The following is a 56287-nucleotide window of genomic DNA, read 5'->3' as shown; positions in this document are numbered from 1 at the left end:
TCCCGGGCGAGTTACCCGATCGACGCGGCGCTCGCGTCGACGACGCCACTGCGGGCTGACGCCCTCGACCGCGTCCTCGCGATCCCGGGTGTCGAGGACGCCGTGGCACTGGACGGAGTCCCGGTCACCATCGACGGGATCGCCACCCCCGCGGTCGCCCTGCCGCGTGACGCCGGCGTGATCGACGGAGACCGCAACGCGCTTCCCGGCGAGGCGGAGATCGCCTTGCCCTTTGAAATCCTCGATGAGCTGAACTTCCCCCAGACCGTCACCGTGGAAGCCGGGGGACGCACGATCGAGCTGCGGCCGACCGAGTCGTCCAGCCCTTGGGGCCCGACCCCCGTCGTGGGCGTCGAGACGATGCGTGCACTGACCGAGCGCGCACAGCCGCTCGTGCTGTGGGTCGGCACGGACGACAGCACGGACGGAAACGACCTGGTCGGTGACCTCAGGGCCGTGGCCACCGGCCTCGACGCGACCCTGTTCTCGACGATCGAGAAACAGCGGTTTATGTCGCAGCAGGTCGACGTGATGACCGCGGTCGTCGTCGGACTGCTGGGGATCGCCGTGCTGATCGCCTTGGTCGGCATCGGCAGCACGCTGGGACTGTCCGTCCTGGAGCGGCGTCGCGAGAACGCCCTGCTCCGCGCCCTCGGGGTCACTCGCCGTCAGTTGCGCGCCACCCTCGTGGTCGAGGCGATGTTGCTCGCCGGTGCGGCCGCCGTGCTCGGCGTGGGAATCGGGACGCTGTTCGGGTGGATCGGCGTCAAGGTGATGATCGAGCAGATGGTCGCGACGGGAGCGGTGCTCGTCATCCCGGTCGGCCAACTCGCCGCCATCATCGCCATCGCGGCCGTAGCCGGCGTCCTCGCCTCGGTCCTGCCCTCACGCACGGCGGCTCGCACGGCTCCCGCGGCCGGTCTCACGCTCGAGTAGGCCCCGCCTGCGTGCCGTGCGATTCCGGTGATCAGGTGAGCGGCACCTCACCTGGTCTCGATGCGCCCGCTCGTTCGTCGCGGCCTACTCGACCACCTGCGGACCGGGTGGTCGAGTAGGCCCGCGAGGACCGAGGGCCACGAAGCGAGGGGCGCGCCACACCCCTTGACAGGGGCGTGGCGACGGGTGAAATAATTCAACAAATGATGAATAACAGTGTCGAGGTGGCCGGGCTCGTGGTGCGGCGCGGTGGCACCACCGTGCTTCCCGGCCTCGACCTCGCCATCACCGCCGGTTCCATCACCGGGCTGCTGGGACCGAGCGGCAGCGGCAAGACCACACTCATCCGGTGCATCGCCGGCGTCCAGGCGGTGCGGTCGGGCACGGTGACCGTGCTCGGGGAGCCGGCCGGATCGGCCGCGAACCGCGCGCGGGTCGGGTACGTGACACAAGCGAGCTCGGTCTATCCCGATCTCACGATCGAACAGAACCTGCGGTTCTTCGCCGACCTCGCGGGCGCGGAGCACGACCGCATCGCGGAGGTTCTCGACGCCGTCGACCTCGCCGCACATCGGCGCTCACTCGCCGACAACCTCTCGGGTGGGCAGCGCACGCGCGTCTCGCTGGCCGCCGCGCTCGTGGCGGACCCCCAGGTCTACCTGCTCGACGAGCCGACCGTGGGCCTCGACCCGGCGCTCCGCCGCGACCTGTGGCACCTGTTCGCAGACCTCGCGCACGACGGAGCCACACTGCTGGTGTCCAGCCATGTCATGGACGAGGCCGCGCGTTGCGACCGGGTCTTGCTCTTGCGCGAGGGCCGGCTCATCGCGGACGCCACACCCCAGGGACTCCGCGCCGACGCCGGGACCGACGACCTCGATGAAGCGTTCTTGCGGATCGCCGAACGGAAGGCGGCATGATGACCCGGACCTTCGCCATGACGCGCCGCGTCCTGCAACAGCTCTCCCATGACCCTCGCAGCATCGTGCTGATCCTCGCGATGCCGTCGGTGCTGCTGCTGGTCTTCCGCTATGTCTACGACAGCCAGCCGCAGATCTTCGACCGCATCGGCCCCCAGATGATCGGGCTGTTCCCCTTCGTCATCATGTTCCTCGTGACGTCGGTGACCATGGTGCGCGAACGGACCTCGGGCACGCTCGAGCGGCTCCTCACCACCCCGCTCGCGCGCGGCGAGCTGATCGGCGGATACGCCCTCGCCTTCGCCGTCGCGGCTCTCGCGCAAGCCGCCCTCACGACCGCCTTCGCGCTCGGCGTACTGAACCTCGACATCGCACTGCCCTGGGCGCTGCTGGCGTTCGCCGTGCTCGGTGCCGTGGTGGGGACGGCGCTCGGGCTGCTGGCGTCGGCGTTCGCCCGGACGGAGTTCCAGGCAGTGCAGTTCATGCCGCTCGTCATCGTGCCGCAGATCCTGTTGTGCGGCCTGCTCATCGCGCGCGACCAGATGCCGGACGTGCTCTACGGCCTCTCGTGGTCGCTCCCGCTGAGCTATGCGACGGACGCGTTCACCGAGCTCGCCACGTCCGACGCGTTCAGCAGCGATCTGCTCGTCGACCTGCTGGCCCTCGTCGGCTTCGCGCTCGCGGCGATCCTCGGCGCCTCGCTGACGTTGCGCCGGCGTTCCGCGTGACCGGCGCCCGTCGCCGGGGACGGCCCCGCAGCGGCGAGTCGGTCGACCGGCGCGCCGCGATCCTGGAGGCCGCCCGGCGCCGCTTCGCCGCCCGCGGCTTCGCCGGGACCACCGTGCGGGCGATCGCCGACGACGCGGGCGTCGACCCCAGTCTCGTCGCGCACTACTTCGGCAACAAGCAGCAGCTGCTCGTCGCGTCACTCGAACTCCCGGTCGACCCGATCAGCAAGCTGGCCGGTGTCGTGCAGGACGGCGTCGACGGTCTAGGCGAGAGGCTGGTGCGGACGTTCGTCACGTCGTGGGACCCGCACCGCGAGGTCATCGCCACGATGATCCGCGACGCGATGGCCGGGAACGACACGCACTCTCCCATCACCATGGTGGCGCGATCCGTCCTCATCGCGACGGTCACCGGAGTCCTCGACGGTCCCGACCGAGACGTGCGGGCCGACCTCATCGCGTCGCAGGTCATCGGCCTGGCCACCTTGCGCTACGTCGTGGCCGTAGAGCCGTTGGCGTCCGCGCCGGTGGACGACGTCGTGCGCTGGTACGCCCCCGCGATCCAGGCCGTCGCCGACGATTCGCGTTGAGTCAGCCCTCGGCGTGGATGGACTGATCGGTCTCGGTGAGCGGTTTGCCGGTGCCGCCCCAGCGCAGCGCGACGAGTTCGGCGGCCACCGCGACGGCGGTCTCCTCCGGGGTGCGGCCTCGCAGGTCGAGTCCGATCGGACTGTGCAGACGGGCGAGGAGCTCGGGATCGAGCCCGGCTTCGCGCAGCCGCTCCATGCGCTCGTCGTGCGTGCGCCGCGAGCCCATCGCGCCGATGTAGAAGGGCCGCTGCGAACCCTCGAGCCGCAAGGCGACGTCGAGCAGCGGCACGTCGAACTTGGGGTCGTGGGTCAGGACGCAGATCACGGTGCGGTTGTCGATCCGCCCCGCGTCGACCTCGGCCTTGAGGTAACGGTGCGGCCAGGCGACGACGACCTCCTCTGCGGCGGGGAACCGCGCGTCGGTGGCGAAGACCGGCCGGGCGTCGCACACGGTGACGCGGTAGCCGAGGAAGGCGCCCTGGCGGGCGACCGCCGCGGCGTAGTCGATGGCGCCGAAGACGATCATCCGGGCGCGAGGCTGGAAGGACGACACGAACAGCTGCATCTCGGTCTCCATGCGCTGGCCCTCCGGCCCGTAGCGCAGCAGCTGCGAGCGCCCCGCCTCGAGCAGTCCCCGCGCGTCGTCGAGCACCGCGTCGTCCGCACGTACCGATCCCAGGGACCCCTCGGCGCCGTCGGGTCGCACCACGAGGTGACGCCCGATCCGACCGGGGTCGGGATGAGCGACGACGGTGGCGACCGCCACCGGACGGCCCGCGGCGACGTCCTCGGCGATGCCACCGAGCTCGGGGAACGTGCGCTGGTCGACGGGCTCGACGAAGACGTCGACGATGCCACCGCACGTCAAGCCCACGGCGAAGGCCTGGTCGTCGCTGTAGCCGTACCGCCGCAACGCGGGCTCACCGTCGGCGACGACGGCTTGAGCGAGTTCGTAGACGTCGCCCTCGACGCAACCGCCGGACACCGAGCCGACCACGGTGTCATCCGGCAGCACCACCATCGCCGCGCCGGGCTGCCGGGGCGCGGATCGCGCGGTGCCCACCACGGTCGCTAGACCGACGGTCGCGCCGGTCTCCCACGCCCGAACGAGGTCAGTGAGGACGTCGTGCATCGTTCTTCCTCCTCATGCTCGCGCCGCCAGGTCCAATACCTCGGCGAGCGTCGCGAGCGAGTGGCCCGCGACCAGCTGGTCGACGGACGGTAGGGCGGCCGCGATCCCCGATTGGATCGGCTCGTAGCCCGCCTTACCGCGGTGCGGGTTGGCCCAGACCACGCGGTGCGCCAGGCGATGGAGGTGTGCGACCTGCTCGCCCAACAGTCGCGCATCGCCACGCTCCCACCCGTCGCTGGCGATGATCACCACCGCGCCGCGAGCCACGCCGCGACGCCCCCACCGGTCACCGAAGGCCTGAAGCATGTCGCCCAACCGCGTCCCGCCGGACCAGTCCGGAACCAGCTCACCGGCGGCGGCGAGCGCCCGATCCGGGTCCTGGAGTCGCAGGGCGGGCGTGATCCGCGTCAGCCGCGTGCCCATGGTGAACACCTCGGTGGTGCGCGGGGCCGACTGGAAGGACCGGTGCGCGAGCCGCAGGTAACTGTCGGCGTAGGGCTTCATCGAACCGGAGACGTCGATGAGCCAGACGATCCGGCGAGGCCGGGGCCGGCGTTCGCGGCGCATCAACGGGCCCGGTTCGCCGCCGCGGCGCAACTGCTCGCGGGCGGTGCGGCTGAGGTCGATCGTGCCGCGGTGACTCGGTGCCGTGCGGTGCCCTCGCCGCTGCGGAGGACGGGCATCGAGTGCGGCGAACGCCCGCGCGAGCTCCCGCCGTTCGCGGGCATCGAGCGCGGCGACGTCGCGATGCGCGAGCCGTTCGCGCGCGGACGCGAGCGCCGGTGCGGCGGCGGCGTCATCATCGTCCCCAGTCGCGCCGTCGTCGGCGCCGACGCCGAGCGGTCGCTCGACGGTGACCGACACCGGATTCGTCCGCTCCCCCGCACTCGTCTCGCCGAACCACCGGGCAAACACCCGATCGTAGACGGGCAGCTGGGCCGGCGAGTCGCACAGCGTGGCACGGCCGGCGCGATAGACGTCCTCGGGGGATCCCACGTCGAGCAGGCCGACCGCCGCGATGAAGTCGGTCGAGGTGGCCGAGCGGATCCCGGCCGCGCGCAAGGCGCGGACGAAGCCGACGAGCCGGTCGAGCTCGTCGCGCCGATCGGAGGCCAGCGACTCAGCCACGCACCGTCGCCTCCACGAAGGCGCGGACCTGGTCGCCGTCCTCGCGGTACTTGCAGACCACCCCGACGGTGGCGGCGGCTGCGTCGACATCGAGGTCGTCGTGACCGAGCTGGTGAAGCGCGCGCGCCCAGTCCAGCGTCTCGGCGACGCCGGGCGCGCGGATGAGACCGACCTCGGCACGCAGGCCCTGCACGATCTCGACGATCCGGGTGGCGAGCTTGTCGCTGACCTCGGGCAACCGCGCGCGGACGATCGCGATCTCGCGTTCCAGCGTGGGGTGCTCGAGCCAGTGATAGAGGCAGCGGCGCTTGAGCGCGTCGTGCAGGTCGCGGGTGCGGTTGGAGGTCAGCACCACGATCGGCGGCTGGGGCGCGCTGATGGTGCCGAGCTCGGGGACCGAGACGCGGTAGGTCGACAGCACCTCGAGCAGCAGCGCCTCGAACTCGTCGTCGGCGCGGTCCACTTCGTCGACGAGCAGCACCGCGGGCGATTCCCGCAGCGCCCGAACGACGGGACGCGCGAGCAGGAAACGTTCGTCGTAGAGCGAGTCCTCGACGGCCTGCGGATCGTCGACCCCGCCGGCGGCTTCCAGCGTGCGCAGATGGAGGATCTGGCGGGCGAAGTCCCAGTCGTAGAGCGCCTGCCGGGCGTCGATGCCCTCGTAGCACTGCAAGCGGATGAGCGGTAACGCGAAGGCGTCGGCGAGCGCCTCGGCGAGGGCGGTCTTGCCGGTGCCGGGGTCGCCTTCGAGCAGCAGCGGGCGCTGCATGGTCAGCGCGAGGTAGCCGACGGTCGCCAGGTCGGTGTCGGCGAGATATCCGGTCGAGGCGAGCCGGTCGGCCAGCTCGGTCACATCGCGTACCGCGGTCATGGCGCCAGCCTAGGGTCGAGATCCTCCGGACGGTCCTTGTCGAGGCCGGTGGCGAGGTCGCCGCACTCGATCAGTTCGACGTCGTGCACGGCGAGATAGCCACGAGCGCCCTCGTCACCGTCGCCCTCGGCGAGCGCGGGCCAGTGGTCGCGGCCCAGCAGCACGGGGTGTCCGGGCCGGCCGTGGTAGGCGGCGCGAGCGAGGACCGCGCGGCCGGTGGCGCGGGCGAGCACCCGGGCGACGACACCGGCCGCCACATCGGGCAGGTCGACCAGATGAACGAGCGCGGCGTCGGCGGGTTCCGCCTCGAGCGCGGCGAGACCGGCGGCCAGCGAGGCGCCCATGCCGCACTCCCAGTCGTCGGCCACGACGACCCGGGCCTCCTCGACGAGGGCGCTCACCGCCTCGGCCTCGGCTCCGAGAACCACGACGACGTCGTCACACCCTCCGTCGACGAGGGCTGCCCTGGCGGCGGCCACCCAGGAGGTGCCGTCGGCCGTGCGCAGCAACGCCTTCGGCCCGCCCATGCGGCGTCCCGCACCGGCGGCCAGCAGCAGCCCCGTCACTCGACTCATCGCGGCCCTGCGGCCCCCTCGTCACCCTCGATCTCGTCCAGCCAGCGGCGGATCGCGTCGTTGTGCTGGCCCAGCGTCGGTGGCGCGACGTTCTCGCGGCGGCCGCCGGCATAGTCGTTGTCGTCGAGCCGCAGCACCGGTCCCGGGAGTCGCAGCCGGCCCTGTGTGGCGTGGTCGACCTCGATGAGCAGGCCCTGCGACTGCACCTGCTCCCAGTCGTAGACCTCGTCGAGGGTGCGGACCTTGCCCGACGGGACGCCGGAGTCGTCGAGCAGGGCCAGCCAGTGCTCGGCGGGCTGCGTGGCGAAGGTCTGCTCGAGCAGCTCGATGAGCTCCTCGCGATGCGCCACACGGTCGCCGTTGGTCGCGAACCGCGGGGTGTCCGGGTCGATCCCGACGGCGGGCGCGAACCGCTGCCACAGCAGCTCCGAGCCGCACGACAGCTGGATCGGCGAGGTGGCCGTGTGGAACAGCCCGTACGGCGCGATCGAAGGGTGGTGTGAGCCGGAGAGTCCGGGCACCTCGCCGGCGACGGTCCACCGCGTCCCCTGGAACGCGTGGATGCCGATGACGCTGGCGATGAGCGACGTCCGGACCACGCGGCCGCGGCCGGTCCGCTCACGCTCGTAGAGCGCGGCGACGGTCCCGAAGGCGCCGTTCATGCCGGCGAGGAGATCGGCGATGGGCACGCCGACCTTGGTCGGCTCCTCGGTGCCGGTCAAGCTCATCAACCCGGCCTCGCCCTGGGCGATCTGGTCGTAGCCCGCCCGGCTGGCCTCGGGGCCGTCGTGGCCGAAACCGGTGATCGAGAGGATCACGAGCCCCGGGTTGATCTCGTGCAGCCGGTCGAACCCGAACCCGAGCCGGTCGAGCACCCCGACCCGGAAGTTCTCCATGAGGACGTCGGCCTGGCGCACGAGCCGAGTCATGATCTCGCGGTCGGCGTCGTCCTTGAGGTCGAGGGTGATCGACTCCTTGTTGCGGTTGGCCGCCATGAAGTACGTCGATTCACGTTCTTCGCTCTCGCCGAGGAACGGCGGACCCCAGCCGCGGCTGTCGTCGCCGCCCTTGGGGCTCTCGATCTTGATGACCCGGGCACCGAGGTCGCCCAGCATCATCGCGGCGTGCGGGCCGGCGAGCGCCCGGGTCATGTCCAGGACCAGCGCCCCGTCGAGGGGCGCTGGTCCGTGGGACGTGGGGGTGGAGTCGGTCACTCGTTCCCCATGTCGACGATCGCGGCGACGGGTCCGCCACCCTCGGGGCCCTGGTGGGCGGCCGAGACGGAGACGAACACGGCCGGGTCGCCGGTGACCGCGGCGGTCACGCCACCGACGGCGGCCTTGATCTGCCGGTGCCAGTGGACGTCGGAGTCGTCCAGCATCGCGTTGCGGCGGCCGCGGACCTGGCCGTCCTGGCTGGCCTCGCACTTGAGGAACACGTTGACCAGACGTCCGTCGAGGTCGGTGTGGTGCGGACGTTCGGGCAGCTCGAGGCCGGCGTCGCGGATGGCGTTCCAGATCCCGTCCTGGTCGAGCGCGTCGTTCATGACCGAGTGGCCGATGCGGTACCGGCCGCCGATGCCGCGCGCGTTGCCCACGACGACGACCTGCGCCTGGTCGAGCTCGACGCCCGAGGAGCAGGACGCGACGGCCGAGTAGAGGTCGCGGTTGTGCATGACGTCCTCGTCGGTGGGCATCTCGATCTCGCCGAGCGCGACGGCGATGCCGAGCGCCGTGACGCCGTTGGAGAGGTCCATCGACTCGTGCGTGTGCTCGGTCCAGACCGTCTTGCCGCGGCTCTTGGCGTCGCGGATGGTGTGGATCGTGAGCAGCGGCGTCTTGGTCTGGACGTAGTGGACGTCGGCCGGATCGGTGATGCCGGCGCGCTCCATGGCGACCTTGACGGCGTCGGCGACCTTCTCGATCATCGGCGTGCGGCCGATCTCCTCGGGAAGGAGCTGCTCGCTCATCGCGAAGCCGACGCTGAGCCGCGGCTCGTCGGTCTTCGGCGCCTTGTCCTCGGGGAGGGTCGCGAAGATCGTCGCGTGGGGGCTGATCACGCCGTCGGTGCCGCCGGACCACACGATCGGGACCTGACGGACCTCCTCGGCGGAGCGGGAGCCCTTCTCGACGAGCACCTCACGGAAGGCGCGGTCGGCGATGATGCGGGTGTAGTCGTTGACGCCGCCGTTGCCCTCGGTCTTGCCGATGATGGCGATGACGCGGTCGGCCTCCATGACCCCGTCGTCGATGAGCTTGGCGAGCTCGCTGGCGTCGGCGACCGAGTGGATCGGGACCTTGCGGACCTCAATTGCGGAGGGCATGTGACGTTTCCTTCCTGGTTGGGTTGCTGGGCTGATCGGGAACGATGCGTGTCCCGACGAGTCCTTGTGCGGCGGCCGCGATGCGGGCCAATGAGGTGATGACTCCGACGCCGGTGCCGCTCTCGGCGAACGACGTGACGGCTTCGACCTTGGGTCCCATCGAGCCGGCGGCGAAGTCCTGGTCGGCGGCGATCGAGCGCATCTCGGCGGCGGTCACTTCGCCGATGGGCTTGGCGTACGCCGTGCCCCAGTCGGCGATGACCGAGTCGACGTCGGTGGCGATGATCAGCATGTCGGCGTCGACCTGCTGAGCGATGAGCGATGCGGTGAGATCCTTGTCGATCACGGCATCGGCACCGACGAAGGCGCCGGTGCGATCCCTGACCGTGGGGATGCCGCCGCCACCGGAGCACACGACGACGAAGCCGGCGTCCATGAGCGCCATCGCGGCGGGGCTGTCGAGGCACTCGCGCGGAGACGGCGAGGCGACGACGCGCCGCCAGCCGCGGTCGGGGACCTCGACGAACTGCTGGCCGCTGTCGATGAGGGGCTGGGCGTCGTCGCGGGTGAGGTAGCGGCCGATCGGCTTGCTGGGCGCGGCGAAACGGGGGTCGTCGGCGTCGACGAGGGTGCGGGAGACGACGGCGGCGGACCGGCGATCGAGGCCGCGTTCGGCGAACTCCTCGTCGAGCGCGTTGATGATGAGCATGCCGATCGTGGCCTGCGTCTGGGCGCCGCACCAGTCGAGCGGAACCGGCGGCACCTGGCCGGCGGTCAGCTCGTTCTTGGTGAGCAGATTGCCCACCTGGGGGCCGTTGCCGTGGGTGAGCAGCACGTCATGGCCGTCGGCGACGAGGTCGACGATCGGACGCGCCGCGAGTCGGATCGCGGCCCGCTGGTCTTCGGGGCGCGCGCTGCCGTCACTGGACGTCATGGCGTTGCCGCCGAGAGCGATCACGATGCGCATGCGTCGAGGCTAGGCGAGCAGCGCTTTGGCATGCATGGTCAAAAAAGTCCGAGCTTGCTCACAGATTCAGGCAAGAGCTGCCAAACTCGGCCGGGCGCTCGGCGAAGCTCGGCCTCAGCGCGCGACCAGGGCCTCGGCGAGGTGGTCGAGGGCGCCGGGAACGACCCGGTAGTACGCCCACCGCCCGCGTTGTTCGCGCTCGACGAGGCCCGCGTCGACGAGCTTCTTCATGTGGTGCGAGACGGTGGGCTGGCTGAGGCCGACGGGTTCAGTCAGATCGCAGATGCAGGCCTCATGGCCCTCGGCCGCGGTGATCAGGGAGAGCAGGCGAACCCGGTTCGGGTCACCCAGCGCCTTGAACATCGCCGCCAGGCGCAGCGCCTCCTCCTCGGTCAGCGAGGGCGCGAGCACCGGAGCGCAGCACGCTGCGGGGGAGTCGTCGAGGAGCGGCAAGGAGGCGTTCATGTCCTCCATCGTGCCACGGATATTGACAGACGTCGATCCATCGACAATAGTCAATGTATCGAACATCGTCGATCAGAGGAGACTCGTCATGAACGCGAACGACGTCAAGGAGCTCGTGCGGCAGCGGTACGCAGCGGCGGCGGTGCAGGTCGCCGGCGGCGCCCCGAACGAGCAAGTGCTGGAGGTGGCCGACGACTCCGGTTGCTGTGACGGCAGCGGCGTCGAGGTCGACGTGCGCTTCGGAGCGGGCCTCTACTCGGCGGACGAGGCCGACGGACTGCCCGCCGAGGCGGTCGCCGCGAGCCTCGGCTGCGGCAACCCCAACGCCGTCGCGGCTCTCAATCCGGGCGAGCGAGTCCTCGACCTCGGCTCCGGCGGCGGCATCGATGTCCTGTTGTCGGCCCGGCGCGTCGGACCCACGGGATTCGCCTACGGCGTCGACATGACCGACGAGATGCTCGACCTCGCCCGCGCGAACGCGGACAAGGCCGGGGCGACGAACGTCGAGTTCCTCAAGGGTTCGATCGAAGACGTCCCTCTGCCCGACGCCTCCGTCGACGTCGTCATCTCCAACTGCGTCGTCAACCTCTCGACGGACAAGCCGGCGGTGCTGCGCGAGATGTACCGCGTCCTGGTTCCCGGCGGCCGGATCGGCATCTCCGACGTCGTGGCCGAGGACCACCTGAGCCCCGACGACCGGGCCGCTCGCGGCTCGTACGCGGGGTGCATCGCGGGAGCACTCAGTCGCGCCGAGTACCTGGACGGGCTCGCGGCCGTAGGCTTTGCTGACGTGGAGGTCAAGTTCACGCACGAAGCGGTGCCGCAGATGCACGGCGCCATCATCCGCGCGGTCAAGCCCGCATGAGCGCACCGAACGCCGAGGCGGTCACGGCGCGGCTCGGCACGGTCGACCGCTACCTGCCCGTCTGGATCGCGGCGGCGATGGTGCTCGGGCTGCTGCTGGGGCGCACCGTCCCCGGACTGGACGACGCGCTCAGCGCCGTGGAGATCGGGTCGGTGAGCCTGCCGATCGCCATCGGCCTGCTGGTGATGATGTATCCCGTCCTCGCGAAGGTCCGTTACGACCGCGTCGGCGTGGTACTGGGCGATCGGCGCATGATCGCGCTGTCACTCGCGCTGAACTGGATCGTCGGGCCGGCGCTGATGTTCGCGCTGGCGTGGTTGCTCCTGCCCGACCTCCCCGAGTACCGCACCGGGCTCATCATCGTGGGGCTCGCACGGTGCATCGCGATGGTGCTGATCTGGAACGACCTCGCGTGCGGTGACCGTGAAGCCGCCGCGGTGCTCGTCGCGGTCAACAGCGTGTTCCAGCTCGTCGCCTTCGCCGCGCTCGGCTGGTTCTATCTGCAGGTACTCCCCGCCTGGCTCGGGCTGCCCACCACGTCGGCGGAGTTCAGCGTGGGTGCGATCAGCGTGAGCGTGCTCGTGTTCCTGGGGGTGCCGTTGGCGGCCGGGTTCGCCAGCCGTGTTCTCGGGGAGCGCCGGCGCGGGCGGGAGTGGTACGAGAACCGCTTCCTCCCGAAGGTCAGCCCGCTCGCGCTCTGGGGGCTGCTCGTCACGATCGTGCTGCTGTTCGCACTGCAAGGCGACGCGATCACCCGCTCGCCGTGGGACGTCGCCCGGATCGCGCTCCCGCTCCTCGGATACTTCCTCGGCATGTTCGCCCTCGCGTGGGGTGCCGCGCGGCTGGCGGGGCTCGGGTACGCCCGTACCGCCACCGTCGCGTTCACCGCCGCCGGCAACAACTTCGAGCTCGCGATCGCCGTCGCCATCGGCACGTTCGGCGCCACGTCCGGACAGGCTCTGGCCGGAGTGGTCGGCCCGCTCATCGAGGTCCCGGTGTTGGTGGCACTCGTGTACGTCGCTCTCGCCCTCCGTCCCCGATTCGAGGAGAAGGTCTCATGACCCGTCCCACCGTGCTGTTCGTCTGCGTCCACAACGCCGGCCGCTCCCAGATGGCCGCGGGATACCTGAGCGCGCTCGCCGGCGACCGGGTGGACGTGCGCTCGGCCGGATCGATGCCCGGTGACCAGCTCAATCCGGTCGCCGTCGCTGCGATGGCCGAGGAGGGCATCGACATCGCCGGGGCGCAACCGCGTCTGCTCGACGACGCGTCCGTGCAGGAGGCTGACGTCGTCATCACGATGGGTTGCGGCGACGCGTGCCCCTACTACCCCGGCAAGCGGTACGAGGACTGGGAGCTCGACGACCCCGCCGGCCAGCCGATTGAGACCGTGCGCGGCGTTCGCGACGACATCCGCCGCCGGGTCGAGGCCCTCATCGCCGAGATCGCACCGGCGTAAGCCGGGCGCGGGCGCGCTCTTGTCTGGCCGCCGAGTGGTGCACATTTCCTCGCGAGTGGTGCAGAATCGCGACGATCGCGCTCCTTCGGTCGCGGAATTGCACCACTCGCGGTCCCTTGTCGTTCACTGGAATTCTCGTGCAGCGCTGAGGAAGAGGTCGATGCCCTCGCTCGTCCCCCAGCACGTCGGCTGCGGGTCGTGAGCCTCTGACGACGCGCACACGACGACGCCGTAGATCCCGAGGGAGCTCCACGCGACGTAGCGGTAGGGACCAGGAACGCCGATGTCCGATCCACTCGAGCCTTCGCGGACTTCGATCGTTTGCCCATCGGGCAGCTGAAGCTCCTGGCCGATGGGCTCGCACTCGACGGGCATCGTCGTCGGGAGATCCTCGACCGGCATCGGCTGGAGGTCCTCGAACGACAAGCACCGCGGCACAAGCTCGTGTGGTTCGAGGAGGATCCAGCTCGGTGACCGCGTGGTGGGCGCGAGAAAGTAGGCCACCACGAGGACGGCGAAGATCCCACCCCCCGCATAGCGCCATCGGCGTCCGCGGCTGCCGGCCCACGTCATGACGACACCCTAGGAGTCCGAAGCTCCACCCGAGGCGTTTTCGCGCGCTCGTCCGGCCGCCGAGTGGTGCACATTTCCTCGCGACTGGTGCAGATTCGCGACGATCGCGCTCGTTCGGTCGCGACATTGCACCACTCGCGGTGGCTGAGCGGTCCTGCGGGGCCAGCGGCAGCCGGCACGCGGTTCAGCTGAGTTCGGCGCGGAGGGTGGTGTCGAGGTCGTGGGCGGGGCGACCGAGGAGCTCCCGCAGCGGCAGCGGACCGCACGGAAGTCCGTGCTTGTCGTAGTAATCGAACATGCCGAGCAGCCACGAGCGCTCGCGTTCGCCCAGGCTCGCCCCCGGACCGGCGGCCCAGTCGCTCGCGGCGATCTGCGCGAGGCGGACGGGGCGCCCGAGCACGCGCTCAGCGGCGGCCGCCAGATCCCGGACCGACACCAGCGCGGGTCCGCCGAGTTCGTAGGTCGCGCCGACGTGCGACGGGTCGAGCAGGGTGATCGCCGCGGCCTCGCCGACGTCGGTGAGGTCGACCAGCCCGAACGGCTGATCGAGGTCGTACACCGCCTCGACGGCGGGCTCGTCGGCGCGCAGGCCAGATAGGAAGTTCTGCACGTACGCGCACGGCTGCAGGATCGTCCAGTTTAGGCCGCTGCGGCGGACGAGGTCCTCACTCACCGCCTTGCCGACGTGATGCGGCATCCCGGGCGCGTACGGGGCGGAGACCGAGTGATAGACCACCCGGTTCACGCCCGCGGTGCGTGCGGCGTCGAGCAGCGAGGTGACGAGCGCCGGCTCGTCCTCGGCCATGTTCGGCGCCATGAGGTACATCGCCTCGCAGCCCTGCAGCGCGGCGACCGGATCGGGCATCTCGGCCCGGCCGATCGGCCGCGCGACGACACCGCGGGCGCCGAGGGCCGCGGCGACGGCATGACCCGTCTTTCCGCGGCCCCCGACGACCGCCACCTCGGCGACCGAGCTCACGCCCAGTCGACCTCGGCGGCGAAGTTGCCACCGCTGAGCGCGGCGTAACCCGGCCCGCGGTCGAAGAACGGCTCCTCAGCACGCTCGGCCCGGATGCGCTCACGCTCGCGCTTCGTGGCCTCCGCGTCGTGGCCGAGGTCGTCCGTCGCGACGCTGCCGGTGAGCACGACGCCGTAGTCCTCGAGCGCCTTCTGCTCCGAGACCTTGTCCCAGAGCACGTCGCGGACGACCATCTCGGGATCGCGGTCGAGCGGGTCGCCCCAGCCGCCACCGCCGGTGGTGCGGATGCGGATGGTCTCCCCGGCCTTGATCGGCTCGGCGTCCGCGAGCGCGTCGATCTCGCGCTCCTCGGGCGTGCCCGGGTTGACGACGACCTGGAACGGCGAACCGGCCTTGCCGCCCTTGACGCCCCAGCACGCGAGGATCGAACGGTCCGCGATGGACATGAAGTTCGCGTCCTTGAGCATGCGGATGTGCTTCTCGTAGCCGAGACCGCCGCGGAACTGGCCGGCACCGCCGGAGTCCTTGGCCAGGCCGAGCTTCTCCACGATGAACGGGAAGCGCGACTCGGTGAACTCGGTCGGCAGGTTCCGCGAGTCCGGGACGACGTGGATCGTGTCCTCGCCGTCGGCGTAGTAGCGGCCGCCGGCGCCGCCGCCGAGCACCTCGCGCATGAGGTACGGACGGCCCTCCATGTCCTCGCCGTACACGCCCGTGTAGCGGATGGTCTCCTGGTCGGCGGGCATCCGGCCGTCGACGGCCTTGGCGATGACGCCGGCCAGCACGCCGAGCAGACGCAGGATGACGAAGGTGCGCGCGTTCGTCGGCGCCGGGAACTCCGGCGTCAGCAGCGTGCCCTTGGGCGGGAACCGCATCTCGATCAGCGGCACGATGCCCTCGTTGACGTCGAGCTCGGCCATGCGCTCGGGCGTGTCCGCCAGGTTGCGCAGGATCGGCGCGAGCCACTTCTTGAGGAAGACGCCGTCGGAGTAGTCACCGCAGTGGTTGATCGGTCCCTTGGCCTGCGGCGACGTCCCCGCGAAGTCGAGGATGAGGCGCTCGCCCTCGGGATCGTCCTCCGGCGTGCGGGTCAGCGTGATGCGCTGCGTGTGCAGCTTGGGGTCCTCCACGCCGTCGTGCTCGGCGTAGTCCTCCCACACCCACGTGCCGACGGGGATCTTCGACAGGATCTCGCGACGGTAGGTGCGCGTGGTGTTGTCGATGATCGCGTCGAAGGCCGACTCCACGGCGTCGCGGCCGTAGCGGTCGAACAGTTCGCCGAGGCGCTGCGCACCCATGAGGCAGGCCGAGCACTCGGCGTCGAGGTCGGCAGCGAGCGCCTCGGGCGTCCGCGAGTTGCGGGTCATGATGCGCAGTGCCGAACGCACCGGCACACCGGCGTCCCACAGCTTGATCGGCGGGACGGCCAGGCCCTCCTCGTACACCGACGTGGCGTTGCTGGGCATCGAGCCCGGCACGGCGCCGCCGATGTCGTCGTGGTGGCCGAAGGCCTGCACGAAGGCGACGACCTCCTGCTTGCCGGTCTCGGGGTTCAGGTGGAACACCGGGACGGTGACGCACAGGTCCGGGAGGTGGCCGATGCCGCCCTCGGACTCGTAGACGTCGTTGTGGAAGAACACGTCACCGGGCACCATCTCCTCGAGCGGGAAGTCCCGCGCGATCGGGTGCACGAGGGCGCTGTAGGAGCGACCGGTGAGCTTGCGCAGCTTGCGGTCGTGGATGCCCGCGCGGAAGTCGTGGGCGTCACGGATCATCGGCGAGCGCGAGGTGCGCGCGATCGCCGTCTCGACCTCCATCTCGACGGCCGCGAGGCTGCCCTGGACGATCTCGACGAGGACCGGGTCCGCGCTGGCCCCGCCGTCCGCGGTGAGGGAGCCGAACGGGAACTGGGTCGGTGCACGCCTCGACGTGGTGGCACCAGCGTCCACGGAGCTCTGCTCAGTGCTGAGGGACGTCATGAATCGGCTCCTTCACGGGTCACGATGATGTTGCGGTAGGCGTCGACGCGAGCGACGAAGCCCGGGTGGAGCGGCACCGTGGAGCCGAACTCCTCGATGATCGCGGGGCCGGTCACCTGCGCGCCCGGCGCCAGGTCGGGACGCCAGTAGACCGGGGTGTCGACGTAGCCGGTCGCCGGCTCGAAGCAGACGGCCCGACGCGAGGCCTCGACGACCTCGGGGTTCTCCTGGACCGGCTCGGAGCGGACCTCGGGTCCCGAGACGCGGAGGTTGACCCACTCGACCTGCTGCTCGCCGTTGCCGCGGAAGTCGTAGCCGTAGAGCGCGCGGTGCTCGTCGTGGAAGCGCTCCGCGACGGCCTCGGCGGCCGCCTCGTCGAACGGGCCGTCGTCGACCGACACGCGCACCTCGAACGCCTGACCGAAGTAGCGCAGGTCGGCGGTGCGGACGAACTGGTGGTCCTCGGGCGCGAAGCCTTCGAGCTCCAACGCGGCGGCCGCGCGCTCGGTGAGCTCGTCGAAGAGCTGGCCGGTGCCGGCGATGTCGAGCTTCTCGTGGAGGCTGACCTGGGTCTGCACGTAGTCGTTCTTGACGTCGACGGTGAGCAGGCCGAATGCCGACAGGTTGCCCGGGTTGAGCGGGACGACGACGGTGCCGATGTCGAGGATGTCCATGAGGCGGCACAGCAGCAGCGAGCCGGAACCGCCGAACGTCGTGAGGGCGAAGTCGCGGACGTCGAGACCGCGCTTGACCGTGACCTGACGCAGCGCATTGGCCTGGTTCCAAGCGGAGATCTCGAGCACGCCCGCGGCGCACTCCTCCAGGCTCATGCCGAGCTTGCCCGAGAGCTCCTCGAGCGCCGTGCGCGCACCGTCCACGTCGAGCGGGATCTCGCCACCGAGCAGGTGGGGAGGGATCCGGCCGAGCACGACGTGCGCGTCGGTGATGGTGACGTCGTTGCCGCCCTTGGCGTAGCAGACCGGGCCGGGATCGGCGCCGGCCGAGTGCGGGCCGACCTTGAGGGTGCCCTCGGCGGACAGCCACGCGATGGAACCGCCGCCGGCACCGACCGTGACGACGTCGATCATCGGGATCTTGCTCGGGTAGACGCCGACCGAGCCCTCGGTGGTGAGGGTGGGCTCGCCGTCGATGACGACCGAGACGTCGGTCGAGGTGCCACCGCCGTCGCAGGTCAGGATGCGGTCGAAGCCGGCGATCTTGCCGATCAGCGCGGCGCCGAGCGCACCGGCCGCGGGGCCCGAGAGCACGGTGGTGATGGGCTGGTGCACGACCTCGTCGGCGCTCAGCACACCGCCGTTGGACTTCATGACGTAGAAGGGGACGGAGCCCTCCTCGGCCGTGAACTCGTCGAGGCGGCGCTTGATGTTGTTGATGTAGCGCGAGAGCTTGGGCTTGACCGCGGCGTCGACGAGCGTCGTCATCGAGCGCTCGTACTCGCGGTACTCACGCAGGACCTCCGAGGAGACCGAGACGACGGCCTCGGGGTGCTCCTCGGCGACGATCTCGCGGAGCCGCTCCTCGTGCGCGGGGTTGGCGTAGGCGTGCAGGAGGCAGATGCCGAGGGTGGTGATGCCCTGGTCGCGGAACCAGCGAGCGACGTTGCGGGCGCCCTCCTCGTCGAACGGCCGGATCTCGGCACCGTTGTGGTCGATGCGTCCGGCGACGCCCTTGACGAGCTCGCGCGGCACGATGCGGTCGGGCTTGACCCAGAAGTAGGAGTTGCCATAGCCGTCGGGGACGGACTGGCGGGCGATCTCGAGGACCGACTCGTAGCCCTCGTTGGTGATGAAGCCGAGCCGGTCGACCTTGCCCTCGAGGAGCTGGTTGGTGGCGACGGTCGTGCCGTGGCTGATGGCGCTCAACGCGCTGCCGTCCTCGCCGAGGATGTCGAGCACCTTGGCGACGCCGGCCAGGAAGCCCTCGGCGGGATCGCTGGGCGTCGACGGCGTCTTCGTGGTCACCATCGTTCCCGACGCCTCGTCGAACGCCACCACGTCGGTGAACGTCCCTCCGGTGTCGATGCCGATCCTGATCTGGCTGTCGTTGGGCACCTGCGGACCTCCTGTTGTCGTTGCCGTCACATTCCATCGCGTCCGGAGGCGCGATTCCACGTCAACTCCTGACGAGGAAGTGCCCCTTCGTTGTCACTTCATGCTGAGGAATGCTGAGCAGGGGTCTCGCTCCATCGCGGCTACGCCCCTCCTGCGATGGCTCCATGTCGGTCGCTGAGCGACCTCCTACTCGACCACCTACACCCGCTCAGGCGGTCGAGTAGCCGCGAGGAACGACCCGCCGCCCCATAGCTGGTCGAGTAGCCGCGAGGAACGAGCGGCGTATCGAGACCAACTCACGCAACGTGGTCTCGATACGGCTCCGCAAGCTCCGCCTACTCGACCACCTACACCCGGCTCAGCCGCGAATCGAGACCATCTCACGCAACGCGGGTCTCGCTCCATCGCGGCTACGCCCCTCCTGCGATGGCTCCATGTCGGTCGCTGAGCGACCTCCTACTCGACCACCCACACCCGGCTTAGGTGGTCGAGTAGTGGCGAGTTCTACGAGCCGCGTATCGAGACCTCTCACGCAACGTGGTCTCGATACGGCCCTCGTCCCTCGGGCCTACTCGACCACCTATCCGGGGTTAGAGGGCAGGGCGGCGGTTGCCGGCGCGGGTGAGCGCTTCGACGGCGCGGCCGATGGCGAGGAGGCGCCGCTCGGTGTTCGGCGCCGTGACGATCTGGATGCCGACCGGCCATCCCTCCGCGGTGAACCCGGCCGGCACCGAGAGCGCGGGACACCCGGTGACCGTGATGAAGTACGCCGAACGCATCCAGTCCAGGTAGGTCTCCTGCGGCTGGCCGTTGATGTCGGCCGGGTACTCCTGGTCGGCGCTGAACGGCGGCACCTGGCTGACCGGCAACACCAGGGCGTCGACCTGCTCGAAGAACTGCCGCATTCGCTCGGCCAGCGCGGTGCGCTGCCGGTAGGCCCGCGCCACGTCGTGCCCGGCCAGCCCCTCACCGGCGCGGATGTTGTCCGCGAGCGAGGCCTTGAAGCCGTCCGGGTGCTCGGCGAGCATCGCTCCGTAGCTGGCCTGGAAGTGCCACGCCCGCAAGGTGCGGAAGGTGTCCTCAGCCTCCGCGAGATTCGGCGCCTCGTCGACCACCGTCGCGCCGGCACCCTCGAACACGGCACGCTGCGCGCCGACGATGCCGGCCACCTGATGGTCGACCTGGAACGCGCCGTTCAGGTCGATCGACAGCGCGATGCGCAGGCCGGCGAGGGAGAGGTCGTCGACCTCGGCGAACGCCGAGCCCGGCGTCTCGTGGCCGACCGGGTTCCGCGACGTCGGCCCGGCCTGCACCGAGAGGAGCAGCGCGAGGTCCTCGACGTTCCTCGCCATCGGGCCCTGCACCGAGGTGGTCTCCCACACGTTGGGGTTGGGCCACTGCGGTACCCGCCCGAAGGAGGGCCGCAACCCGACGACGTTGCAGAACGAGGCCGGATTGCGCAGGGAACCGCCCATGTCGCTGCCGTCGGCGAGCGGCACCATGCCACTGGCGAGCGCCGCCGCCGCTCCCCCGCTGGACCCGCCGGCCGAACGCGAGGGGTCGTAGGGGTTCACAGTCGTGCCGAAGATCGGATTGAACGTGTGCGATCCGGCGGCGAACTCCGGCACGTTGGTCTTGCCGATGGTGATCGCGCCGGCCGCGCGCACGCGCTCGACGACGAGTTCGTCCCGCTCGGGCACGTGATCCGCCCGCAACGGCGATCCCGACGTGCTGCGCCATCCGCCGACCTCGTGCGTGTCCTTGAAGGCGAACGGCAGACCGTGCAACGGGCCGACGTCCTCGCCACGGGCGAGGCGCTCGTCAGCCTGCGCGGCCTCGGCGAGCGCCCGGTCCGGGTCGAGGCTGACGACGGCGTTGATGGTGCCGTTCGTCTCCTCGACCCGATCCAGGTGCAGTTGGACGAGCTCGCGGGCGGAGATCTCCTTGGCGCGGACGGCGTCGCGCATGGCGCGGGCCGTGGAGTAGGGGCCGATCTCGTGCTGCGTCATCGGGGCCCCGGCTCAGCGGCGCCGTGCCGCGACGGCACCGGCGAGCACACCGAGCAGCGCGACGGCAGCACCGACCACGACGCCCTTGAGGAAGGACTCGGAGTCGCCCGGCGCCGCGACCGGCGTCGTGACGACACCCTGCGGCGCGGTGGCGGCACCTGCCGCAGCGGCGGCCGCGACGGTCTCCTCGGAGGCTGCGGCCGAAGGAGCAGCGGCGGGGGCCTGGCCGGTCAGCACCTTGTTGACCGAGCCGAAGAACTCCGCCGCCATGCGCTTGCTGACCGAGGTGAGCATGCGCTGGCCGACACCGCCGATCATGCCACCGACAACGGCATCGGCGTCGTAGCTGATCTGGGTGGTGCCGTCGGGGTTGGGCTCGAAGCGCACGGCGACGTCGACCGAGATGGTGCCGGGCGCACCCGACCCCTCGGCGTGCATCATCAGCGACTCGTGCGGCTTGAGATCCGACAGGCGCACCGCGCCCTTGTACGTGCCCTTGATCGACGCCACACCGGCGGTGATCACCGCGGAGTACGAGTTCTCACCGGTCTCCTCGAGCCGCTCGCATCCGGGGATCGTCTGCACGAGCACGTCGGGCGACAACAGGGACTCCCAGACCTTCTCGACTCCTGCTTCGAGCCGCGCGGTTCCGGATACCTTCATGACGCCGTCCTTTCGTGGGAAGTGGTGCTGTGGGTGAGCCGCAGGGCGTACAGCTCGGAGGGGGAGATCGGCATGGCCGTGATGGGGAAGCCCTCGGCGTCCTCGATCGCCGCGGCGAACACCGCCGCCGACGGGATGACGCCCGCCTCCCCGGCGCCCTTGATCCCCAGCGGGTTCAGCGGCGACGGGGTCTCCAGGTGGTCGATGTCGATGGTCTCGGGCACCTCGGTGACGTACGGCATGAGGAAGTCCATGAACGAGGCGTTCTGGAGCTGGCCGGTCTCGTCGTAGGCCATGCGCTCGTACAGCGCACCCCCCACGCCCTGCGCCACGCCGCCGTGCACCTGGCCCTCGACGATGCGCGGGTTGATGAGCGTGCCGCAGTCGTGCACGACCGCGTACTTGAGGATGCGGATCTCGGCCGTCTCCGGATCGGTCTCGACGATGACGGCGTGGATGCCGCTCGCGAACGTCGACCGGGGCGGCGAGTAGTAGTCCTTGCCCTCCAGGCCCGGCTCGTCGTCCTCGGCGACCGGCGGTTTGCTCGGATCCCCGACGGCGAACTGCGTGGCCGCTCGCGACGCCTCGTCGAAGGCGTACCGCAGCGGGTTGGAGAGCACGGCGAGCGTGCCGAGCGCGATCTGGCTGTCCGGCGCGCCCTTGACCCGCACGATGCCGTCGACGATCTCGAGGTCGTCGACGTCCGCCTCGAGCGCATCGGCGGCGAGCCGGAGCGCCTTGGCACGGGCGTTGCGGGCAGCGAGCGCGATCGCCGAACCGCTCATGACGGCCGCGCGCGAGGCGAACGTCCCGACCGAGTACGGCGAACGCCGCGTGTCGCCGGTGACGACCTCGACGTCCTCGAACCGCACGCCGAGCTCGTCGGCGACGATCTGCGCGAACGCGGTCTGGTGCCCCTGGCCCTGGGTGGTCAGACCCGTGGACACCTTGACCTTGCCGCTCGTCTCGATGTGCACGTGGCCGCCCTCGTAGGGGCCGACGCCCGTGCCCTCGACGTAGCAGGCGATGCCGATGCCGACCTTGCGGCCTTCTTTGCGCGCCTCGTCGCGGAACTTCTCGAACGCCGGCCAGTCCACGAGAGCGCGGGCCTTGCGCATCATCTCGGGGTAGTTGCCCGAGTCGTAGACGAGCGGGCGGCCGTCCTGGAACGTCAGCTCGCCGTGCGCGTACGGAAAGTCCTCGGGCTGGATGAAGTTGTTCTCGCGCACCTCGGTGCGGTCCATCCCGAGTTCGGCGGCGATGGCGTCCATCGTCCGCTCCATCGCGTACACGCCCTGGGGTCGTCCGGCGCCGCGGTAGGGCGTGACGATGACGGTGTTGGTGTACAGGCTCTCGAAGCTGACCCTGTAGTTCGGCAGCTTGTACGGGCCGAGCAGCTGGGTCGACGTGATGATCGGGACGATGAGGCCGTACGGCGTGTAGGCACCGTTGTCATGCCAGAACTTGACCGACATGCCGAGCACGCGGCCCTCGTCGTCGAAGCCGACCTCGATGTGCTGCTGCTGGCCGCGCTCGTGCGCCGAGGAGATGAAGTGCTCGCGGCGGTCCTCGGTGAACTTGACCGGTCGCCGCAGCGCCTTGGCGGCCATCGGAACCAGCAGTTCCTCGGGCCACGGGTGGACGATCTTGACGCCGAACCCGCCGCCCACGTCGGGCGTGACGACGTCGACCTGACCGAGGTCGAGGCCGAGCTTGGTGGCGACGGCGGCGCGGACGCCGGTGGAGGTCTGGGTGGACGTCCACACGCTCATGCGGTTGAGGTCCTCGTCCCAGCGGGCGACGGTGCCGCGCCCCTCCATCGGCATGCAGGCGCTGCGCTCGACGGTGAGGTCCAAGCTCAGCCGGTGCGGGGCGGAGGCGATCGCGGCCTCGGCATCGCCGAACGACTGCTCCATGACCGCGGCGACGTTGCCCGGCACGTCCTCGTGCACGAGGTTCTCGGCGGCGCGGGCGGCGTCGATGCCGACGACGGGCGGCAGGAAGTCGTACTCGACCTCGATCCGGCCGACGGCGTCCTCGGCGAGGTAGCGGTTGTCGGCCACGACGACGGCGATCGCCTCGCCGACGTAGTTGACCTCGTCCTTGGCCAGCGCGTACTGGGTGCGGCCGTGGGTCAGCGCGGGGTGCGGGATCAGCAGCGGGAGGGGCTCGGCCATCGGCCCCTCGAGGTCGTCGTACGTGTACACCGCGTGGACGCCGGGGACGTCGAGGACCGCGTCGACGTCGATCGAGCGGATGCGGGCATGCGCGTGGGGGCTGCGCAGCACCGCCATCTCGAGCGCGCCCGGCATGATGTCGTCGGCGTAGCGGCCCTTACCGGTGACGAGACGGTCGTCCTCGACGCGGGCGACCGGCTCGCCCATCAGCTTGGTGGTCACTGTCCCGCCCCCTCTCCGGTCGGGATCTCGCGCTTGAGCTCGGCGGCCCGCAGCACCGACTTGACGATGTTCTGGTAGCCCGTGCAGCGGCAGAGGTTGCCCGAGATCATGTCCCGCGCCTCGTCCGGCGTCGGGTCCGGGTTCTCCTCGAGTCCGGCCTCGATGGTGGTGATGAAGCCGGGGGTGCAGAAGCCGCACTGCAGGCCGTGACAGTCCTTGAACGCCTGCTGGACGGGGCCGAGCGTGCCGTCGGGACGGGTCATCCCCTCGACGGTGGTGAGCTCGTACTCCTGAGCGGCGATCGCGAACATGAGGCACGCCCGCGTGGGCTGGCCGTCGACCAGGATCGTGCAGGCGCCGCAGACGCCGTGCTCGCAGCCGACGTGCGTGCCGGTGAGGCCGAGGTCGTGCCGGAGCGCGTCGCTCAGCAGCCGCCGCGGCGGGACGTCGACCTCATGGGTGACGCCGTTGACCCGAAGACGGATGGTCTCGGTGTGCTCGGCGGTCGTTCCTGGGGTGGTCATGCGGTCACCTCCGCGTTCGCGCGAGCGCCGGCGTCGGTGTGGGCCGCGGCGACGACTCGGGTGGTCAGGGTGCGGGCGAGTTGCGCCCGGTACTCCGTGGTGGCGTGGATGTCGGCCTCGGGCTCGAGGTGCGTCAGCGCGAGGTCGGCGGCGTCCTTCAGGCCCTGCTCGGTGAGCCGACCGTCGGGGAAGCAGCCGGTCAGGTCGACGACGGCCGGCGTCTCGCTGACCGACACGTAACCCGCGCGGACGTGTTCGATGGCGCCGTCGGGGTCGAGTCCGACGATCGCGCCGACACCGCACAGGGCGTAGTCGCCATGGCGCCGGGCGATCTCGTCGAAGGCGACGCCATGCCGGGCCGGCAGGGCGGGGACGAACGCCTCGACGGCGATCTCCCCGGCCTGCAGGCTCGTCTCCAGCGGTCCGATGAACAGCTCCTCGGCGGTGATCTCCCGGCGGCCCTCGACGGACGCGACGGTGAGCGTGCCGCCGAGCAGCGACAGCACCATCGGCATCTCGCCCGAGGCGTCCGCGTGGACGATCGAACCGACCGTGGTCCCCCGGTTGCGGATGGTGGCGTGCGCGACATGGCTCAGTGCTGCGTGAAGCAGCGGCTGGACCTCGCGTGCCTCGGCGTGCCCGTGCAACTGCGCGTGGCGCACGATGGCGCCGAACCTCACCCCCTGACCTCGCTCGACGTGGATGTGGGACAGCTCCTCGATTCCGTTGATGTCGATGAGCTCCGGCACGCTGGTCAGGCGCATCGACATCAGCGGGATCAGGCTCTGGCCCCCGGCGAGCACCTTGGCCTCAGGTGCCGCGGCGTACGCCGCGAGCGCCTGGGTCAAGGTCGTCGGTCGTTGGTAGGTGAAGGCTGCGGGTTTCACGTGAACGTCGGATCCGTCTTCTCGGGGTTGGAGTTGGTCGTCTTGTCCGCGCGGTTGACCAGGTGGTACAGGATCACCAGCAGGACCGAGCCGAAGCCGATGCCGCTGAGCACGAAGTTGTCCGTGATCCGCAGCGTGACGTCGCCGATACCGATGATCAGGCCGACCGCGAGCGGGACGATGTTGCCGGGCTTGGTGAAGTCGACGTTGTTGTCGACCCAGATCTTCGCGCCGATCAGGCCGATCATGCCGTAGAGCACGACCGTCACGCCGCCGAGCACACCGCCGGGGATCGCGTTGACGATGACGCCGAACTTGGGGCACAGACCCAGGATGATCGCGAAGATCGCGGCGACGTAGTACGCGGCCGTCGAGTAGATCCGGGTCGCGGACATGACGCCGATGTTCTCGGCGTACGTCGTGGTGGGCGAACCGCCGAACGAGCTGGCGAGCGCCGTGGCGAAGCCGTCGGCACCGAGCGCGCGGCCCATGTACGGGTCGAGGTCCTTGCCGGTCAGGTCGGCGATGCTGCGGACGTGGCCGGTGTTCTCGGCGATCAGCGCGATGACGCCGGGCAGCACGAGCAGCGTGAACGTGAGCGAGAAGCTCGGCCCGTGGACGACCGAGACGCCGTCGGCGAGGGTGCCGGACGGCAGACCGAACCAGGCGGCATCGCCGACACCGGACAGGTCGACGCGGTCGCGGACGACCTCCTCGCCGTTGACGATGGCGTTGACCGGGCCGGCCGTCATGTCCAGGATCCACGAGAGCGCGAAGCCGAACAGCAGGCTCAGGAACACCGCGACGCGGGCCCAGAAGCCGGGGAACAGCACGGCTCCCAGGACGAGGAACACCGCGGTGGCGAGGCCGACCCACTGATCCTGCGGCCAGTAGATGCCGGCGACGACGGGCGCCAGGTTGAAGCCGATCAGCATGACCACGGCGCCGGTGACCGCCGGTGGCAGTACGGCGCGCAAGAATCGGGTGCCGGCGAAGTGCACCGCGACACCGACCAGCAGGAGGACGATGCCGGCGGTCATGATGGCGCCGGTGACGTCGGCCGAGTCACCGCCCTGAGCGCGGATGGCCGCCACGGCGCCGACGAAGGCGGCGGACGTGCCCAGGTAGCTCGGCACCCAGTTCTTGACGATGACCAGGAACAGGATCGTGCACAGGCCGGAGAACAGGATCGCCAGGTTCGGGTCGAGACCCATGACGACGGGGAAGACGAACGTCGCACCGAACATCGCGACGACGTGCTGCGCACCGATGCCGACCGTACGACCCCAGCTCATGCGTTCGCGGGGGCCGACCGCCTCTCCCGGTGGTGGTGTCTTCCCCCCGTGGACGACTTGCCAGTTGAACATGCTCGACATGCGGACTCCTCAATGTCCGTCGGGACCTCGTGGCCCGACTGTAGTGCTGAGCGTCACACAGCCTCATTAGCGACATCTCACAAACAAGTAACGAATCCGTTATCGAGTGTTCTGGGCAACGTGGTCGCTGGTTGTGCTACCGATCACGTTCGGGCCTGTCCCGGCAGGGAAAACCCGCCTCGCCACGCGTCGCTCAGCGCTGGATCTCGCGGACCTGGAGGGCGACCGCCAGGTTGAGCCGCAAGTTGGCGTCGGTCGTGAACGGACCGAGCAACTGCTCGAGCTTGCCGATCCGGTACCGCATCGTGTTGTAGTGCACGAACTGCAGGCGCGACGCCTCGGCGACGTTGAGATTGGTGTCGAGCAGCACCCGCAGTGTTTCGCGCAGCTCCGCGGCATCCGGGGTGTCCTGCGCGAGCTCGCCCAGGACGTCCTCGGCGAACGCGGACAGCTCGCTGCGGTCGGGAATGAGCCCGATGAGCCGGTGGACGCCGAGATCGTCGAAGTGGAAGGTGCTGCTGCCGCCGCTGAAGCGTCGTCCGACCTCCGTCGCGCGGCGCGCCTGCTGGTAGGCGACCGGCAGCTCGTCGAGATTCGTCACGAGGCGGCTCGCGCCCACCGAGAACGGCCGGCGGCCGCCGCCCTTGTCTCCCGCGACGGACTTGACGATGCGGGCGACCAGATCACGCAGAGCGCCCGCCGCGCGTTCGGGGTCGTCGCGCATCGCCTCGGGCGCCGACAACACGGTGACCACCGCCTCGGAGAAGTCCGCCATCGGGACGTGCGGCGCGACCGAGCCGACCACCTGGGTCCACGCGGCGAAGAAGCGTTCCTGCCAGGACCGCCGCACGCGAGCCGGCACCCTGGCCTGGTCCGGCGAGGGCGGATCGAGTTCCGCGGTGATGACGATCGCCGGAAAGTCCAGCCGCCAGTTGAGCGTCTTGGCGTGCTCGATGACGTGCTCGGGATCGCCGCCGCGACCATCGAGCACTTCGCGCAGGAAGTCGCCGCGATAGCGGCTCTCCACGGCGTTCAGCGCCTGCTGCTGGGTGATCAGCAGCGCCGCGACGGTCGAGGCGCGCTGGAGGGCGTTGAGGTCGTCCTTGGAGATCGCGCGGTGGGGATCGTATGCGACGAGCCGCGCCAGGTCGCTGCTGCCGGCGACGACGGGCTGCACCAGGACCTGACCCTCCCCGATGTCCATCGGCTGCAGGCGGGGACGCTCGATCCGGAAACGGCCGGTGGGGTCGAACAGATCGGCCTCCTCGAGGGCCACGCGCATGTCGTCGGTCAGCGCACCGGCTTTCTCGCGGCCGTCGATGGAGGTGACGAGGATGCCGACGCCGAGCACGTCGGCGATCCGGCTGGCGATCTCTTGCAAGCCCGCGCCTTCGAGCACGAGTCCCTCGAGCGCCGCGTGCAGCGCGTCCGTGCGCTGCAGGACGTCCGCCTGCACGTCGGTCAGCCGGATGTGCACCTCCTCCAGCAGGTCGTCGAAGGCGGTGTCGGCCGACAGTCCGAGGATCGGGAAGCCGAGCTCGTCGGCGAGCTGGAGCACAGGCTCGGGGACCTCCTCGAGGAACCGCCCGACCTTGACGCCCAGGCCGGCGACGTCGAGTTCGTCGAGTCGGCGGACGAGCTCGACGAACTCCTTGTGGCCGGGGTCGCCGTCGACGTCCAGGCTCATCAGGGGGTAACCGCTGGTGACGAGCAGCGCGTGCGGGCGCACCCACTCGACGATGTCGGGGACCTCCATGACGTTGAGCCGCGTGACCACACGGTCGAGGCCCTTGCTGCCGGCCAGCACGGTCGTGTTGCGCAGGGTGTCGACCTTGAGCACGTCCCGCAGGGGGACTCGATAGCTATGTCTCATCAAGATCTGGACAACTCCCCGTCGATCCTTGGCAACATCTGACGTCGGCTCAGCCTAGCAGCGCCGATTAGGGTCCGAATGACGACAACTGCCGACCCGTGGAGATCCGATGGCCGCCCGCACCGCTGTGTTCGCAGCGGCTTCGCCCTGGGTACGCGACCGATTCGCCGAGTCACCTCGCGACGGCGTGGTGCTCCACGGCGGCGCGCAGGCGGTCTACGTCCGGGTCGAGGACACCGTGCTCGCCGTGGTCGCTCGGGGCGGTGTGCAGGTGCCCTGCGGCGCCCACACGACCCTCGCCTCACTCACCGGGCTCGACGGAACCGGCACCCTCCCGTCGGCCGGCGCCCCCGTGCGGCTCGGCGACGGCAGCCTGTCCGTCGGCTCGGCCGATGTTCGCGTGGCGCGGCTCATCGACGCCCGCGCTCCCCGCTTCGACGCTACCGATGCCTCCGCGATGCTCGCCCGTCTTCGCACCGTGCCGCTCGACCCGGCCGTCGTCGGCGAACTCCCCGCGGACGCCCTCGACGGCCTTCGCGACGGCGACCCGTCCGCCCTCGACCACCTGCTCGGACTGGGCAGCGGCCTGACGCCGCTCGGAGACGACGTCACGTGCGGCTGGCTCGCCACGATGGTCGCGGCGGCGCATCCCGCTGCCGCGCCGGTGAGCGACCGCGTGCTGCAGATCGCGACCGCGCGGACTACCGCGCTCTCGGCCACCCTGCTGCACCGGTCGACCGAGGGTGACGTCCTGCCGAACTTCGCCCGGGTCCTCCACCAGCTGCGCCAGCCCGCTTCCCCGGATGAGCCCGCGGCATCGGTCGCGGCGCTCGCCCGGATCGGTCACACCTCGGGGACGGGCCTGCTGCTCGGCCTCACGCTTGCTCTCGATCATCTCGTCTCAAGGAGTTGCCCATGACGACATCCACCGACCACGTCGCGCTGCGGCCCGGTGCCTACGCCGACTCCGTCGCGCTGCTGCAGGTCAGCAAGGACGTGGCCGCCGTCGACGGTGTGCTGGCCGCGCAGGTCGCGATGGCCACCGAGCTCAACCGCGAGGTCATCGCGCAGATGGGCTTCGAACTGCCGGACACGACGCCGAACGACATGATCGTCGCGATCCGTCTCGAGGATCCCTCGCGCCTCGACGCCGCCCTCGCGGCCGTCGATGCCGCCCTCGCGGCCGCCTCGCGCCGCAGCGACGGCGAGGCGTCGGTCGAAGACCCGCCCCGCACGATCGGCCGCGCCCTGGAGCGCGGTGACGCGGGGCTCGCGCTCGTGTCGGTTCCGGGACAGTACGCCGCCGTGGAGGCGATGGACGCCCTCGACGCCGGCCGGGACGTCATGATCTTCAGCGACAACGTGCCGGTCGAGCAGGAGGTGGCGCTCAAGAACCTCGCCGCCGAGCGCGACCTGCTCGTGATGGGACCCGACTGCGGCACCGCGATGGTCGACGGCATCGGCCTCGGCTTCGCGAACACGGTCCAGCCCGGCCCGGTCGGCATCGTCGCGGCCTCGGGCACCGGCTGCCAACAGCTCATGTGCCTGCTGGATCAGGCCGGCGTCGGCATGACCGCGGCGCTCGGCGTCGGTGGACGCGACCTCAGCGTCGACGTCGCCGCGCTCTCCACCAAGCAGGCCATGAAGCGGCTCGACGCGGACGAGGCGACCGAGCTGATCGTCGTCGTGTCCAAGCCCCCGGCGGAGGAGGTGGCCACCGATCTGCGGGCGTTCGCCGAGCAGCTGTCCACGCCCGTGCACTTCGCGCTCCTCGGCAAGGGACAGCCCGATCTCACGGCTGCCGCCGAGGGCGTGCTCGCGGCGCTCGGCCGCGAGGTGCCCGAGTGGCCGCACTGGGGCGCGCCGGCGGCGACTCCGGCGCCCGGTCAGCTGCGCGGACTGTTCGCCGGCGGCACCCTGTGCGACGAGGCGATGCTCATGACCCAGGACCGGCTCGGTCCGGTGTGGAGCAACATCCCGCTGGATCCGGCGTACGCGCTCGGCGCGGACCTGCAGGCCGACGGGCCGCTGATGATCGACTTCGGCGACGACGAGATGACGACCGGTCGCGCCCACCCGATGATCGATCCCTCGCTGCGGCTGGACTACCTCGCGCGCACCGCCCGGGAGGCGGCGACCTCGGTGATCCTCATGGACGTGGTGCTCGGCCACGGAGCCGACGCCGATCCGGCAGCCACCGCGGCTCCCGCCATCCGCGACGCGATCGCTACTGCGCGGGAAGCCGGACGCGAGCTGGCGGTCGTCGTCGCCTGCGTCGGCACCCAGGGCGATCCGCAGCAGCTCGACCGGCAGGCGGCCGCGCTCGCGGACGCCGGCGCCGAAGTGTTCTTGTCCAACGCCCAGGCCACGCGCCGGGCACTCTCGCTGATGGGAGCGGCAGCATGACCTCCACGCACACCCCCGCCGACGGTGTCGTCGCCAGCGGCGTCAGCATCTTCGCCGACGCGCTCGACGCCCAGGCCGTCCCGGTCTCCCGAGTGGATTGGCGTCCTCCGATGGAGGGCACCGCCGACGACCTCGCCACCGTGGCCACCGACCCGTTGCGCGTCGATGCCAACCGCCGCGCCGCCGAGGCGATGATGGCCGTGCAGGCGACGATCGTCGACGTCGCCCCGGCCAGCGAGGTCCTCGGCCTCGAGAAGGGTCAGTTCCTCCACGCCGGTCCGCCGCTGGCCTGGGAGAACGCGTCCGGGCCGATGCGCGGCGCCCTCATGGGAGCGGCCGCCCTCGAAGGACTCGTCAACGATCCGGAGGACGCCGAGGCGCTGTTCGCCTCCGGTCAGTCGGTGAGCCTCGAGCCGTGCCATCACCGCAGCGCGGTGGGCCCGATGGCCGGTGTCGTCTCGCCCTCGATGTGGATGTGGGTGCTCGAGGACCCGACCGACGGCCGCCGCACCTACTGCTCGCTCAACGAGGGTCTCGGCAAGGTGCTCCGTTACGGCGCGTACGGCCCCGAGGTGCTCGAACGGCTCCGCTGGATGTCCGACGTGCTCGGCCCGTTGCTGTCGAAGGCCGTCCGCGGCACCGAGCCGGTCAACGCCACCAGCATCCTCGGCCAGATGCTGCAGATGGGCGACGAGGCGCACAACCGCAACCGCGCCGGCACGCTGATGCTCATGCGCGACCTCGCCCCGGCGATGGTCACCTCGGGCGCGGACGCGGCCGACATCGCCAAGGTCTTCGAGTTCATGGGCGGCAACGACCACTTCTTCCTCAACATCGCGATGCCGGCGTGCAAGCTCGCGCTCGACGCGGCACGCGGCATCGAGGGGTCGACGATGGTCGTGGCGATGGCGCGCAACGGCACCGAGTTCGGCATCCAGACCGCCGGCACGGGCGACGAGTGGTTCACCGGCCCCGCGCAGATCGCCGACGGCCTGTACCTCGGCGGCTACGGCCCCGACGACGCCAACCCCGACATCGGGGACTCGGCGATCACCGAGACCGCGGGCATCGGCGGCTTCGCGATGGCCACGGCGCCGGCGATCGTGCGGTTCGTCGGCGGCTCCGTTCCCGACGCGCTGGCGACGACCCGCCGGATGCGTGAGATCACGCTGGCCGAGAACGATCGCTGGCCGATCCCGGTCCTCGACTTCATGGGGACGCCCACCGGCATCGACGTCAGCAAGGTGTGTCGCACGGGCGTGCTGCCGCAGATCAACACTGGCATGGCCGGTCGCGTCGCGGGCACGGGTCAGGTCGGCGCCGGGCTGGTGACGCCGCCCGCCGAGATCTTCCCGAAGGCGCTCGCCGCCCTCGCTGCACGGACGCGCGCGCGCCAGTCCTGACGCAAACTCCACCTGAACGACCCCCGGGCCACCACGGCTCCGGGGGTCGTTCAGTTGGCGAGGGCGGCGATGCCGAGCAGGAGGAAGGCGACGAACGCGATCGGCACGAGCCACGCGGCGGCCAGGGTGAACGCCACCGTGGTGCCGACGCGCGGCGGGAAGAAGTAGCGGGCGCGGGGCAGGTCGCCGACGCCGTCGATCCAGCGGCCGCTGAGCCCGACGGTGTTCCAGACGCCGCGCAGCCGGTTGAACACGCGCGGTCCGGTGCCGCTGCCGGACGTGATCTGCAACAGGGCACCTCGCGCGTCGTCCACCTTGCCGCTCATGCTCACCGCGATGCCGAGCTCGGTCGCGAGCTTGTCCGGGTCTTCGACGGCCTGGAGGATGCGCCAACGCCGCAGACCGAACGTCGCGGAGACGGCGGCCATGACCAGCGCGATCACGAGCGCCGCCCAGCGCACCCCGCCGTCCTCGAGCAGACCGATGAGCGCGACCGCGGCGATGAACGGCAACGGCACGACGAGCAGCGCCAGGCTCGGCCAGCGCAGCACGCGCACGGCCACGGTCAACACCTGCGAGGCCCGGCGCGCGGCGTCGGCGGTCTGACCGTCGATGCGGGACGCGAAGTCGTCCACGGCACGATTGGCGCGCGAACGGATTCCTGGCTTGCGACGATTGCGCATGCCCTCAGCCTAGTCAGCGACCCCAGGCACTAGGGTGCCTCCGTGGCCGTCGTCCTGTCCCTCGTCTCCGCGCTCGCCTACGGCGTTTCCGACTTCCTCGGCGGCATCACCGCCAAGCGGGCGACGGCATGGCAGGTCGCGGTGGTCGGGCAGAGCACGGCGGTCGTGCTGATGACGATCGTCGCGCTGATCGTCGGCGGCTCGCCGAGTTGGCACGACCTGGTCATGGCGGCCGCCGCGGGTGTGGGCAGCGGGCTCGGCTGCGCCTTCCTCTACCGCGGCCTCGCCGGCGCTCGGATGGGAGTCGTCGCGCCGATCTCCGCGGTGGGGACCGCCCTGCTGCCGGTCATCGTCGGCGTCACGCTCGGCGACCGCCCGCATCTGCTCGCCACCATCGGCATCATCCTGGCTTTCCCGGCGATCGTGCTGATCTCCCGCACCAAGGACGCCGACGACGCCCACCGCAGCGGCGTCGTCGACGGGATCCTCGCCGGGCTCGGTTTCGGCGTGCTGTTCAGCTTCCTCGCGCAGGTCGACGACGCGGCGGGCATGTGGCATTTCCCGCTCATGTACGTGGTGTCGACACTGACGGTGCTCGTGACCGCTGCGTCGCTACGCCAGGTCTGGCGACCGACGCGCGCAGCCCTTCCGGCACTCGTCATGGGGCCGATCAGCGTCCTCGCCGTGGTGGCCTTCTACTTCGGGACGCGGCATGGGCTGCTGTCCGTCGTCGCGGTGATCTCGTCGCTGTATCCCGCGGCCACCGTGCTGCTCGCCGCGCTGCTGCTCAAAGAGCGCATTCAGCCCTGGCAGGCCGTGGGTCTCGCCTGCGCCACCGCCGCCGTCACCCTCGTCGCCCTGGGCTGAGGCGCAGCCCAGGACGTGGTCGCGTGTGGGTCACGCGAGGGCGCATACGTGACCTGCAAGTGACCACATCTCGCGCCGGAGGGCGGGCAGGGGACCGGAGCTACTTGAGGAACTTGCTGGTGGTGCGGTCCTTGAGGATCTTGCCGCCGGTCTGGCAGCTGGGGCAGTACTGCAGCGAGGTGTCGCTGAAGACCACCTCGCGGATGGTGTCGCCGCAGACGTCGCAGGTCTCCCCCGCCCGGGCGTGCACCCGCATCCGCGCCCGTTTGGCGTCCTTGAGCTCGGCCGCCGGCTTCCCCGCGGCCGCCTCCATCGCGTTCGCCAGCACGTCGCGGAGTGCGGCCTCCAATCGCCCGATCTCCTCGTCGTCGAGCTGCTCGGCGATCGCGAACGGCGAGAGTCGTGCAGCGTGCAGGATCTCGTCGCTGTAGGCGTTGCCGATGCCGGCGATGATCTTCTGATCGCGCAGCAGCCGTTTGACCTGCATCTTGCGCTTGAGCAGCGGGCGCACGTCGAAGTCCGGCGTCATCGGGTCCGGGCCGAGCGCCGCGATGCCGGGAACGTCCTGCGGGTCGCGCACCGCGTACACGGCCAGACCCTTGCGGGTGCCGGCCTCGGTGAGGTCGAAGCCGACGTGCGGACCTTCGCCGGCGTCGAGGCGCAGGCGCATCGCGATCGGTCCGTTGCCCATCTTCAGCCGGCTGTCGGCCAGCTTGTCGGACCAGCGGATCCAGCCGGCCTTGGCGAGGTGGATGACCAGGTGCAGCCCGTCGACGTCGAGGTCGATGAACTTCCCGTGCCGGACGACGTCGGTCACCGCGAGACCCGCGAACGCCTGGATCGGCGGGTCGTAGGTCTTGAGTACGGCGAACGACGCGAGCTCGATCTCGGCGACGACGGCGCCCACGCACTTCTCACGCAGGAAGCCGACGAGCGCGTCGACCTCGGGCATCTCGGGCATGGGGTCAGCCTAATCAGGAAGCGCGCACTCGGGAGTTGATCGCGGCTGCCGCACCGTCCGCGTCGTCGATCACGACGATGAGCGGGCGGGCGCCACGGCGGTGGACGACGACCGCCTCGCCGGTCGACAACACGATGCCCGTGCCGCGCGGACTCATCCGCACACCCCAGCCGCCGAACTCGCCGAGCGCGCTGACGTGCTCCACCTCGGCGCCCGTGAACTGCTCGGGGCGCACGCGGATGCTGGGCCACCCGAAGGCCGAGCGCACGACCACACCTCGCTCGTCGACCGTGACCTTCCACCAAGCGGTGACGGCCAGCACGAGCGCGGTGGGAACGAGGACATAGCCGAGGATGTGCAACGGCGTGATGAGCACCGCCAGGCCGATGACCGCGACGATGCCGGTGATGCCGAGCATGACGTCGCTGCGGATGGCGCCCGTCCACGTCGTCGGCCCTGCGGACGCCGGGACCGGTTCCGCCGGCGTCGAGCCCTCGAAGCGATCCCGCGGGGTGAGTGCCGCGGTAACGAGAGCGACGAGGAGCGCGATCACGATGCTCGCGGCGATCCACCAGCCCTCGATGGTCGCGTCGGCTGCGTCCTCGAGGCCGCGTTGCGGCGCGACCGTGGAGAGCAGGATCGCGACCAGGAACGCCGCCAGCCCCGCGCCGAACGCGGCGGTGCTGCGGCTGGGCAGCCCGAGCGCGAGGAACAATCCTGAGCAGAAGAGCGGGATCAGCGCGCTCAGCGCCCCGAACATCCAGGGCAACGCGCCTCGGGACGTGAACCCGTCGGCCTCGTCACCACTCCCCCAGTGCGTGGCGACCTGGGCGGGTAGTTCGGGCATCCACGCCAGCACCACAGCGACCCCGATCGCCGCGATCACCAGCGGCAGACCCAACACGATCGGCACGGCCCAGCGGTGACGCGTCATGGTGCCACGCTATCGAGCCCGGTTCCCGCGCCGGAAGCGGACGGGTGTCACCGGGCAGTGCCAGACTGGCGCCGTGAAGGTCAATGTCGCCAAGGAGCTGGACTCGTATCGGGCGAAGCAGGGCGAGTTCCGCATCCTCGACGTACCCGAGTTGCGGTACCTCATGATCGACGGCCACGGCGACCCGAACACGTCGCAGGAGTACGCCGACGCGCTCGCGGCGCTGTATCCGGTCGCTTACACACTGAAGTTCGCCAGTAAACGCGAGCTCGGGCGCGACTACGTGGTACCGCCCTTGGAGGGTCTGTGGTGGGCCGACGACATGAGCGTCTTCACCTCAGCGCGCGACAAGTCCCGGTGGGACTGGACGATGATGATCCTGGTCCCGGAGTGGATCACGCGCGAGCTGATCGACGCGGCGATCGAGCAGGTCGCGAGCAAGCGGCGCCCCGCCCGTCTGGACGACTTCCGGTGGGACTCGCTCCGCGAGGGACGGTGCGTCCAGACACTGCACGTCGGGCCGTTCGACGACGAGGCCGACGTGCTCGCGCGGATGCACGAGGAGTTCATTCCGGAGAACGGCTTTCGCATGGTCAGCACACACCACGAGATCTATCTCAGCGACCCGCGGCGGACCGCCCCCGAGCGGCTGCGAACGATCCTCCGCCAACCCGTCGCGGACTGAGGAGGTCGCCGGGGGTGTGAGGTGGTCGAGTAGGAAGGTCGCTCAGCGACCGACATGGAGCCATCGCAGGAAGGGCGTAGCCGCGATGGAGCGAGACCACGTCCGGCCGACCGCGTCATAAGGTGGTCGAGTAGGCCGGAGCGCTAGCGGAGTGCCATGGAGCCATCGCAGCAGGGGCGTAGCCGCGATGGAGCGAGACCACGTAACGTGACGTGGTCTCGATACGCCGCTCGTTCCTCGCGGCTACTCGACCACCTAACCCAGAGGCCGGTAGTCGAGTAGGAAGGTCGCTCAGCGACCGACCGTATCGAGACCACCTTGCGTCAACTGGTCTCGATACGCTCCCTCGTTCCTCGGTCGCTACTCGACCACCTAAGCGGGGCATAGGTGGTCGAGTAGGAGGTCGCTCAGCGACCGACGTATCGAGACCAATCGACGTGGTGTGGTCTCGATACGCGGCTCGCAGAGCTCGCCGCTACTCGACCAGCTATGGAGGTGGGTCAGCGGGCGGCGGCGACGGCCGGGCGACGCCGGCGGTTGCGATTGCGATTGCGGTTGTTGCCCCGCTGCCCGTTCGACCCGGACGGGTTCGAGCCCGACGAGCGGTTGGAGCGGGTGGGACGCTCGGCCGGAGCCTCGACGCCGGCGCCGGACAGCGCGTCGGTCGTCATGGGCGACGGCGCGGTGCGCGCGTCGTGGTGCCGCGCCTCGACGCCTGCCTTGCGCTGCAGTGCGACGACGGACTTCACACCCTCGGGCGTGGTCATCGTGACGACCGTGCCCTTCTGCCCCGCGCGGGCCGTGCGGCCGGAGCGGTGCAGGTACGCCTTGTGCTCGGCCGGCGCGTCGTAGTGCACGACGAGCTCGATGCCGTCGACGTGGATGCCGCGGGCGGCCACGTCGGTCGCCACGATGACGTCGGCGTCGCCGCGGGTGAACTTGGCGAGGTTGCGCTCACGGCGTCGCTGGTCGAGGTCGCCGTGCAGGTCGACCGACTCGACGCCCTTCGCGGTGAGCTGGCGCGCGATGCGCGATGCTCCACGCCGGGTGCGCGTGAAGACGATGCTGCGCGGGTTGGCCTCCATGAGCGCGACGAGGGCCTCGGCGCGCGCCTCGGGCGTAGCCACCAGCACGTGGTGCTCCATCGTCGGCGACTTGCCCTGGAGGTCGTCGAGCTCGTGGCGGCTGTGCCGCGGCAGGTGCCGCTGCACGAGACGGTCGACGTCACCGTCGAGCGTCGCCGACAGGAGCAGTCGCTGGCTCTCGCGCGGGGTCTTGCCGAGCAGCGCGTCGACGGGCTTGTAGAAGCCGAGGTCGCACAGGTGGTCGGCCTCGTCGAGGACGGTGAGCTCGATCGCGTCGAGGGTCAGGACCTTCCGGTCGAGCAGGTCGCCGAGCCGGCCGGGCGTCGCGATGAGGACGTCCGCCGGTCGCTGCAGATCGCGGATCTGGTGATTGATCGGCACACCGCCGTAGACGGCGACCGCACGCAGACCGAGCGAGGCCGCGAGCGGCTCGATGACCGTGCGGACCTGCGTGGCGAGCTCGCGGGTGGGCAGGATGATGAGCGCACGCGGGCGGCCGCGGCGGCTGGTGCCGCCGGCGAGGCGGGCGAGGACCGGGAGGCCGAAGGCCAGGGTCTTGCCCGAGCCGGTGCGGGCGCGACCGAGGATGTTGCGGCCCTCGAGCGCATCGGGGATGACCGCGGATTGCACCGCGGTGGGGGACACGATCTGCTGCTGCGCCAGCGCCTCAACGAGGGCGGTCGGCAGATTCAGGGTGGAAAAGGACGGCAGCACAGTGCTGCCAGAAGGCTGGTTCACAGAACTCTCAGACGGTTACGGATGCCCGCTACCAAGTCACGCAGGATTGCGAGTGTCGTCGGGCCGAGCGTCGGCTGCGCACATGGGGCAGCGCGCTCGTTCTCTTCCACCCTACCGGTTCGACCCTCACTTCGCCGAATCGCGACGTCGGCCGGTGACCAGCTGAGGTGGGTTTTCCTCGCTCCCGCAGGAGAATCCACCCGCAGAAGTGACCGGAGATCGAGGCCACCTGGTCACCTCGCGCGGGCTCAGGCGACGAGGTCGTTGTACTCGGTGTGCTTGGTGAGGAAGCGCTTGACGTAGGCGCAGGTCGGCTTGATCTTCTCGCCGCGCGAGCGGATGTCCTCGAGCGCGGCGGTGACGAGCTGGCTCGCCAGTCCCTGGCCCTCGAACTCCTCACGCAGCTCGGTGTGTGGGAGGACGATGACGCCGTCGCGCGGCTCGGCGACGACGAAGCCGGCGAGTTCGCCGTCCACGTGCATCTCGTAGCGGTTCTCGTCGGCGTTATGCGTGACTTCTGTGCTCATGCCGCCACGCTACGCGAGGACACGCTGCAGCACCGAGGTGAAAAGACCGAGCCCGTCGGTACCCGGCCCGCACAGGTCCTCGACCGCGTGCTCGGGGTGCGGCATGAGGCCGACGACGTTGCCGCGCTCGTTGGTGACGCCGGCGATGTCGTTGACCGACCCGTTCGGGTTGACGTCCACGTACCGGAACACGACACGGCCCGACTCCTCCAGCTCGCGGATCGTCTCGGGCGACGCGACATAACCGCCCTCGCCGTTCTTGAGCGGGATGGTGATCTGCTGGCCGGCCGAGAAGTCGCGGGTCCAGGCGGTCTCGGTGTTCTCCACGCGCAGCACCTGGTCGCGGCACACGAACGTGCGGTGGTCGTTGCGGATCAGCGCGCCCGGCAGCAGGTGCGACTCGCACAGGATCTGGAAGCCGTTGCAGATACCGAGGACCGGCATTCCGCCCTTGGCCGCGTCGATGACCTGCTCCATGACCGGCGCGAACCGGGCGATCGCCCCCGCGCGCAAGTAGTCGCCGTAGGAGAATCCGCCCGGGAGGATGACCGCGTCGACGCCGGCGAGGTCGTGGTCGCCGTGCCACAGCGCGACCGGCTCGCCGCCGGCGAGGGTGACGGCGCGACGTGCGTCGCCGTCGTCGAGCGAACCCGGAAACGTGACGACCCCGATGTTCATGCGTCCACCCGCACGGTGAAGTCCTCGATCACGGGGTTGGACAGGAGGGTCTCGGCGATGCGGTGCACCTCGGCGAGGGACTCGTCATCGACGTGCGGGACCTCCAGCTCGAACCGCTTGCCCTGACGGACGTCGGTGACGGCGGTGAAACCCAGCCGGGGCAGGGCGCCGTGAACAGCCTTGCCTTGGGGGTCGAGAATCTCGGGCTTGGGCATGACATCGACGATGACGCGGGCCACGGGCGCTCCTGGAACGGCGGACGGGGGTGACGGTCCGAGTCTAACGACCGCCACCCCATCCCCCTGCAGCAGATCAGCTCAGTTCGCGCTTGAGGATCTTGCCCGTCGACGTCATCGGCAGCTCGTCGCGGAACTCCACGATGCGCGGGTACTTGTACGCCGCGAACTGCTCCTTGCCCCAGGCGATGAGTTCGTCCTCGGTGATCTCCTCGCCGGGCGCCTTGACGACGACGGCCTTGATCTCCTCGCCGTGCGACTCGTGCGGCACGCCGATGACCGCGACCAGCGACACCGCGGGGTGCGTCATGAGCACTTCCTCGAGCTCGCGCGGATACACGTTGTAACCGCCGCGGATGATCATGTCCTTGCTGCGGTCGACGATGAAGTAGTAGCCGTCGGCGTCCTTGCGGGCGAGATCGCCGGTGCGGAACCACTCGCCGTGGATCGCTTCTTCGGTCGCAGCCGGGCGGTTGTAGTAGCCCTTCATGATGCCGTGGCCCTTGATCGCGATCTCGCCGATCGCCTCCGGGTCGTCGGGGATCTCGTTCCAGTCGTTGTCGATGAGCTTCATCTCGACACCCTTGACCGGCTTGCCGATCGAGCCGACGACGGGCGGCTTGCCCCACGGGGAGAACGACGCGACCGGCGAGGTCTCCGACAGGCCATAACCCTCGAGGATCGTGACGCCGAACTTCTCCTGGAACTGACGGTGGATGTCGGCCGGCAACGCGGCACCACCGGCGGCGGCGACACGCAGGTTGGACGCGATCTGCGCGACGTCGACGGTCTCGTCGAGCGCGCCGAGCAGGCCCCAGTACATCGTCGGGACGCCCGCGAAGAAGGTGACCTTCTCCTTGAGCAGCAGGTCGATGGCCGGCTTGGCCTCGAACCGCGGCAGCATCACCATCGTGCCGCCGTACAGCAGGCAGCCGTTCTGGATGACGGTCTGGCCGAAGATGTGGAACAGCGGCAGCACGGCGAGGTACGTGTCGGGGTTGGTCTCATCGGCCTGGAAGGTCGACTCGCCGAGCGCTGCGTTGTCGTACATGTTGCGGTGCCGCAGCTCCGCCCCCTTGGGCTGCCCGGTGGTGCCGGAGGTGTAGAGGATGACCGCGGTGTCGTCGTCGTCGCGCTCGACGGTGTCGAACGTCGGCGGCTGCTCGCCCACGACCGGCGCGTAGTACTCGGGGCCCTCGAGCGGGGCGGGAGCGGCGGAGTCGAGCTTGATGAGGAAGAAGTCCGTGACTCCCTCGACCTCGTTGAAGCCTTCCCAGGCGTTGTCGCCGATCGGCACGCCGGGCGCGCCTTCGAAGGCGAAGTAGGCCTTGGAGTCCGAGTCGTCGAGGTGGTAGGCGATCTCGCGGGCCGTCAGCAGGATGTTGAGCGGGACGACGGTGGCGCCGGCCTTGAGGATGCCGAAGTAGACGATCGTGAAGTACGGCAGGTTGGGGATCGACATCGCGACCTTGTCGCCCGGCTGGATGCCCCGGGACACCAGCAGGTTCGCGACCTGGTTGGCGGCGCCGTTCAGCTGTGCGTAGCTGAGGCGCGTGTCTCCGAAGACGACGGCGGTGCGCTCGGGGTACTTGGCTGTCGAGTCCTCGAGGATGCGGGCAAGGTTGGCCACGGTGGTCTCTCCCTTGTGTGTGATGACGGTGACACTGACGGTGTCAGGATCACTGTAACCGGCGTCTCACCAGGACTGGCCAGTAAGTCTCCGATAGGCCTCGAGATAACGCTCGCGGGTCTTCTCGACGACCTCGTCGGGCAGGCGCGGCGGGGCGCTCTCGTAGTCGCGATCCCAGCCGCTGTCGGGTGAGGTCAGCCAGTCGCGGACGAACTGCTTGTCGAACGACGGCTGCGAGCGGCCCGGCTCCCACGCGTCGGCAGGCCAGAACCGCGAGGAGTCGGGGGTGAGGACCTCGTCGCCGAGCACGATGGTGCCGTCGGGGCGGCGGCCGAACTCGAGCTTGGTGTCGGCGAGCAGGATGCCCCGCTCGCGGGCGATCTCCTCAGCGCGGCGGTACACCTGCAGCGTGAGGTCGCGGAGAGCCTCGGCGTCCTCGGTGCCGATGGCGTCGGCGACGTGCTCGAAGGTGATGTTCTGGTCGTGATCGCCGACCTCGGCCTTCGTGGCCGGCGTGAAGATCGGCTCGGGCAGGCGTGAGCCGTCGACCAGCCCGCGCGGCAGGGGGACGCCGCAGACGTGGCCGCTCGCGGCGTAGTCGGCGAGGCCCGAGCCGGTGAGGTAGCCGCGCACGACGCACTCGACCGGGAACATGTCAAGCCGTTCCACGACGAGCGCGCGGTTGGCCACCTGCTCGGGGACGTCCGTGCTGATGACGTGGTTGGGGACGATGTCGGCGAGCTGCTCGAACCACCACAGCGACATGCGGGTGAGAATCTCGCCCTTGTCGGGGATGCCGGGTTCGAGGCTGAAGTCGTAGGCGCTGATGCGGTCCGACGCGACCATGAGGAGGTGGTCGCCGTACTCGTACAGGTCGCGCACCTTGCCCGAGTGCAGATGCGTCGCGCCGGGGATCTCAAGAACCACGCGCTCACCCTACCCAGCGACCGAGGAACTCCGTCGAGTAGCGGCGAGGAACGGGCCGCGTATCGAGACCACGTCACGCCACGTGGTCTCGATACGTCGGTCGCTGAGCGACCTCCTACTCGACCACCTATGGCGCGGTCAGTGGTCGGGTAGCGACCTTTCCTTCTTAGGTGGTCGAGTAGCGGCGAGCTCTGCGAGCCGCGTATCGAGACCACGTCACCTAGCGTGGTCTCGATACGGCCTCCGCAGAGCTCCGGCCTACTCGACCACCTATGTGCCGCTTAGGTGGTCGAGTAGCGACCGAGGAACGAGGGAGCGTATCGAGACCACGCACGCGGTGGGTTAGAGGATGGCGCCGGGGGTGTAGGTGGCGGCGTCGGGGTGGCGGGAGGCCACCTCGTCGACCTTCGCCACCACAGCCTGCACCTGCGAGACCGCGGCACCCGTGAACTGGATCGGCTCGGCGACGAGCGAGGCGAGGTCGGACTGGCTGAGGCCGAGACGCGGGTCGGCGGCGAGCCGGTCGAAGAGGTCGTTCTCGGCCGTGCCCTTCTCGCGCATCTCCAGCGCGACGGCGACGGCGTGCTCCTTGATCGCCTCGTGCGCCTCCTCGCGGCCGACGCCGTGGCGGACGGCGGCCATGAGCACCTTGGTGGTGGCGAGGAACGGCAGGTAGCGGTCGAGTTCGCGCTGCACAACGGCCGGGAACGCGCCGAACTCGTCGAGCACGGTCAGGAAGGTCTCGAACAGGCCGTCGGCGGCGTAGAACGCGTCGGGCAGCGCGACCCGGCGCACCACCGAGCACGAGACGTCGCCCTCGTTCCACTGGTCGCCGGCGAGCTCGCCCACCATCGACACGTATCCGCGGACGATGACGGCGAGGCCGTTGACACGCTCGCACGAGCGGGTGTTCATCTTGTGCGGCATCGCGCTGGAGCCGACCTGGCCGGGCTTGAACCCCTCGGTGACCAGCTCGTTGCCGGCCATGAGGCGGATCGTCGTGGCGAGGTTGGACGGCGCGGCGACGAGCTGCGCGAGCGAGGTGACGACGTCGTAGTCGAGCGAGCGCGGGTACACCTGGCCGACGCTGGTGAGGACGCGGTCGAAGCCGAGGTGACCGGCGACGCGGCGCTCCAGTTCGGCGAGCTTGTCCTGGTCGCCGCCGAGCAGGTCGAGCTGGTCCTGAGCGGTGCCGACGGGGCCCTTGATGCCGCGCAGCGGGTAGCGGGCGACGAGTTCCTCGATCCGCTCGACGCCGACGAGCAGTTCGTCGGCGACGGTGGCGAAGCGCTTGCCGAGGGTCGTGGCCTGCGCGGCGACGTTGTGGCTCCGGCCGGCCATGACGAGCGCTTCGTGCTCCGCGGCCAGACGACCGAGGCGCGTGAGGGCGGCGACGGCCTTGTCACGCAGGATCTGCAGCGAGGCGCGCACCTGCAGCTGCTCGACGTTCTCGGTGAGGTCGCGCGAGGTCATGCCCTTGTGGATGTGCTCGGTCCCGGCGAGCGCGGCGAACTCCTCGATGCGGGCCTTGACGTCGTGGCGGGTGACCCGCTCGCGGGCGGCGATGGAGTCGAGGTCGACCTGGTCGACGACCGCCTCGTACGCGTCGATGACACCGTCGGGAGTCTCGACGCCGAGATCCTTCTGCGCCTTGAGGACCGCGATCCACAGCTGGCGCTCGAGGCGGATCTTGTGCTCGGGCGACCAGATCTGCGCGAGCTGATCGGAGGCGTACCGGGACGCGAGGACGTTGGGTGCGGTCACTCCCCCAGTATCGCAGCCCCCGTCAGCCGGCGGCCCGAGCGGTGAGTCGTCCCGCACCTCGCCGACGGGCGGTGAGCTATCACGCACCTGACGGCCGGAAGTGCGGGATAACTCACCGCCCGAGCGGGGCGGGAGCGAGCGTGCGGGATAACTCACCGCCCCGCCCGAAGGGGTCAGAGGGTGATGCGGCCCTGCTCGGCGGCGAGGGCGATGTCGGTGCGGTGGTGCGCGCCGCGGATCTCGATGCGGTCGACGCCGGAGTACGCGCGCTCGCGGGCCTGCGCCAGCGAATCGCCGACGGCGGTCACCGCGAGCACTCGGCCACCGGCGGTGACGAGGTCACCCGCGTCGTTGCGTGCCGTGCCCGCGTGGATGACGTCCACGCCGTCGAGCGCGTCGGCATCGTCGATGCCGGTGATGACGTCGCCCTTGGCCGGCGAGGCCGGGTAGTCCTCGGCGGCGACGACCACGGTCACGGCAGCCCCGTCGCGCCACTGCGGGAGACCGACCTGGCCCAGCGTCCCCTGGGCGGCGCCCATGAGCAGCGTGGACAGCGGCGTCTGCAGCAGCGCCAGCAGCGCCTGGGTCTCGGGGTCGCCGAAGCGTGCGTTGAACTCGACGACCCGCACGCCGCGGCTGGTCAGCGCGAGCCCGGCGTAGAGCAGTCCGGAGAACGGGGTACCGCGGGCGGCCATCTCCTTGACCGTCGGCACGAGGACGCGGCGGCACACCTCCTGCACGAGGTCGTCGGGCGCCCAGTCCAACGGCGTGTACGCGCCCATGCCGCCGGTGTTCGGGCCCTCGTCGCCGTCGTAGGCGCGCTTGAAGTCCTGCGCGGGCTGCAGGGGCAGGACGGTCTCGCCGTCGGTGATGGCGAACAGCGACACCTCGGGGCCGTCGAGGAACTCCTCGATGACGACGCGGTCGCACGATGCCGCATGCTGCTCGGCGGCGGCGCGGTCGTCGGTGACGACGACCCCCTTGCCGGCGGCCAGCGCGTCGTCCTTGACGACGTACGGCGGACCGAAGGCGTCGAGTGCCTCGGCGACCTGCTCGGGCGTCTCGCACACCCGCGCCATCGCGGTGGGCACCTCGGCGGCCGCCATGATCTGCTTGGCGAAGGCCTTCGAGCCCTCAAGCTGCGCGGCCTCGCGGCTGGGGCCGAAGCACGCGATCCCAGCGGCGCGGACGGCGTCGGCGACACCTGCGACGAGCGGGGCCTCCGGACCGACGACGACGAGGTCCGCACCGATCTCCCGTGCGAGCGCGGCGACGGCGTCACCGTCGAGCGGGTCGACGGTGTGCAGCGTGGCGAAGGTGGCGATGCCGGGATTGCCGGGTGCGGCGTGCACCTCGGTGACCTGCGGGTCGCGGGACAGCGCGAGGGCGAGCGCGTGTTCGCGGCCGCCGGTGCCGATGACGAGCGTCTTCACGGAGCACCACCCTAGGGCGTTCGCCTCGCGTTCGACGAACGGTCTTCCCTTTGTCGATGGGCAGGAGTTCACTGACCTCAAGGAAAGGAGCCACCATGGCCACCGCGCTCAACCCCTACCTGCACTTCGACGGCACCGCCCGCGAGGCGATGGACTTCTACCAGTCGGTCTTCGGCGGACAGCTCGACACGTCCACGTATGCGGACTTCGGGCAGGGCGAGGCCGGGAACGATCGCCTCATCCACAGCCACCTCGCCACGGACGGGGGCTTCACCTTCATGGCCTCGGACGTGCCCGACGGCGAGACTGCACCGAGCGGTTCGCAGCACTCGATGTCGTTGAGCGGCGATGACGACGAGGCGCTGCGCGGCTACTTCGAGAAGCTGTCCGACGGCGGCACCGTGATCGAACCCCTCGGGCAGGCACCCTGGGGCGACTGGTTCGGCATGCTCGTCGACAGGTTCGGCGTCCCCTGGATGGTCAACATCGCGGGCCAGGCCGCCTGAATAGGTGGCCGAGTAACGGCGAGCTTCATAGGTGATCGAGTAGCGACCGAGGAACGAGGGAGCGTATCGAGATCACCTCACCCAACGTGGTCTCGATACGGTCGGTCGCTGAGCGACCTCCCTACTCGACCACCAACACCCCGCTAGGTGATCGAAGTAGCGGCGAGCTTCATAGGTGATCGAGTAGCGACCGAGGAACGAGGGAGCGTATCGAGATCACGTCACCCAACGTGGTCTCGATACGGTCGGTCGCTGAGCGACCTCCCTACTCGACCACCAACACCCGGCTAGGGCGACCTCGCTACTCGACCACCCGGCTTAGGTGGTCGAGTAGCGGCGAGCTCTGCGAGACGCGTATCGAGACCACGTCACGCAGCGTGGCTCGACCACCGACACTTCGCTCGCCTATGGCCGTCAGAGCAGGTCGTGGACGACGATGGTCTGGTCGCGGCCGGGGCCGACGCCGACTGTGGAGATCCGCGCACCGCTCATCTCCTCCAGCGCCGTGACGTAGGTCTGCGCGGCCTTGGGGAGGTCGTCGATGCTGCGGGCGCCGGAGATGTCCTCGCTCCAGCCCTCGAAGTACTCGTAGATGGGCTTGGCGTGGTGGAAGCCGGTCTGCGTCATCGGCATCTCGTCGACGCGCTCGCCGTCGACGTCGTAGGCGACGCACACGGGGATGCGCTCGAAGCCGGTGAGCACGTCGAGCTTGGTGAGCACGAAGTCGGTGAGGCCGTTGATGCGTGCGGCGTACCGGGCGATCGGCGCGTCGTACCAGCCGCAGCGGCGCGGGCGTCCGGTGGTGGTGCCGAACTCGCCGCCCTGCTGGCGTAGCGTCTCGCCATCCTCGTCGAACAGTTCGGTCGGGAACGGGCCCTCGCCGACGCGGGTGGCGTACGCCTTGACGATGCCGATGACGCGAGTGAGCCGCGTGGGAGGAATGCCCGACCCCGTGCACGCGCCGCCGGCGGTGGCCGAGGAGCTGGTGACGAACGGGTACGTGCCGTGGTCGACGTCGAGCAGAGTGGCCTGCCCGGCCTCGAGCAGCACCGTCTTGTCGGCGTCGAGGGCCTCGCCGAGCAGCAGCGACGTGTCGGCGACCATCGGGCGCAGACGATCGGCGTAACTGAGCAGGTCGTCGACGACCTCGTCGACCGCGACGGCGCGGCGGTTGTAGACCTTGGTGAGGATCTGGTTCTTGAGTTCCAGCGCGCCCTCGACCTTGGCGCGCAGGATCTTCTCGTCGAACAGGTCCTGGATGCGGATGCCCTGGCGGTTCATCTTGTCCGCGTATGTGGGGCCGATACCGCGGCCGGTAGTACCGATCTTGCGGCTGCCGAGGAAGCGCTCGGTGACCTTGTCGAGCGTGCGGTTGTAGTCGGCGATGACGTGCGCGTTGGCGCTGACGACGAGTTTGGACGTGTCGATGCCTCGCGTCTCGAGTCCCTCGATCTCCTCGAACAGCACGCCGAGGTCCACGACGACGCCGTTACCGATGACGGGCGTGCAGCCGGGGCTGAGAATGCCGCTCGGCAGCAGGTGCAGGGCGTACTTCTGGTCGCCGATCACCACCGTGTGGCCGGCGTTGTTGCCGCCGTTGAACTTGACCACGTAGTCGACGCGACTGCCGAGCAGGTCGGTCGCCTTGCCTTTGCCTTCGTCTCCCCATTGGGCACCGACGATGACGACTGCGGGCATGGAGTTGCACCACCTCAGGGCATGCGGAAAGCCCCGCGCGGGGGCTCTTACCCACGCAGTCTAGCCAATTGCCGCGTACGCTGGCGACGCCATGAAGCGTCTGCTTGCCATCACCAATGCGTCCGCGGGCACGGCCTCCGATGATGCCGTCTCCGAGGCGCTTGGGGTGCTGCGCGAGAAGTTCGAGGTCACCACGGCGGCGACCTCGTCGCTGGACGACCTCGACCAGGCGCTCGCCGATCAGCCCGATGCCGACGTGGTCGCCGCGCTCGGCGGCGATGGGAGCCTGCATGCGGTGGTCAACGCGCTGCACCGCGCGGACCGCCTCGATCGGGTCGCCGTCGCCCTCGTGCCGCTGGGGACTGGCAACGATTTCGCGCGGACGGTCGAGCTGCCGACCGAACCGGTGGAGGCGGCTCGCCGCGTGGTGGAGGCTGAACCGCGCCGCATGGATCTCATTGCGGCCGAGGACGGGCAGATCATCGTCAACGCCGCGAGCGTCGGGCTCGGCGCGGAGGCCGCGGTACGGGCCAAGCGGTACAAGTCGCGCTGGGGCCCGATCGGCTATGCCATCGGCGCGTTGAAGTCCGCGTTCGTCCCCGATGCCCGGGTCGTGGTGCGGGTGGACGGGCGACGACTGCGCGGACACGGCCACGTGACCCAGTTGGCGGTGGGCAATGGTCGGTTCGTCGGCGGCGGGACGGAGCTGTTCCCTGCGGCGAAGATCGACGACGGGAAGATGGACGTGCAGGTGGTGTTCGCCCGCACCTTGTTCGAACGCTTCCTCTACGTGCTGCGCGTCGCCACCCGCACGACGCACCGCTCCCCGCTCGTGCACCAGGAGCTGGCCGAGAGGGTGAGCGTGGACGGCGAAGGGCTGCGCTGCACGAGCGACGGCGAACTCTCCGACGCCTGCCCCCGGCACGCCTGGCGGCTGCTTCCCGGCGCCCTCACCCTGCTCGCGTAGGGCTGCCCTTCCCCGTGCGGGGCGGTGCGTGGTCAACGCATCCGGCCGAGCCCGCTGGTGGTGCGGTGCGTCGTCAACGTATCCGGCCGAGCCCGCAGGTGGTGCGGTACGTCGTCAACGCATCCAGCCATGAATCAGGTTGACCACGCACCGCACCTGCCGACGACGGGTTGACCACGCACCGCTCCGGCCGACGACACGTTGATCACGCACCGCCCACCCGAGCGAAAGGTTGCCGACGCACCGCCCGCCGAGGGCGAGGTCAGCCGACGAGGGCGGCGTACGCCTCCGGGCTGGACTCGCGGAGGAACTCGCGGCAGCGGTGCGCCTCGGCCTCGTCGCCGAGTCGTTCGGACGCGGTGGCGAGCACGGCGAGCGAACGCAGGAAGCCGCGGTTCGGCTCGTGCGACCACGGCACCGGGCCGTGGCCCTTCCAGCCGTTGCGGCGCAGCCCGTCGAGCGAGCGGTGGTACGAGGTGCGAGCGAAGGCGTAGCCCTCGAGATCGCGCCCCTCCGACAGCGCGGCCTCGGACAGCAGGGCCCACGCCAGCGTGGAGTCCGGGTGCTGCGCCGCGACCTCGGCGGGCGAGGCGCCCGCGTCGAGCTCAGCTGCTCCGGGGTCGGCGGGCAGGAAGGTCTCGGGCGGTTCTCCCAGCAAGTTCGTCATGCCTGTGAATCTACGAGGTCGCCCACAGAGTCGCCTTCGGCCCCTGGCGAATCGCCGGTCGCCTCAGGAGGATCCGTTGGACGGCACCGCGCGCATGCGCGCACACCTTCGCACGTCCGCGTATAATTGACAGACAGGAGGCCCATCATGGCAGCAGAACCGCTCGAGACGTTCTCCATCGCTGATGCTGAACAAGCGCTCGACGAAGTCCGCGATGCCTTGGAAAGCGGGCGACTCCCAGCGGCTCTGGTGGTCGAGCTCGCCGCCATCGCTCGCGCTGCCACCCAGAAGAGCGCGCCGCTGTCGGCCAGCGAACAGGCTTTCATCGATGGGCACAGCGGCACGGTTGCTGCCTCCCGAAGCTTGGCGACGGCCCGCCTCACTGACGCTTCCGACGCGCTCACCACCCACCACGCGGCGCTGACTACTGCTCAGGCCGCGCGACTTCTTGGTCGCAGTGAGAGCCGAGTGCGTCACATGATCCGCGAGCACGAGCTGATCGCGTTGCCGTCCGGCGGGCGCGGTCGCGCGCGCCTACTTCCACGCTGGCAATTCCGGGACGGCAGGCCCCTACCGCACGCGGCGAAGATCATCGCCGCCCTACCAGCGGAGCTCGATCCGTTGACGGTCGAGGACTTCTTCATGCGCGGCACGGTCGATACTGCGACACGATCGACGGCCGTGGCGGACTGGCTGTTCGCCGGCGGCGACCCCGCTCCCGTCGTCGACCTGGCCCGCCATCTCGACGTTGCGCTGTGATGGCCGCCGACGACCCATCGGAACTGGAGACCAAACTCCCGCCGCCAGATCCTGAAGTGATCGCGTCCGTCGAACCCGAGGTATGGACGAGCCAGGACGTACTGTGGCGCATCCACGCCACCGGCGGCGAACACCCCTCAGCTTGGAACGCGCTGCGCAATTGGGGCCCGCTGGTCACAGCGCGCTTCGATCCATGGTCCCCACCACCGACCAAGCACGACGACGCGGTGGGCTACTTCGGGTGGGACTGGGCGACCTGCCTGGCGGAGGTATTCCAGACCACTCGGAGCATCCACGTCGAGCCGGGGCGGGGTGTCCTCCTGACCGGGTTTCAACCTCAGCGCTCGTTATCGCTGCTGGACCTTCGCGGCGAGTACCCCGTCCGCGTGGGCGCGTCCCACCTCATCAACTCCGGGCCCCGACACCGTTGCCGCGCCTGGGCTCAGGCGCTTCGGCAAGCGCATCCGAACCTCGACGGAATGGTGTACACGGGGATCGCAGGGCGATCCTGCGTGGTGCTGTATACGGCCGAGGTGTTTCCGACGAGCCCTACCTTCTCCCGTCAGCTTCACGATCCCGCCATCGCCGCTCACGTGGCCGACGCCGCCCACCAGATCGGTTACCGCCTCCGCGGCTGGTAGCGCGTCAGCGAGAGCCCTTCGGCCGCGGAGACTTCGGTGAGCGCATCGTGAACGTCGTCGGGACGTCACGTATCTGAATCACCTTGGCCCGACCATTCTCTCCGGCATGGGTGCACGGTGCACCCATGCTCGGTTGAGACCGCGCCTCAGAGTTTGGTGCCGGCGGAGCGGAGGTGCTGGCAGGCCTCGGCGTCAGTACACAGGTTCGTCGGTGAGTACCTGCTCGATAACGTTTTGAAGCAAGGCCAAGTCGCCGTCGTCTCGAGCAACATGGCACGCGCGGTGCAGGTCGTCCATCCCAGTACGATCCCAGGCAAGCCCGTGCCCCGATTCGGCAAGCAGTTGAGCGAAGAACTCACGCTGCGTACGCCCATTTCCTTCTCGGAACGGGTGCGCGAAGTTGAGGTAGTCGTAGAGGTACGTCACTTCGCTCACCAGCGAGTCCTTCGGCACAAGGCGCAAACGATCGGTTTCGACAATGCGCGCTGTCACGTGCGCGATCGGTCGTTCGATGTCGAGAGGGGGCACGAACGACTCGCCCCTCCCTTGGCCAGGCCCACCGTGCGCAGCTGCCCTGCCTACTCATACACATCCTGAAGGAGCTGATGATGCAGCCCCTTGATGTGTTCGAGATCCCACGTGCGCGGCACCAGCTCCGGGTTCTGCCGAAGCTCGGCGACTCGGACCTCCACGAGGTCGTTCTCAGCGTCACGTAGCTGCTCTGGCGTCCTCGCCCCGATCTTGTTGCGCAGGACCTGCGAGGACTCGTCGAAGTAGCCGTCCCATCGGGACGCGTGGTCGCCTGTCTCCCAGGGGCGCAGCTGGCTCAAGCGAGACCGTAGCGAGACCGAACTCGCTTGCCAAGCTGGTTGATGTCGATTTCGCCCCGGACGTAAGCATCCTGGTCGGCTCGGGTCGCGTCCGTGCTGCGGGAACCCTCGAGCTCGGAGGAGCGACGAGCATCGTCGACCGCGCGTCGACGGCGCCCCTGTTCGAAGGCACTTTCGATTGCCACGGCTGTCTCCTTTCCGCCTCCAATTCTAGCGGTCCCTCCCCCTCCAACGAGCGAGAAGCGCCAGCGAGCCCACCCTTACGAGAGCGGGCCCACCGAGCCGACCATGACGTAAGTACTGCGAAACCGCGACTCAGAGCTTGGTGCCGGCGGAGCGGAGGTGCTGGCAGGCCTCGGCGACGCGGGTGGCCATGCCGGCCTCGGCGGCCTTGCCCCAGGCGCGCGGGTCGTAGGTCTTCTTGTTGCCGACCTCGCCGTCGACCTTGAGCACGCCGTCGTAGTTGGTGAACATGTGCGCGGCGACCGGGCGGGTGAAGGCGTACTGGGTGTCGGTGTCGACGTTCATCTTGACGACGCCGAAGTCGACGGCCGCGGCGATCTCCTCGGCGAGCGAGCCCGAGCCGCCATGGAAGACGAAGTCGAAGGCGCGCTCCTTGCCGTACTTGGCGGCGACGGCCTCCTGCGCGTTCTTGAGCACCTCGGGGCGCAGCTTGACGTTGCCCGGCTTGTAGACGCCGTGCACGTTGCCGAAGGTCAGGGCGGTGAGGTAGCGGCCCTTCTCGCCGAGGCCGAGCGCCTCGACGGTGGCGAGCGCGTCTTCGGGGGTGGTGTAGAGCTTGTCGTTGATCGCCGCCTCGACGCCGTCCTCTTCACCGCCGACGACACCGATCTCGACCTCGAGGATGATGTTGGCCGCGGCGCACTGCTCGAGCAGTTCCTGTGCGATCTGCAGGTTCTCCTCCAGCGGCACGGCCGAGCCGTCCCACATGTGCGACTGGAAGTACGGCAGGCCGCCGCCCTTGACCCGCTCGGCCGAGGCGGCGAGCAGCGGGCGCACGAAGCCGTCGAGCTTGTCCTTGGGGCAGTGGTCGGTGTGCAGGGCGACGTTGACCGGATACTTCTTGGCGACCTCCTGCGCGAAGGCGGCGAAGGCCGTCGCGCCGGTGACCATGTCCTTGACCGTGGGGCCGGAGAAGTACTCCGCGCCGCCGGTGGACACCTGGATGATCCCGTCGGACTCGGCCTCGGCGAACCCGGCGAGGGCCGCGTTCAGCGTCTGCGAACTGGAGACGTTGATCGCCGGGTAGGCGAACGACTCACGCTTGGCCTTGTCGAGCATCTCGGCGTAGATCTCGGGAGTTGCGACGGGCATCAGATCTCCTGGTGTCGTGGGCGAACGCTGCCAGTATCCCAGTCGCGTCGCGGCATGCAAGCGAGGGTCAGAGCAGCTTGTACAGAGCGCGGGCGGCCACGTGCAGCGGCGACCAGACGGCCGAGAACGGCGGGGCGTACCCGAGATCGAGCATGATGAGGTCGTCGACGCGAAGACCCGCGGTGATGGCGGTCGCGGCGGTGTCGATCCGCAGTCCCGCGGTGCTGCCGCCGACGATCTGCACGCCGCGGACGCGGCGGGTCTCGCGGTCGGCGAGCATCCACACCGTCATCGGCTCGGCGGTCGGGTAGTAACCGGCGGTGGTCGTGGTGTCGATGGCGACGCTGACGGTGTCCCAGCCGAGGTCGTCGGCCTGTTCGCGGGACAGTCCGGTGCGGGCGATCTCGAGGTCGCAGAACCGGGTGATGAAGGTCTGGGCGACGCCGGGGAACGCCCACGCCGGTTCGCCGCCGAGGATCTGCGCCTCGATGTCGGAGGCGGCGACCATGCCCTGTTTGTTGGCGTGGTCGCCGAGCGGGACGTGCAGGAGTTTGCCGGTCTGTCGGTCGCGGACGGCCGAGCAGTCGCCGGCGGCCCAGATGCGGCGGTCGCGGTGGGCGCACTGGTGGGCGTCGACCACGATCGCGCCCTTGGGCCCGAGCCGGAGGCCGGCCTGTGCAGCGAGGTCGGAGCGCGGTTGCACGCCGAGGCCGAGGATGACGAGGTCGGCGTCGAGCACGGTGTGGTCGTCGAGTTCGACGCCGGTCACACGGCCGGCCTCGGTGCGGAATCCGGTGACTCGGGTGCCGAGGCGCAGGCCGATCTGCTGGCTGGCCATCTCGTCGGCGATGCGCTGGCCGAGGGCGGGTTCGAGTTGGTCGAGCGGGTACGGCGAGGAGCTGACCACGGTGGTGTCGAGGCCGAGCCGCACGCAGACCTCGGCCATCTCGACTCCGATGAATCCACTGCCGGCGATCACGACCTTCTCGGGTTTGCGTTCGAGTTGGCGCAGCAGTTCCTCGCCCTGCGGGATGGTGGTGATGGAAGCGATGCCTTCGGCGTGGGCGCCGGGAACGTCGGGGCGCACGGGCTCGGCGCCGGTGGCGATGAGGAGGTAGTCGTAGGCGACGTCGCCCTCGGTGGTGACCACGACGCGGCGGTCGGCGTCGAGTCCGGTGGCAGTGACGCCGAGCCGCAGGTCGATGCCGTTCTCGCGGTGCTCGGCGGGGGTGCGGGCGATGAGGTCGTCGCTGGACTTCACGTCGCCGGCGACCCAGTACGGCAGGCCGCATGCGGAGTACGAGGTGTGCTGACCGCGTTCGATCACCACGATCTCGTGATCGGGGCCGACCTCCTTGACCAGGTCCGACGCCGCAGTCATCCCGGCGGCGTCACCTCCGACGATCACCACACGCGAACCCATACCCCGACCCTAGAGCCCCGCGCACCCTAGGGGTCGACAAGCCGCAAGCAGCCCCATAGGTGGTCGAGTAGAGAGGCCGGCCGCGGCCGAACGTATCGAGACCACGTCACGTGACGACATAGGTGGTCGAGTAGAGAGGCCGGCCGCGGCCGAACGTATCGAGACCACATCACGGGAGATGTGGTCTCGATGTTGCGTCAGGAAACAGGTGGTCGAGTAGAGAGGCCGGCCGCGGCCGAACGTATCGAGACCACGTCACGGGAGATGTGGTCTCGATACGCGGCTCGTCCCGGTTCCTGAGTAGCCGCGAGGAACGAGCGGCATATCGAAGGGCGCCGCTACTCGACCACCTACACGCGGGGCCTCAGCCGAGCACGTCACGGCGCACGATCTCGGCCATCGTGTCGAAGGACTCGGCGAACACCTCGATCCGAGCACCCGGTGCGCCGTTCTCCTCAGCCACGTCACGCCAGGCGCTCACGACGTCGAGCACCTCCGCCGTGATCGCGCGCGCGCGGTTCTCGGTGAGCTTGCAGTGCGGAGCCAGGGCGAGGAGACCACGACCCGTGTCACCCGGGTAGACGGAACCGGCGATCGACGTGGCGCGCGGTTGTCCCAGGTCGCGCTGCGGCGTGATGTCGAATGCCGGCGCCAGGATCCAGCCGGTTCCGGAACGGAGGAAGCCGAGATTGCGCAGGTGGTTGTCCGTGTTGTTGGTCAGCGCGCCGAGCACCACGAGCCGGAACAGCGCTTCACTATCAGCGTCAGGACGTGTCCCCTCGGCCCGCAGCGACGCCACGATGTCGGTGTAGTCGGCGTGAGGGGTCTCGCTCTCCTCTTCGATCAACGTGCGCGCGCTGATGTACGGGATGCGTTGCTCGCCCGCTCTGTCGAAACGCTTGACGAGGAGGGCGGTGCGCTCGCCCAGGCGGAGGATCCTGCGCTCCGGCACGCTGACGCCGCTCATCGCCGCGAGGTCAAGCGCGGTCTTCTCCCACGCGGCGAGGTCGACGCTCTGCCCGAGGACGGGGAACTTGGCCAGCCACAACGCGCCGTCCTCGACGACCGCCGCTTTGGGCATCGCGCCGCCGAGCGCTCCGGTGCCGGCGTCCAGAAGCGTCTTGACCGCGCCCGCCCAGTCGGAATCGTCGGCAGTGACGGCATCGGCCGCGGCCAGCAAGCGCGGAAGTTCGAGCACCTTCGGCACGGCGGGCAAGTCCGCCAGATACGGTCCCTCGGGCTCGCCGGTGAAGCGCAAGGCACCTTGCCTCGTCGCGTCGCTCACGCCGACCAGATAATCGGCCGGCGTCAGAGACGGGCTCAGGGAAGGGTCGTCCAGCCGGTCGGTGCCTCGCTGACGCTCCAGGAGCATCCGCCCCCAGCGATCAGGGCTCGCGTCGTCGAGCGCCAACGGCAGGCCGCCGCCGACGACATGGGGAGCGTCATCGAGTGGCAAGCCGGGTTCGATCGGATACGAATCCGGCCGGGCCAGGTAGTCGACGGCGTACCGGAAGCTCGAGGTGAAGGTGCGGCCTTCGGTGAAGTTGACGGTGCCAGCCTCGACCGACTCGCCGCCGAGAGTCGTGAAGACCGTGAATGACCGTGTCATCGGCGGACTCGCTGCGGCAGCGCTTGATCGGCGCGGGCTCGGCCGAGATCGGTGGACATCGGATCGGTGGCCTCGACGATGGCGTCGCCGAGCCGGAGGGCCGCCAGCACTCGGAGGAGGGCGTCAGTGGTGACGCCAGGCTCGCCTGCTTCGACGCGGATGTAGGCCGTTCGAGAGATGCCGGCCCGCTGTGCCAGTTGGTCTTGAGTCAGCCCCAGCATCCGGCGCCACGTGCTGATGTTGTCGGCAAGCTCGCGCCTGACCCGGTCCGCCCGGGGATGCGGGGGTCGATCGTTCACACGCGCCATATGTCCACTTTAGAGTCCTATATGCGCTACATCAAGTCCGTTGATGACGCGTTCACGAGACATAACCGAAAGCCGCGGTCGGCATTGCCGGCATGCAGCGCAACCACGTCACGTCCCCTGGTCTCGATACGCTCCCTCGTTCCTCGGTCGCTACTCGACCACCTACTACTCCCGTTGTCGGTGGTCGAGTAGCCAGCGAGCTCTGCGGAGGCCGTATCGAGACCACGCCACCCCCGCATCAAGGTGGTCGAGTAGCCAGCGAGCTCTGCGAGCAGGCGTATCGAGACCACGCCA

55 protein-coding genes (1 of these 55 cut by a window edge) are annotated in these 56287 nt (G+C 69.9%); 16 read left to right on the top strand and 39 right to left on the bottom strand.

The genetic code is table 11. The features are described from left to right. The 4 genes from D9V41_RS06755 to D9V41_RS06740 all read left to right on the top strand — a co-directional run. Positions 1–936, top strand: the 3' end of a protein-coding gene (locus D9V41_RS06755; protein WP_121793795.1) for an ABC transporter permease. It extends 1461 nt beyond the left edge of the window; 936 of the gene's 2397 nt are visible here — the last part of the coding sequence; its start codon lies off the left edge, out of view; the stop codon is at positions 934–936. Positions 937–1139: 203 nt separating this feature from the next. Then, positions 1140–1856, top strand: coding sequence for a heme ABC exporter ATP-binding protein CcmA (gene ccmA / locus D9V41_RS06750; protein ID WP_121793794.1), 717 nt, complete (start codon positions 1140–1142; stop codon positions 1854–1856). Then, positions 1856–2584: an ABC transporter permease gene (locus tag D9V41_RS06745; protein ID WP_121794010.1), complete on the top strand. Its 729-nt coding sequence runs from the start codon at positions 1856–1858 to the stop codon at positions 2582–2584. The genes ccmA and D9V41_RS06745 overlap by 1 nt, the downstream gene beginning before the upstream one ends. Continuing rightward, positions 2581–3174: a TetR/AcrR family transcriptional regulator gene (locus D9V41_RS06740; protein ID WP_121793793.1), complete on the top strand. Its 594-nt coding sequence runs from the start codon at positions 2581–2583 to the stop codon at positions 3172–3174. Before D9V41_RS06745 ends, D9V41_RS06740 begins: the two co-directional genes overlap by 4 nt. A gap of 1 nt (position 3175) precedes the next feature. On the opposite strand, the gene D9V41_RS06735 is transcribed toward D9V41_RS06740, so the two are convergent. The 8 genes from D9V41_RS06735 to D9V41_RS06700 form a co-directional block, all read right to left on the bottom strand. Continuing rightward, entirely contained in the window at positions 3176–4306 is a 1131-nt protein-coding gene (locus tag D9V41_RS06735; protein WP_121793792.1) for an XdhC family protein, read from the bottom strand. A gap of 12 nt (positions 4307–4318) precedes the next feature. Further along, positions 4319–5434: a vWA domain-containing protein gene (locus D9V41_RS06730; RefSeq protein WP_243697180.1), complete on the bottom strand. Its 1116-nt coding sequence runs from the start codon at positions 5432–5434 to the stop codon at positions 4319–4321. After that, the gene (locus D9V41_RS06725; protein WP_121793790.1) at positions 5427–6305 is read right to left on the bottom strand and encodes an AAA family ATPase; all 879 of its coding nucleotides are present in this window, start codon (positions 6303–6305) and stop codon (positions 5427–5429) included. The genes D9V41_RS06730 and D9V41_RS06725 overlap by 8 nt, the downstream gene beginning before the upstream one ends. Next, positions 6302–6880: a nucleotidyltransferase family protein gene (locus tag D9V41_RS06720; RefSeq protein WP_121793789.1), complete on the bottom strand. Its 579-nt coding sequence runs from the start codon at positions 6878–6880 to the stop codon at positions 6302–6304. Before D9V41_RS06720 ends, D9V41_RS06725 begins: the two co-directional genes overlap by 4 nt. Next, positions 6877–8094: a CaiB/BaiF CoA transferase family protein gene (locus D9V41_RS06715; RefSeq protein ID WP_279432332.1), complete on the bottom strand. Its 1218-nt coding sequence runs from the start codon at positions 8092–8094 to the stop codon at positions 6877–6879. Before D9V41_RS06715 ends, D9V41_RS06720 begins: the two co-directional genes overlap by 4 nt. After that, complete coding sequence (bar, locus tag D9V41_RS06710; RefSeq protein ID WP_121793788.1) at positions 8091–9203, bottom strand: barbiturase; 1113 nt, start codon at positions 9201–9203, stop codon at positions 8091–8093. Before bar ends, D9V41_RS06715 begins: the two co-directional genes overlap by 4 nt. Continuing rightward, on the bottom strand, positions 9187–10170 hold the full coding sequence (locus D9V41_RS06705) for a carbamate kinase (RefSeq protein ID WP_121793787.1): 984 nt from the start codon (positions 10168–10170) through the stop codon (positions 9187–9189). Before D9V41_RS06705 ends, bar begins: the two co-directional genes overlap by 17 nt. Before the next feature lie 114 nt (positions 10171–10284). After that, positions 10285–10635: an ArsR/SmtB family transcription factor gene (locus D9V41_RS06700; RefSeq protein WP_121794008.1), complete on the bottom strand. Its 351-nt coding sequence runs from the start codon at positions 10633–10635 to the stop codon at positions 10285–10287. Between the two features lie 88 nt (positions 10636–10723). Here D9V41_RS06700 and arsM point away from each other — a divergent pair, with 88 nt between their 5' ends. The 3 genes from arsM to D9V41_RS06685 are packed head-to-tail and all read left to right on the top strand — an operon-like array spanning position 10724 to position 12959. After that, positions 10724–11500 carry an arsenite methyltransferase gene (gene arsM, locus D9V41_RS06695; RefSeq protein WP_121793786.1) on the top strand — a complete coding sequence of 259 codons (777 nt, stop codon included), beginning with the start codon at positions 10724–10726 and terminating at the stop codon, positions 11498–11500. Next, complete coding sequence (gene arsB / locus D9V41_RS06690) at positions 11497–12561, top strand: ACR3 family arsenite efflux transporter (protein ID WP_121793785.1); 1065 nt, start codon at positions 11497–11499, stop codon at positions 12559–12561. The genes arsM and arsB overlap by 4 nt, the downstream gene beginning before the upstream one ends. Continuing rightward, positions 12558–12959, top strand: coding sequence for an arsenate reductase ArsC (locus tag D9V41_RS06685; protein WP_121793784.1), 402 nt, complete (start codon positions 12558–12560; stop codon positions 12957–12959). Before arsB ends, D9V41_RS06685 begins: the two co-directional genes overlap by 4 nt. 123 nt (positions 12960–13082) lie before the next feature. On the opposite strand, the gene D9V41_RS06680 is transcribed toward D9V41_RS06685, so the two are convergent. The 11 genes from D9V41_RS06680 to D9V41_RS06630 all read right to left on the bottom strand — a co-directional run bounded on the left by D9V41_RS06680 (position 13083) and on the right by D9V41_RS06630 (position 28293). Then, on the bottom strand, positions 13083–13532 hold the full coding sequence (locus D9V41_RS06680; protein ID WP_121793783.1) for a hypothetical protein: 450 nt from the start codon (positions 13530–13532) through the stop codon (positions 13083–13085). A 184-nt stretch (positions 13533–13716) separates the two neighbouring features. Next, the gene (locus D9V41_RS06675) at positions 13717–14511 is read right to left on the bottom strand and encodes an NmrA family NAD(P)-binding protein (protein ID WP_208006773.1); all 795 of its coding nucleotides are present in this window, start codon (positions 14509–14511) and stop codon (positions 13717–13719) included. Next, complete coding sequence (locus D9V41_RS06670) at positions 14508–16490, bottom strand: hydantoinase B/oxoprolinase family protein (protein WP_121793781.1); 1983 nt, start codon at positions 16488–16490, stop codon at positions 14508–14510. The genes D9V41_RS06675 and D9V41_RS06670 overlap by 4 nt, the downstream gene beginning before the upstream one ends. Then, on the bottom strand, positions 16487–18562 hold the full coding sequence (locus tag D9V41_RS06665; RefSeq protein ID WP_243697179.1) for a hydantoinase/oxoprolinase family protein: 2076 nt from the start codon (positions 18560–18562) through the stop codon (positions 16487–16489). The genes D9V41_RS06670 and D9V41_RS06665 overlap by 4 nt, the downstream gene beginning before the upstream one ends. A gap of 590 nt (positions 18563–19152) precedes the next feature. Then, positions 19153–20571 (bottom strand): amidase, encoded by a 1419-nt coding sequence (locus D9V41_RS06660; protein WP_121793779.1) that lies wholly within the window; start codon positions 20569–20571, stop codon positions 19153–19155. A gap of 12 nt (positions 20572–20583) precedes the next feature. Further along, a complete protein-coding gene (locus D9V41_RS06655; protein WP_121793778.1) occupies positions 20584–21234 on the bottom strand; it encodes an SRPBCC family protein in 651 nt (216 codons plus the stop codon). Then, positions 21231–23633 carry an aerobic carbon-monoxide dehydrogenase large subunit gene (gene cutA / locus D9V41_RS06650; RefSeq protein WP_121793777.1) on the bottom strand — a complete coding sequence of 801 codons (2403 nt, stop codon included), beginning with the start codon at positions 23631–23633 and terminating at the stop codon, positions 21231–21233. Before cutA ends, D9V41_RS06655 begins: the two co-directional genes overlap by 4 nt. Continuing rightward, positions 23630–24157: a (2Fe-2S)-binding protein gene (locus D9V41_RS06645; RefSeq protein WP_121793776.1), complete on the bottom strand. Its 528-nt coding sequence runs from the start codon at positions 24155–24157 to the stop codon at positions 23630–23632. Before D9V41_RS06645 ends, cutA begins: the two co-directional genes overlap by 4 nt. Further along, positions 24154–25044, bottom strand: a complete 891-nt coding sequence (locus D9V41_RS06640) for an FAD binding domain-containing protein (RefSeq protein WP_121793775.1) — start codon at positions 25042–25044, stop codon at positions 24154–24156. Before D9V41_RS06640 ends, D9V41_RS06645 begins: the two co-directional genes overlap by 4 nt. After that, positions 25041–26420 (bottom strand): uracil-xanthine permease family protein, encoded by a 1380-nt coding sequence (locus D9V41_RS06635; protein WP_208006772.1) that lies wholly within the window; start codon positions 26418–26420, stop codon positions 25041–25043. The genes D9V41_RS06640 and D9V41_RS06635 overlap by 4 nt, the downstream gene beginning before the upstream one ends. Before the next feature lie 193 nt (positions 26421–26613). Continuing rightward, positions 26614–28293 carry a PucR family transcriptional regulator gene (locus tag D9V41_RS06630; RefSeq protein ID WP_121793774.1) on the bottom strand — a complete coding sequence of 560 codons (1680 nt, stop codon included), beginning with the start codon at positions 28291–28293 and terminating at the stop codon, positions 26614–26616. 109 nt (positions 28294–28402) lie between these two features. Between D9V41_RS06630 and D9V41_RS06625 the strand changes: the two genes are divergently transcribed. From D9V41_RS06625 to D9V41_RS06615, 3 genes are read left to right on the top strand one after another with little or no spacing between them, the layout of a single operon-like run. Then, a complete protein-coding gene (locus tag D9V41_RS06625; protein WP_121793773.1) occupies positions 28403–29212 on the top strand; it encodes an oxamate carbamoyltransferase subunit AllH family protein in 810 nt (269 codons plus the stop codon). Next, positions 29209–30699 carry an FdrA family protein gene (locus D9V41_RS06620; RefSeq protein WP_121793772.1) on the top strand — a complete coding sequence of 497 codons (1491 nt, stop codon included), beginning with the start codon at positions 29209–29211 and terminating at the stop codon, positions 30697–30699. The genes D9V41_RS06625 and D9V41_RS06620 overlap by 4 nt, the downstream gene beginning before the upstream one ends. Further along, positions 30696–32102, top strand: a complete 1407-nt coding sequence (locus D9V41_RS06615) for a YlbE family protein (protein WP_121793771.1) — start codon at positions 30696–30698, stop codon at positions 32100–32102. The genes D9V41_RS06620 and D9V41_RS06615 overlap by 4 nt, the downstream gene beginning before the upstream one ends. A gap of 50 nt (positions 32103–32152) precedes the next feature. Here the strand turns inward: D9V41_RS06615 and D9V41_RS06610 are convergent, their stop codons facing one another. After that, a complete protein-coding gene (locus D9V41_RS06610; RefSeq protein WP_133434130.1) occupies positions 32153–32785 on the bottom strand; it encodes a hypothetical protein in 633 nt (210 codons plus the stop codon). Positions 32786–32827: 42 nt separating this feature from the next. Here D9V41_RS06610 and D9V41_RS06605 point away from each other — a divergent pair, with 42 nt between their 5' ends. Next, entirely contained in the window at positions 32828–33652 is an 825-nt protein-coding gene (locus D9V41_RS06605) for a DMT family transporter (RefSeq protein WP_121793769.1), read from the top strand. Between the two features lie 100 nt (positions 33653–33752). Here D9V41_RS06605 and D9V41_RS06600 read toward each other — a convergent pair whose 3' ends face one another. Then, the gene (locus tag D9V41_RS06600; RefSeq protein WP_121793768.1) at positions 33753–34613 is read right to left on the bottom strand and encodes a DNA-formamidopyrimidine glycosylase family protein; all 861 of its coding nucleotides are present in this window, start codon (positions 34611–34613) and stop codon (positions 33753–33755) included. A 13-nt stretch (positions 34614–34626) separates the two neighbouring features. Beyond that, positions 34627–35547, bottom strand: a complete 921-nt coding sequence (locus D9V41_RS06595; RefSeq protein ID WP_121793767.1) for a DUF1648 domain-containing protein — start codon at positions 35545–35547, stop codon at positions 34627–34629. A 73-nt stretch (positions 35548–35620) separates the two neighbouring features. On the opposite strand from D9V41_RS06595, the gene D9V41_RS06590 reads away from it, so the two are divergent. Beyond that, on the top strand, positions 35621–36232 hold the full coding sequence (locus tag D9V41_RS06590; protein ID WP_243697178.1) for a GyrI-like domain-containing protein: 612 nt from the start codon (positions 35621–35623) through the stop codon (positions 36230–36232). A gap of 500 nt (positions 36233–36732) precedes the next feature. Here the strand turns inward: D9V41_RS06590 and D9V41_RS06585 are convergent, their stop codons facing one another. The 8 genes from D9V41_RS06585 to purD form a co-directional block, all read right to left on the bottom strand. Beyond that, the gene (locus tag D9V41_RS06585; RefSeq protein ID WP_121793765.1) at positions 36733–38055 is read right to left on the bottom strand and encodes a DEAD/DEAH box helicase; all 1323 of its coding nucleotides are present in this window, start codon (positions 38053–38055) and stop codon (positions 36733–36735) included. A gap of 248 nt (positions 38056–38303) precedes the next feature. Continuing rightward, a complete protein-coding gene (locus tag D9V41_RS06580; protein WP_121793764.1) occupies positions 38304–38582 on the bottom strand; it encodes a GNAT family N-acetyltransferase in 279 nt (92 codons plus the stop codon). Positions 38583–38591: 9 nt separating this feature from the next. Continuing rightward, positions 38592–39260, bottom strand: coding sequence for a phosphoribosylformylglycinamidine synthase subunit PurQ (purQ, locus tag D9V41_RS06575; RefSeq protein ID WP_121793763.1), 669 nt, complete (start codon positions 39258–39260; stop codon positions 38592–38594). Next, a complete protein-coding gene (gene purS / locus D9V41_RS06570) occupies positions 39257–39499 on the bottom strand; it encodes a phosphoribosylformylglycinamidine synthase subunit PurS (protein WP_121793762.1) in 243 nt (80 codons plus the stop codon). Before purS ends, purQ begins: the two co-directional genes overlap by 4 nt. Positions 39500–39572: 73 nt before the next feature. Further along, entirely contained in the window at positions 39573–41126 is a 1554-nt protein-coding gene (locus D9V41_RS06565) for a long-chain-fatty-acid--CoA ligase (RefSeq protein WP_121793761.1), read from the bottom strand. Between the two features lie 66 nt (positions 41127–41192). Further along, a complete protein-coding gene (locus D9V41_RS06560; protein WP_121793760.1) occupies positions 41193–42053 on the bottom strand; it encodes a phosphoribosylaminoimidazolesuccinocarboxamide synthase in 861 nt (286 codons plus the stop codon). A gap of 342 nt (positions 42054–42395) precedes the next feature. After that, on the bottom strand, positions 42396–43817 hold the full coding sequence (gene purB / locus D9V41_RS06555; protein ID WP_121793759.1) for an adenylosuccinate lyase: 1422 nt from the start codon (positions 43815–43817) through the stop codon (positions 42396–42398). Positions 43818–43990: 173 nt separating this feature from the next. Then, positions 43991–45250: a phosphoribosylamine--glycine ligase gene (gene purD / locus D9V41_RS06550; protein WP_121793758.1), complete on the bottom strand. Its 1260-nt coding sequence runs from the start codon at positions 45248–45250 to the stop codon at positions 43991–43993. Positions 45251–45345: 95 nt separating this feature from the next. Between purD and D9V41_RS06545 the strand changes: the two genes are divergently transcribed. Then, on the top strand, positions 45346–45756 hold the full coding sequence (locus D9V41_RS06545; protein WP_121793757.1) for a VOC family protein: 411 nt from the start codon (positions 45346–45348) through the stop codon (positions 45754–45756). A 414-nt stretch (positions 45757–46170) separates the two neighbouring features. Here D9V41_RS06545 and D9V41_RS06540 read toward each other — a convergent pair whose 3' ends face one another. Further along, positions 46171–47454: an adenylosuccinate synthase gene (locus D9V41_RS06540; protein WP_121793756.1), complete on the bottom strand. Its 1284-nt coding sequence runs from the start codon at positions 47452–47454 to the stop codon at positions 46171–46173. Positions 47455–47545: 91 nt separating this feature from the next. Between D9V41_RS06540 and D9V41_RS06535 the strand changes: the two genes are divergently transcribed. Beyond that, the gene (locus tag D9V41_RS06535; protein WP_121793755.1) at positions 47546–48421 is read left to right on the top strand and encodes a diacylglycerol/lipid kinase family protein; all 876 of its coding nucleotides are present in this window, start codon (positions 47546–47548) and stop codon (positions 48419–48421) included. A 262-nt stretch (positions 48422–48683) separates the two neighbouring features. Here the strand turns inward: D9V41_RS06535 and D9V41_RS06530 are convergent, their stop codons facing one another. Beyond that, positions 48684–49088: a DUF3151 domain-containing protein gene (locus D9V41_RS06530; RefSeq protein WP_121793754.1), complete on the bottom strand. Its 405-nt coding sequence runs from the start codon at positions 49086–49088 to the stop codon at positions 48684–48686. A gap of 147 nt (positions 49089–49235) precedes the next feature. Here D9V41_RS06530 and D9V41_RS06525 point away from each other — a divergent pair, with 147 nt between their 5' ends. Both D9V41_RS06525 and D9V41_RS06520 read left to right on the top strand, forming a co-directional pair. Next, on the top strand, positions 49236–49847 hold the full coding sequence (locus tag D9V41_RS06525; protein ID WP_121793753.1) for a helix-turn-helix domain-containing protein: 612 nt from the start codon (positions 49236–49238) through the stop codon (positions 49845–49847). Continuing rightward, positions 49847–50488, top strand: a complete 642-nt coding sequence (locus D9V41_RS06520; RefSeq protein ID WP_121793752.1) for an RES family NAD+ phosphorylase — start codon at positions 49847–49849, stop codon at positions 50486–50488. The genes D9V41_RS06525 and D9V41_RS06520 overlap by 1 nt, the downstream gene beginning before the upstream one ends. A gap of 192 nt (positions 50489–50680) precedes the next feature. Here the strand turns inward: D9V41_RS06520 and D9V41_RS18305 are convergent, their stop codons facing one another. The 7 genes from D9V41_RS18305 to D9V41_RS06490 form a co-directional block, all read right to left on the bottom strand. Continuing rightward, complete coding sequence (locus D9V41_RS18305) at positions 50681–51016, bottom strand: Fic family protein (protein WP_208006771.1); 336 nt, start codon at positions 51014–51016, stop codon at positions 50681–50683. Between the two features lie 50 nt (positions 51017–51066). Next, positions 51067–51318 (bottom strand): hypothetical protein, encoded by a 252-nt coding sequence (locus tag D9V41_RS18300; protein ID WP_208006770.1) that lies wholly within the window; start codon positions 51316–51318, stop codon positions 51067–51069. After that, the gene (locus tag D9V41_RS06510) at positions 51315–51503 is read right to left on the bottom strand and encodes an antitoxin VbhA family protein (protein WP_208006769.1); all 189 of its coding nucleotides are present in this window, start codon (positions 51501–51503) and stop codon (positions 51315–51317) included. Before D9V41_RS06510 ends, D9V41_RS18300 begins: the two co-directional genes overlap by 4 nt. 130 nt (positions 51504–51633) lie before the next feature. Next, on the bottom strand, positions 51634–52653 hold the full coding sequence (gene fbaA, locus D9V41_RS06505) for a class II fructose-bisphosphate aldolase (RefSeq protein ID WP_121793751.1): 1020 nt from the start codon (positions 52651–52653) through the stop codon (positions 51634–51636). A 67-nt stretch (positions 52654–52720) separates the two neighbouring features. Continuing rightward, on the bottom strand, positions 52721–54076 hold the full coding sequence (locus D9V41_RS06500; protein WP_121793750.1) for an FAD-dependent oxidoreductase: 1356 nt from the start codon (positions 54074–54076) through the stop codon (positions 52721–52723). 364 nt (positions 54077–54440) lie between these two features. Further along, positions 54441–55685, bottom strand: a complete 1245-nt coding sequence (locus D9V41_RS06495; RefSeq protein WP_121793749.1) for a type II toxin-antitoxin system HipA family toxin — start codon at positions 55683–55685, stop codon at positions 54441–54443. Beyond that, entirely contained in the window at positions 55682–55993 is a 312-nt protein-coding gene (locus tag D9V41_RS06490) for a helix-turn-helix transcriptional regulator (protein ID WP_121793748.1), read from the bottom strand. Before D9V41_RS06490 ends, D9V41_RS06495 begins: the two co-directional genes overlap by 4 nt. Positions 55994–56287: the final 294 nt, after the last annotated feature.

Origin of the sequence: Aeromicrobium phragmitis, from assembly GCF_003674095.1 — a bacterium.
Classification (GTDB): domain Bacteria; phylum Actinomycetota; class Actinomycetes; order Propionibacteriales; family Nocardioidaceae; genus Aeromicrobium; species Aeromicrobium phragmitis.
The sequence above is the reverse complement of the archived record's forward strand: the minus strand, read 5'-3'. Positions and strand labels throughout refer to the sequence as shown.

What these genes read in the sequence shown, in the direction of transcription:
- ccmA (WP_121793794.1), top strand. Translation starts at nt 1,140, where the DNA reads ATGATGAATAACAGTGTCGAGGTGGCCGGGCTCGTGGTGCGGCGCGGT.
- D9V41_RS06745 (WP_121794010.1), top strand. Translation starts at nt 1,856, where the DNA reads ATGACCCGGACCTTCGCCATGACGCGCCGCGTCCTGCAACAGCTCTCC.
- D9V41_RS06735 (WP_121793792.1), bottom strand. Translation starts at nt 4,306, where the DNA reads ATGCACGACGTCCTCACTGACCTCGTTCGGGCGTGGGAGACCGGCGCG.
- D9V41_RS06725 (WP_121793790.1), bottom strand. Translation starts at nt 6,305, where the DNA reads ATGACCGCGGTACGCGATGTGACCGAGCTGGCCGACCGGCTCGCCTCG.
- D9V41_RS06720 (WP_121793789.1), bottom strand. Translation starts at nt 6,880, where the DNA reads ATGAGTCGAGTGACGGGGCTGCTGCTGGCCGCCGGTGCGGGACGCCGC.
- bar (WP_121793788.1), bottom strand. Translation starts at nt 9,203, where the DNA reads ATGCCCTCCGCAATTGAGGTCCGCAAGGTCCCGATCCACTCGGTCGCC.
- D9V41_RS06705 (WP_121793787.1), bottom strand. Translation starts at nt 10,170, where the DNA reads ATGCGCATCGTGATCGCTCTCGGCGGCAACGCCATGACGTCCAGTGAC.
- D9V41_RS06700 (WP_121794008.1), bottom strand. Translation starts at nt 10,635, where the DNA reads ATGAACGCCTCCTTGCCGCTCCTCGACGACTCCCCCGCAGCGTGCTGC.
- arsM (WP_121793786.1), top strand. Translation starts at nt 10,724, where the DNA reads ATGAACGCGAACGACGTCAAGGAGCTCGTGCGGCAGCGGTACGCAGCG.
- arsB (WP_121793785.1), top strand. Translation starts at nt 11,497, where the DNA reads ATGAGCGCACCGAACGCCGAGGCGGTCACGGCGCGGCTCGGCACGGTC.
- D9V41_RS06685 (WP_121793784.1), top strand. Translation starts at nt 12,558, where the DNA reads ATGACCCGTCCCACCGTGCTGTTCGTCTGCGTCCACAACGCCGGCCGC.
- D9V41_RS06680 (WP_121793783.1), bottom strand. Translation starts at nt 13,532, where the DNA reads ATGACGTGGGCCGGCAGCCGCGGACGCCGATGGCGCTATGCGGGGGGT.
- D9V41_RS06670 (WP_121793781.1), bottom strand. Translation starts at nt 16,490, where the DNA reads ATGACGTCCCTCAGCACTGAGCAGAGCTCCGTGGACGCTGGTGCCACC.
- D9V41_RS06660 (WP_121793779.1), bottom strand. Translation starts at nt 20,571, where the DNA reads ATGACGCAGCACGAGATCGGCCCCTACTCCACGGCCCGCGCCATGCGC.
- D9V41_RS06655 (WP_121793778.1), bottom strand. Translation starts at nt 21,234, where the DNA reads ATGAAGGTATCCGGAACCGCGCGGCTCGAAGCAGGAGTCGAGAAGGTC.
- D9V41_RS06645 (WP_121793776.1), bottom strand. Translation starts at nt 24,157, where the DNA reads ATGACCACCCCAGGAACGACCGCCGAGCACACCGAGACCATCCGTCTT.
- D9V41_RS06635 (WP_208006772.1), bottom strand. Translation starts at nt 26,420, where the DNA reads ATGTCGAGCATGTTCAACTGGCAAGTCGTCCACGGGGGGAAGACACCA.
- D9V41_RS06630 (WP_121793774.1), bottom strand. Translation starts at nt 28,293, where the DNA reads ATGAGACATAGCTATCGAGTCCCCCTGCGGGACGTGCTCAAGGTCGAC.
- D9V41_RS06625 (WP_121793773.1), top strand. Translation starts at nt 28,403, where the DNA reads ATGGCCGCCCGCACCGCTGTGTTCGCAGCGGCTTCGCCCTGGGTACGC.
- D9V41_RS06620 (WP_121793772.1), top strand. Translation starts at nt 29,209, where the DNA reads ATGACGACATCCACCGACCACGTCGCGCTGCGGCCCGGTGCCTACGCC.
- D9V41_RS06615 (WP_121793771.1), top strand. Translation starts at nt 30,696, where the DNA reads ATGACCTCCACGCACACCCCCGCCGACGGTGTCGTCGCCAGCGGCGTC.
- D9V41_RS06610 (WP_133434130.1), bottom strand. Translation starts at nt 32,785, where the DNA reads ATGCGCAATCGTCGCAAGCCAGGAATCCGTTCGCGCGCCAATCGTGCC.
- D9V41_RS06600 (WP_121793768.1), bottom strand. Translation starts at nt 34,613, where the DNA reads ATGCCCGAGATGCCCGAGGTCGACGCGCTCGTCGGCTTCCTGCGTGAG.
- D9V41_RS06595 (WP_121793767.1), bottom strand. Translation starts at nt 35,547, where the DNA reads ATGACGCGTCACCGCTGGGCCGTGCCGATCGTGTTGGGTCTGCCGCTG.
- D9V41_RS06580 (WP_121793764.1), bottom strand. Translation starts at nt 38,582, where the DNA reads ATGAGCACAGAAGTCACGCATAACGCCGACGAGAACCGCTACGAGATG.
- purQ (WP_121793763.1), bottom strand. Translation starts at nt 39,260, where the DNA reads ATGAACATCGGGGTCGTCACGTTTCCGGGTTCGCTCGACGACGGCGAC.
- D9V41_RS06545 (WP_121793757.1), top strand. Translation starts at nt 45,346, where the DNA reads ATGGCCACCGCGCTCAACCCCTACCTGCACTTCGACGGCACCGCCCGC.
- D9V41_RS06540 (WP_121793756.1), bottom strand. Translation starts at nt 47,454, where the DNA reads ATGCCCGCAGTCGTCATCGTCGGTGCCCAATGGGGAGACGAAGGCAAA.
- D9V41_RS06535 (WP_121793755.1), top strand. Translation starts at nt 47,546, where the DNA reads ATGAAGCGTCTGCTTGCCATCACCAATGCGTCCGCGGGCACGGCCTCC.
- D9V41_RS06530 (WP_121793754.1), bottom strand. Translation starts at nt 49,088, where the DNA reads ATGACGAACTTGCTGGGAGAACCGCCCGAGACCTTCCTGCCCGCCGAC.
- D9V41_RS06525 (WP_121793753.1), top strand. Translation starts at nt 49,236, where the DNA reads ATGGCAGCAGAACCGCTCGAGACGTTCTCCATCGCTGATGCTGAACAA.
- D9V41_RS06520 (WP_121793752.1), top strand. Translation starts at nt 49,847, where the DNA reads ATGGCCGCCGACGACCCATCGGAACTGGAGACCAAACTCCCGCCGCCA.
- fbaA (WP_121793751.1), bottom strand. Translation starts at nt 52,653, where the DNA reads ATGCCCGTCGCAACTCCCGAGATCTACGCCGAGATGCTCGACAAGGCC.
- D9V41_RS06500 (WP_121793750.1), bottom strand. Translation starts at nt 54,076, where the DNA reads ATGGGTTCGCGTGTGGTGATCGTCGGAGGTGACGCCGCCGGGATGACT.
- D9V41_RS06495 (WP_121793749.1), bottom strand. Translation starts at nt 55,685, where the DNA reads ATGACACGGTCATTCACGGTCTTCACGACTCTCGGCGGCGAGTCGGTC.
- D9V41_RS06490 (WP_121793748.1), bottom strand. Translation starts at nt 55,993, where the DNA reads ATGGCGCGTGTGAACGATCGACCCCCGCATCCCCGGGCGGACCGGGTC.